The organism is Pseudomonas sp. PDM16 (assembly GCF_014851865.1).
Lineage (GTDB): Bacteria > Pseudomonadota > Gammaproteobacteria > Pseudomonadales > Pseudomonadaceae > Aquipseudomonas.
Genome location: NZ_JACVAM010000008.1, coordinates 1 through 57671, shown reverse-complemented (window position 1 = coordinate 57671; position 57671 = coordinate 1). Strand labels below are relative to the sequence as shown.

52 protein-coding genes, 3 tRNA genes and 1 other RNA gene are annotated in these 57671 nt (G+C 61.6%); 12 read left to right on the top strand and 44 right to left on the bottom strand.

The annotated features are described in order from the left end of the window. Positions 1–23: 23 nt before the first annotated feature. From IB234_RS22050 to IB234_RS22040, 3 genes are read right to left on the bottom strand one after another with little or no spacing between them, the layout of a single operon-like run. Positions 24–677, bottom strand: a complete 654-nt coding sequence (locus IB234_RS22050) for an alanyl-tRNA editing protein (protein ID WP_192321994.1) — start codon at positions 675–677, stop codon at positions 24–26. Positions 678–708: 31 nt separating this feature from the next. Further along, the gene (locus tag IB234_RS22045) at positions 709–1563 is read right to left on the bottom strand and encodes an AraC family transcriptional regulator (protein ID WP_192321993.1); all 855 of its coding nucleotides are present in this window, start codon (positions 1561–1563) and stop codon (positions 709–711) included. Positions 1564–1567: 4 nt separating this feature from the next. Further along, positions 1568–2137, bottom strand: a complete 570-nt coding sequence (locus tag IB234_RS22040; RefSeq protein WP_192321992.1) for a GNAT family N-acetyltransferase — start codon at positions 2135–2137, stop codon at positions 1568–1570. 164 nt (positions 2138–2301) lie between these two features. On the opposite strand from IB234_RS22040, the gene IB234_RS22035 reads away from it, so the two are divergent. Together IB234_RS22035 and IB234_RS22030 are read left to right on the top strand one after the other, a co-directional pair. Beyond that, complete coding sequence (locus IB234_RS22035) at positions 2302–5769, top strand: PAS domain-containing hybrid sensor histidine kinase/response regulator (protein ID WP_192321991.1); 3468 nt, start codon at positions 2302–2304, stop codon at positions 5767–5769. A gap of 122 nt (positions 5770–5891) precedes the next feature. Next, positions 5892–6590 carry a pirin family protein gene (locus IB234_RS22030; RefSeq protein ID WP_192321990.1) on the top strand — a complete coding sequence of 233 codons (699 nt, stop codon included), beginning with the start codon at positions 5892–5894 and terminating at the stop codon, positions 6588–6590. A gap of 17 nt (positions 6591–6607) precedes the next feature. Here IB234_RS22030 and rmuC read toward each other — a convergent pair whose 3' ends face one another. The 19 genes from rmuC to ftsH form a co-directional block, all read right to left on the bottom strand. Continuing rightward, positions 6608–7969: a DNA recombination protein RmuC gene (gene rmuC, locus IB234_RS22025; RefSeq protein ID WP_192322124.1), complete on the bottom strand. Its 1362-nt coding sequence runs from the start codon at positions 7967–7969 to the stop codon at positions 6608–6610. A 177-nt stretch (positions 7970–8146) separates the two neighbouring features. Then, entirely contained in the window at positions 8147–8560 is a 414-nt protein-coding gene (locus IB234_RS22020) for a tetratricopeptide repeat protein (RefSeq protein ID WP_192321989.1), read from the bottom strand. Between the two features lie 483 nt (positions 8561–9043). After that, positions 9044–9120, bottom strand: a tRNA-Met gene (locus tag IB234_RS22015). Between the two features lie 110 nt (positions 9121–9230). Beyond that, positions 9231–9307, bottom strand: a tRNA-Met gene (locus IB234_RS22010). 185 nt (positions 9308–9492) lie between these two features. Beyond that, positions 9493–9690, bottom strand: coding sequence for a CsbD family protein (locus IB234_RS22005; RefSeq protein WP_192321988.1), 198 nt, complete (start codon positions 9688–9690; stop codon positions 9493–9495). A gap of 49 nt (positions 9691–9739) precedes the next feature. Further along, positions 9740–10117, bottom strand: coding sequence for a BON domain-containing protein (locus tag IB234_RS22000; protein ID WP_192321987.1), 378 nt, complete (start codon positions 10115–10117; stop codon positions 9740–9742). Positions 10118–10435: 318 nt separating this feature from the next. Further along, positions 10436–12541, bottom strand: coding sequence for a polyribonucleotide nucleotidyltransferase (gene pnp / locus IB234_RS21995; RefSeq protein ID WP_192321986.1), 2106 nt, complete (start codon positions 12539–12541; stop codon positions 10436–10438). Positions 12542–12757: 216 nt separating this feature from the next. Next, a complete protein-coding gene (gene rpsO, locus IB234_RS21990; RefSeq protein ID WP_043308798.1) occupies positions 12758–13027 on the bottom strand; it encodes a 30S ribosomal protein S15 in 270 nt (89 codons plus the stop codon). A gap of 142 nt (positions 13028–13169) precedes the next feature. Continuing rightward, a complete protein-coding gene (gene truB, locus IB234_RS21985; RefSeq protein ID WP_192321985.1) occupies positions 13170–14090 on the bottom strand; it encodes a tRNA pseudouridine(55) synthase TruB in 921 nt (306 codons plus the stop codon). 2 nt (positions 14091–14092) lie between these two features. Then, entirely contained in the window at positions 14093–14470 is a 378-nt protein-coding gene (gene rbfA, locus IB234_RS21980; protein WP_192321984.1) for a 30S ribosome-binding factor RbfA, read from the bottom strand. A gap of 101 nt (positions 14471–14571) precedes the next feature. After that, on the bottom strand, positions 14572–17073 hold the full coding sequence (infB, locus tag IB234_RS21975) for a translation initiation factor IF-2 (RefSeq protein WP_192321983.1): 2502 nt from the start codon (positions 17071–17073) through the stop codon (positions 14572–14574). Positions 17074–17100: 27 nt separating this feature from the next. Further along, a complete protein-coding gene (nusA, locus tag IB234_RS21970; RefSeq protein WP_192321982.1) occupies positions 17101–18582 on the bottom strand; it encodes a transcription termination factor NusA in 1482 nt (493 codons plus the stop codon). A gap of 47 nt (positions 18583–18629) precedes the next feature. Continuing rightward, a complete protein-coding gene (gene rimP, locus IB234_RS21965) occupies positions 18630–19088 on the bottom strand; it encodes a ribosome maturation factor RimP (RefSeq protein ID WP_192321981.1) in 459 nt (152 codons plus the stop codon). Between the two features lie 281 nt (positions 19089–19369). Beyond that, positions 19370–19455 (bottom strand) — tRNA-Leu (locus IB234_RS21960). Between the two features lie 10 nt (positions 19456–19465). Beyond that, positions 19466–19849, bottom strand: coding sequence for a preprotein translocase subunit SecG (gene secG / locus IB234_RS21955; protein WP_192321980.1), 384 nt, complete (start codon positions 19847–19849; stop codon positions 19466–19468). A 3-nt stretch (positions 19850–19852) separates the two neighbouring features. Continuing rightward, positions 19853–20608: a triose-phosphate isomerase gene (tpiA, locus tag IB234_RS21950; protein WP_192321979.1), complete on the bottom strand. Its 756-nt coding sequence runs from the start codon at positions 20606–20608 to the stop codon at positions 19853–19855. 65 nt (positions 20609–20673) lie between these two features. Next, the gene (glmM, locus tag IB234_RS21945; protein WP_192321978.1) at positions 20674–22011 is read right to left on the bottom strand and encodes a phosphoglucosamine mutase; all 1338 of its coding nucleotides are present in this window, start codon (positions 22009–22011) and stop codon (positions 20674–20676) included. 16 nt (positions 22012–22027) lie between these two features. After that, a complete protein-coding gene (gene folP / locus IB234_RS21940; protein WP_192321977.1) occupies positions 22028–22879 on the bottom strand; it encodes a dihydropteroate synthase in 852 nt (283 codons plus the stop codon). Between the two features lie 9 nt (positions 22880–22888). Next, complete coding sequence (gene ftsH, locus IB234_RS21935) at positions 22889–24793, bottom strand: ATP-dependent zinc metalloprotease FtsH (RefSeq protein WP_192321976.1); 1905 nt, start codon at positions 24791–24793, stop codon at positions 22889–22891. A gap of 546 nt (positions 24794–25339) precedes the next feature. Here ftsH and yhbY point away from each other — a divergent pair. Then, a complete protein-coding gene (gene yhbY, locus IB234_RS21930; RefSeq protein ID WP_192321975.1) occupies positions 25340–25651 on the top strand; it encodes a ribosome assembly RNA-binding protein YhbY in 312 nt (103 codons plus the stop codon). A 65-nt stretch (positions 25652–25716) separates the two neighbouring features. On the opposite strand, the gene IB234_RS21925 is transcribed toward yhbY, so the two are convergent. The 8 genes from IB234_RS21925 to grpE all read right to left on the bottom strand — a co-directional run bounded on the left by IB234_RS21925 (position 25717) and on the right by grpE (position 35833). Then, positions 25717–26148 (bottom strand): DUF4149 domain-containing protein, encoded by a 432-nt coding sequence (locus IB234_RS21925; RefSeq protein ID WP_412547946.1) that lies wholly within the window; start codon positions 26146–26148, stop codon positions 25717–25719. Further along, positions 26129–26605 carry a transcription elongation factor GreA gene (gene greA, locus IB234_RS21920; RefSeq protein ID WP_192321973.1) on the bottom strand — a complete coding sequence of 159 codons (477 nt, stop codon included), beginning with the start codon at positions 26603–26605 and terminating at the stop codon, positions 26129–26131. Before greA ends, IB234_RS21925 begins: the two co-directional genes overlap by 20 nt. Then, a complete protein-coding gene (gene carB, locus IB234_RS21915) occupies positions 26602–29823 on the bottom strand; it encodes a carbamoyl-phosphate synthase large subunit (protein WP_192321972.1) in 3222 nt (1073 codons plus the stop codon). Before carB ends, greA begins: the two co-directional genes overlap by 4 nt. A 36-nt stretch (positions 29824–29859) precedes the next feature. Next, positions 29860–30996, bottom strand: a complete 1137-nt coding sequence (gene carA, locus IB234_RS21910) for a glutamine-hydrolyzing carbamoyl-phosphate synthase small subunit (RefSeq protein WP_043308812.1) — start codon at positions 30994–30996, stop codon at positions 29860–29862. Between the two features lie 185 nt (positions 30997–31181). After that, positions 31182–31985 (bottom strand): 4-hydroxy-tetrahydrodipicolinate reductase, encoded by an 804-nt coding sequence (dapB, locus tag IB234_RS21905; protein WP_192321971.1) that lies wholly within the window; start codon positions 31983–31985, stop codon positions 31182–31184. Between the two features lie 10 nt (positions 31986–31995). Continuing rightward, positions 31996–33126 carry a molecular chaperone DnaJ gene (dnaJ, locus tag IB234_RS21900; RefSeq protein WP_192321970.1) on the bottom strand — a complete coding sequence of 377 codons (1131 nt, stop codon included), beginning with the start codon at positions 33124–33126 and terminating at the stop codon, positions 31996–31998. A gap of 120 nt (positions 33127–33246) precedes the next feature. Next, a complete protein-coding gene (dnaK, locus tag IB234_RS21895) occupies positions 33247–35163 on the bottom strand; it encodes a molecular chaperone DnaK (RefSeq protein WP_192321969.1) in 1917 nt (638 codons plus the stop codon). 103 nt (positions 35164–35266) lie between these two features. After that, positions 35267–35833, bottom strand: coding sequence for a nucleotide exchange factor GrpE (grpE, locus tag IB234_RS21890; protein WP_192321968.1), 567 nt, complete (start codon positions 35831–35833; stop codon positions 35267–35269). A gap of 148 nt (positions 35834–35981) precedes the next feature. On the opposite strand from grpE, the gene recN reads away from it, so the two are divergent. Beyond that, positions 35982–37655, top strand: coding sequence for a DNA repair protein RecN (recN, locus tag IB234_RS21885; protein ID WP_192321967.1), 1674 nt, complete (start codon positions 35982–35984; stop codon positions 37653–37655). Positions 37656–37714: 59 nt separating this feature from the next. Here recN and fur read toward each other — a convergent pair whose 3' ends face one another. Then, positions 37715–38125, bottom strand: coding sequence for a ferric iron uptake transcriptional regulator (fur, locus tag IB234_RS21880; protein WP_192321966.1), 411 nt, complete (start codon positions 38123–38125; stop codon positions 37715–37717). 97 nt (positions 38126–38222) lie between these two features. Between fur and IB234_RS21875 the strand changes: the two genes are divergently transcribed. Next, the gene (locus IB234_RS21875) at positions 38223–38738 is read left to right on the top strand and encodes an outer membrane protein assembly factor BamE (RefSeq protein ID WP_192321965.1); all 516 of its coding nucleotides are present in this window, start codon (positions 38223–38225) and stop codon (positions 38736–38738) included. Between the two features lie 58 nt (positions 38739–38796). Here IB234_RS21875 and IB234_RS21870 read toward each other — a convergent pair whose 3' ends face one another. Together IB234_RS21870 and IB234_RS21865 are read right to left on the bottom strand one after the other, a co-directional pair. Then, on the bottom strand, positions 38797–39105 hold the full coding sequence (locus IB234_RS21870) for an RnfH family protein (protein WP_192321964.1): 309 nt from the start codon (positions 39103–39105) through the stop codon (positions 38797–38799). Continuing rightward, positions 39098–39532 carry a type II toxin-antitoxin system RatA family toxin gene (locus IB234_RS21865; protein ID WP_192321963.1) on the bottom strand — a complete coding sequence of 145 codons (435 nt, stop codon included), beginning with the start codon at positions 39530–39532 and terminating at the stop codon, positions 39098–39100. The genes IB234_RS21870 and IB234_RS21865 overlap by 8 nt, the downstream gene beginning before the upstream one ends. 131 nt (positions 39533–39663) lie before the next feature. Here IB234_RS21865 and smpB point away from each other — a divergent pair, with 131 nt between their 5' ends. Continuing rightward, the gene (gene smpB, locus IB234_RS21860) at positions 39664–40146 is read left to right on the top strand and encodes an SsrA-binding protein SmpB (protein ID WP_192321962.1); all 483 of its coding nucleotides are present in this window, start codon (positions 39664–39666) and stop codon (positions 40144–40146) included. Between the two features lie 47 nt (positions 40147–40193). Here the strand turns inward: smpB and IB234_RS21855 are convergent, their stop codons facing one another. Further along, on the bottom strand, positions 40194–40961 hold the full coding sequence (locus IB234_RS21855) for an FCD domain-containing protein (RefSeq protein WP_192321961.1): 768 nt from the start codon (positions 40959–40961) through the stop codon (positions 40194–40196). 313 nt (positions 40962–41274) lie between these two features. Between IB234_RS21855 and IB234_RS21850 the strand changes: the two genes are divergently transcribed. From IB234_RS21850 to IB234_RS21835, 4 genes are all read left to right on the top strand, one after another. Continuing rightward, on the top strand, positions 41275–42963 hold the full coding sequence (locus IB234_RS21850) for a lactate permease LctP family transporter (RefSeq protein WP_192321960.1): 1689 nt from the start codon (positions 41275–41277) through the stop codon (positions 42961–42963). A gap of 170 nt (positions 42964–43133) precedes the next feature. Then, positions 43134–44279 (top strand): FMN-dependent L-lactate dehydrogenase LldD, encoded by a 1146-nt coding sequence (lldD, locus tag IB234_RS21845; protein ID WP_192321959.1) that lies wholly within the window; start codon positions 43134–43136, stop codon positions 44277–44279. Between the two features lie 156 nt (positions 44280–44435). Beyond that, the gene (locus IB234_RS21840; protein WP_192321958.1) at positions 44436–47252 is read left to right on the top strand and encodes an FAD-binding and (Fe-S)-binding domain-containing protein; all 2817 of its coding nucleotides are present in this window, start codon (positions 44436–44438) and stop codon (positions 47250–47252) included. Between the two features lie 207 nt (positions 47253–47459). Next, on the top strand, positions 47460–47735 hold the full coding sequence (locus IB234_RS21835; RefSeq protein ID WP_192321957.1) for a hypothetical protein: 276 nt from the start codon (positions 47460–47462) through the stop codon (positions 47733–47735). A 143-nt stretch (positions 47736–47878) separates the two neighbouring features. Here the strand turns inward: IB234_RS21835 and IB234_RS21830 are convergent, their stop codons facing one another. Further along, entirely contained in the window at positions 47879–50803 is a 2925-nt protein-coding gene (locus IB234_RS21830) for an ATP-binding protein (RefSeq protein WP_192321956.1), read from the bottom strand. A 146-nt stretch (positions 50804–50949) separates the two neighbouring features. Here IB234_RS21830 and ssrA point away from each other — a divergent pair. Next, positions 50950–51306, top strand: a transfer-messenger RNA (tmRNA) gene (gene ssrA, locus IB234_RS21825). A 97-nt stretch (positions 51307–51403) separates the two neighbouring features. Here ssrA and IB234_RS21820 read toward each other — a convergent pair. The 8 genes from IB234_RS21820 to IB234_RS21785 all read right to left on the bottom strand — a co-directional run bounded on the left by IB234_RS21820 (position 51404) and on the right by IB234_RS21785 (position 56160). Further along, the gene (locus IB234_RS21820; protein ID WP_192321955.1) at positions 51404–52078 is read right to left on the bottom strand and encodes an NYN domain-containing protein; all 675 of its coding nucleotides are present in this window, start codon (positions 52076–52078) and stop codon (positions 51404–51406) included. Between the two features lie 202 nt (positions 52079–52280). Further along, complete coding sequence (locus IB234_RS21815; RefSeq protein ID WP_192321954.1) at positions 52281–53288, bottom strand: tyrosine-type recombinase/integrase; 1008 nt, start codon at positions 53286–53288, stop codon at positions 52281–52283. Then, the gene (locus IB234_RS21810) at positions 53285–54568 is read right to left on the bottom strand and encodes a hypothetical protein (RefSeq protein WP_192321953.1); all 1284 of its coding nucleotides are present in this window, start codon (positions 54566–54568) and stop codon (positions 53285–53287) included. The genes IB234_RS21815 and IB234_RS21810 overlap by 4 nt, the downstream gene beginning before the upstream one ends. 133 nt (positions 54569–54701) lie before the next feature. Beyond that, positions 54702–54911, bottom strand: a complete 210-nt coding sequence (locus IB234_RS21805; protein ID WP_192322132.1) for a hypothetical protein — start codon at positions 54909–54911, stop codon at positions 54702–54704. 105 nt (positions 54912–55016) lie between these two features. Next, positions 55017–55406 carry a hypothetical protein gene (locus tag IB234_RS21800; protein ID WP_192321952.1) on the bottom strand — a complete coding sequence of 130 codons (390 nt, stop codon included), beginning with the start codon at positions 55404–55406 and terminating at the stop codon, positions 55017–55019. Beyond that, positions 55399–55734 carry a hypothetical protein gene (locus IB234_RS21795; RefSeq protein ID WP_192321951.1) on the bottom strand — a complete coding sequence of 112 codons (336 nt, stop codon included), beginning with the start codon at positions 55732–55734 and terminating at the stop codon, positions 55399–55401. Before IB234_RS21795 ends, IB234_RS21800 begins: the two co-directional genes overlap by 8 nt. Next, positions 55727–55939, bottom strand: coding sequence for a hypothetical protein (locus IB234_RS21790; protein ID WP_192321950.1), 213 nt, complete (start codon positions 55937–55939; stop codon positions 55727–55729). The genes IB234_RS21795 and IB234_RS21790 overlap by 8 nt, the downstream gene beginning before the upstream one ends. Next, on the bottom strand, positions 55936–56160 hold the full coding sequence (locus tag IB234_RS21785; protein ID WP_192321949.1) for a DNA-binding protein: 225 nt from the start codon (positions 56158–56160) through the stop codon (positions 55936–55938). Before IB234_RS21785 ends, IB234_RS21790 begins: the two co-directional genes overlap by 4 nt. A 142-nt stretch (positions 56161–56302) precedes the next feature. Here IB234_RS21785 and IB234_RS24035 point away from each other — a divergent pair, with 142 nt between their 5' ends. After that, positions 56303–56572 (top strand): hypothetical protein, encoded by a 270-nt coding sequence (locus tag IB234_RS24035; RefSeq protein ID WP_225580751.1) that lies wholly within the window; start codon positions 56303–56305, stop codon positions 56570–56572. A 457-nt stretch (positions 56573–57029) separates the two neighbouring features. On the opposite strand, the gene IB234_RS21780 is transcribed toward IB234_RS24035, so the two are convergent. After that, positions 57030–57533: a hypothetical protein gene (locus IB234_RS21780; RefSeq protein ID WP_192321948.1), complete on the bottom strand. Its 504-nt coding sequence runs from the start codon at positions 57531–57533 to the stop codon at positions 57030–57032. Between the last annotated feature and the right edge of the window lie 138 nt (positions 57534–57671).

Here is a 57671-nt window from a genome sequence, read left to right as displayed (position 1 = left end):
CTTACGCACCGGCCTTCCGGAGGTCATGAACGATCTTGCTCTTTCAGGAAAATCTCCACCCGCTCCTTGCCCTTGCCAGTGTTGCGCCGCCGCAGACGCAGACCACCCACCTCCCCGGTACCACGTGGATGGGTACCACCGCAGGCCATGCTGGCAAATCCTTCGACCTGCCAGTAGCGAGCCTGGATCTGCTGATCGGAATAGCCGCAGATGATGGGACGATTCTCGGCTACAAGCCGGGCGGTGGCGGCGTCCAGTTCGGGAAACAATCCGGCGATGCTGTCGTCCATCTCGAAATCGATGCGCGCCTTGTCCTCGGCGATATGCGCGCCGACTCTCCGGACACCCGGCCGTATCCGATAGATGAGCTGGAGCACCATTTCTGCAGCGAAGTGCAAACGCATCAGGCGATAGCGCCGCGGCCAGTCAATGACCACAGACACCACCTGGCCAGGCTGCAGCGCATGCTCAGGTGGCAGGCGATAGCGAATATCCATCCCATCCTTGCGCGCCTCCAGAACCTGGAAACCGGCCAGGGTTCCGGCATCGCTTTCCTGGCCGCCTGAAAATGCATAGAAGATGGTCGACCGCAGTCCCACCTCATCACCCTCGACCCAGGCCACCTGAGTGTCCAGGCGCGTCAGATAAGGATCTTGCCAGAACAGCTTGCAAGTCATGGCTCGTGCTCCTCGATGCAGGAGCTACAGGCTAGTCAGCGCTGCGAGTGGCGGTCTTGAACGATCTTGCGCTGGCGTCCCGGTATGCCCCGGGCGCGACGCCATAGCTCTGCTTGAACTGCCGACTCAGATGGCTCTGGTCAGAGAAGCCCAACTGCATGGCCACCTGCAGCGGTGCGCAGCCGGAGCGCAGCAGCGCCCGCGCCTGCTCCAGGCGCCGCTGCTTGAGCCAGGCATGCGGTGGCAGACCGGTGGCGCGGCGGAACACGCGGGCGAAGTGAAAGGGCGAGAGATTCACCATTGCGGCCAGCTCCTCCAGTGACGGTGGCTCACTCAGGCGCGAGGCCAACAGCTCCTTGGCCAGGGCCACGGCCCGGGGCTCGCGGCCGGGCTCTGCCGGCTGAGATATCCGCGCATGGCGCTGGAACAGCAGCAGGATCGCCTCGCGCCAGGCGATCTGTTGCTGCAAGGCCTCAGCGTCGCTGTCGAGCAGGCGGTGGAGGTGGCCGAAGGCCTGGTGCAGATCGACGTCCTGCAACACGCTGATACCGAACGACGGCATGCCGCCACTGGCCAGACCCAACTCCGCCAGCACGCCCTGAACCTGTGCCGGTGCCGGGTAGAAGGCGCGGTACCACCAACCTTGCTCGTGGGCCTTGGAGCCAGTGTGCACCTCGTCCGGGTTGATCAGCACCATGCTGCCGACGGGCGCCAGGTGGTCGCTGCCGCGGTGACGGAAGCGCTGAGCGCCGCCCTCGATCACGGTAAACACGAAGCCCTCGTGCACATGCGGGGCGAAGCGCTGTTCGATGTAACGCGCATGCAGCAACTCGACGCCTGTCAGCGCCTGACTCTCCCAGAAGCGGGTTTGCTCGCCCCCCGCCATGTCATCAAGCGCCGAAGCGCGCCTCCAGGTCGATCTTGACCTGCGGCCATTCGCTGTCGGTGATGCTGTACATCACAGTGTGATCGAGGCGACCGTCGGCCAGGCGTCGATGATTGCGCAGCAACCCTTCGCGCTGGGCGCCGAGCTTTTCGATGGCGCGCTGCGAGCGCAGGTTGCTGGCCGCGGTCTTCAGCTGTACACGCACCAGCTGCCACTCCTCGAAGGCGTGGCGCAGCATCAGGTACTTGATCATGCGATTGAGGCCGGTGCCGTGCTGGCGGGCATCAAGCCAGGTCGCGCCAATCTCGGCAGCCGGCAGCACCGGGTTGAAGTCGAAGAAGCTGGTGGTGCCGACCAGCTCGCCGGCCAGGCGGATGGCAAAGACCACCTCGCGGCCCTCGCGCTGTTCGGCCAGGGCCGCACGGTACCAGTCCGGGCGCGTGGTGCCGCTCATGTACTGCTGCGACTCACGGTTGGCATCGGCCAACTCCAGCAGGCCCGGCAGATCGCTCTCGGTCAGCGGATCGAGGCGCAGGGCGCCCTGCTGCAGGGCGACAGGTTGAGGCTTGAACATGACGCGAACTCCGGTAAAGCGACCACGGCCGGCCACGCTAGCAGGGGCACGGGCGCCGCTCAAGCAGCTTGCGACCTTGGTCGGCCTGACGATTGCGCCGCCGCGTGCGAGACTAAACCCATAATCGATGGTCTTGCTGACCATGCCCCACACGCGGAGTTCGCATGTCGCTGTCCGGCGGATTGATCGCCTTCGTCGCCCTGGCCTACATGGCCATCCTGTTCGCCATCGCCTTCTATGGCGACCGCCGCCGCACGCCACTCAAGCCACGCACCCGCGCCTGGGTCTACAGCCTGTCACTGGCCGTGTACTGCACCAGCTGGACCTTCTTCGGTGCGGTCGGCCAGGCCGCCGGCGAGCTGTGGTCGTTCCTGCCGATCTACCTGGGGCCGATCATCGTCCTGCTGTTCGCCCCCTGGGTGGTGGAGAAGATGGTGGCGATCAGCAAGCAGGAGAACATCACCTCCATCGCCGACTTCATCGCCGCACGCTATGGCAAGTCGCAGAGCCTGGCCGTGGTGGTGGCGCTGATCTGCCTGGTCGGGGTGCTGCCCTATATCGCCCTGCAGCTGAAAGGCATCGTGCTGGGCGTCAACCTGCTGATCGGCACCACGCCCAGCCCCACGCGCGGGCAGGACACGGCCCTGATCGTGTCGCTGATTCTCGCCCTGTTCACCGTGCTGTTCGGCACCCGCAGCCTGGACGTCACCGAGCACCACCGCGGCATGGTGCTGGCCATCGCGTTCGAGTCGCTGGTCAAGCTGCTGGCCTTCATGGCGGTCGGCGTGTTCGTTACCTGGGGCCTGTTCGGCGGCTTCGGCGACCTGATCGAGCGCGCCAGCGAGGCACCGGCGCTGGAGGGTTTCTGGTCGCAGACGGTGAGCTGGCCAGCCATGTTGGTGCAGACCGGACTGGCGATGATCGCCATCATCTGCCTGCCACGGCAGTTTCACGTCAGCGTGGTAGAGAACATCGAGCCCGCCGACCTGCGCCAGGCGCGCTGGGTATTCCCCATCTACCTGCTGCTGGCCGCGCTGTTCGTGGTACCCATCGCCCTCGCCGGCCAGTTGATCCTCTCGCCTGGCGTTCAGCCAGATTCCTTCGTGATCAACCTGCCGCTGGCCGAAGCGCATCCCGCGCTGGCCCTGCTGGCCTTCATCGGTGGGGCCTCGGCAGCCACCGGCATGGTGATCGTCGAGGCGGTGGCCCTGTCGACCATGGTCTCCAACGACATGCTGCTGCCCGTCCTGCTGCGCCGCAAGAGCGCCGAGCGGCCGTTCGAGGCCTTCCGCCACTGGATGCTCAGCGCACGCAGGGTAAGCATCGTGGTCATCCTGTTGCTGGCCTATGTCTGCTATCGCCTGCTCGGTACCAACGCCAGCCTGGCCACCATCGGCCAACTGTCGTTCGCTGCCATCGGCCAGTTAGCGCCCGCCATGTTCGGCGCCTTGGTGTGGAAACAGGCCAACCGCCGTGGCGTGTTCGCCGGTCTGTTCGCCGGCTGTACCCTGTGGTTCTACACCCTGGTATTGCCCCTGGTGGCTGGCGGCCTGCGCTGGTCGCTGGATAGCTTCCCGCTGCTGCCGGAACTGCTCTATTACCCGGTCGGTATCGAGATCGACCCACTGACCCGTGGCGTGCTGCTGTCGCTGACCGGCAACTGGCTGCTGTTCGGCGCGGTGTCCTGGTTCTCCCGCACCCGGGTCTCCGAACACTGGCAGGCGGGCCGCTTCATCGGCCTCGACACCGGCAACAAGCCCAGTGCCCGCAACCTGCTGGCGGTACAGGTGGCCGATCTGATGACCCTGGCCGCACGCTTCGTTGGTGAGGAGCGTGCACGGCAGAGCTTCGTGCGCTTCTCCTACCAGCAAGACCGACCATTCAATCCCACCCAGAACGCCGATGCCCAATGGATCGCCCACACCGAGCGCCTGCTGGCCGGCGTACTCGGCGCATCGTCCACACGAGCCGTGGTGCGCGCCGCCATCGAAGGCCGCGAGATGCAGGTCGAAGACGTGGTGCGCATCGTCGACGAGGCCAGCGAGGTACTGCAGTTCAACCGCGCACTGCTGCAAGGCGCGATCGAAAACATTACCCAGGGAATCAGCGTGGTCGATCAGAACCTGCGCCTGGTGGCCTGGAACCATCGCTATCTGGAGCTGTTCAGCTACCCCGATGGCTTGATCGGCGTCGGCCGCCCCATCGCCGACATCATCCGCTACAACGCCGAACGAGGGCTGTGCGGCCCCGGCGACGTGGAAGAACATGTCGCCAAACGGCTGTTCTGGATGCGCCAGGGCAAGGCGCATACCTCCGAGCGGCTGTTCCCCAATGGCCGGGTCATCGAACTGATCGGCAATCCCATGCCCGGTGGCGGCTTCGTCATGAGCTTCACCGACATCACCGCCTTCCGCCAGGCCGAGCAGGCCCTGCTGGATGCCAACGAAGGCCTCGAGCAGCGTGTACTGGAACGTACACGCGAGCTGTCGCAGCTGAACGAGGAACTGGGCAAAGCCAAGGGCACCGCTGAGTCAGCCAACCAGTCGAAGACCCGCTTCCTCGCCGCGGTCAGCCACGACCTGATGCAGCCACTGAACGCCGCAAGGCTGTTCTCCGCCTCCCTCGCCCACCAACAGGAGGCCCTGCCCCAGGAAGCTCAGGAACTGGTGCGCCACCTGGACAGCTCGCTGCGCTCGGCCGAGGACCTGATCACCGACCTTCTGGACATCTCGCGCCTGGAGAGTGGGCGCATCACCCCGGAACGCAACCACTTCCCCCTCGGCCAACTGTTCGACGCCCTCGGAGCCGAGTTCAAGGTGCTGGCCCAGGAGCAAGGTGTGGATTTCCGCCTGGTGCCCTGCCGCCTGCGTATCGACAGCGACCCGAAGCTGTTACGCCGGGTGCTGCAAAACTTCCTCACCAACGCCTTCCGCTATGCCCGCGGCCACGTGCTGCTCGGCGTGCGCCGTGACGGCGAGTTTCTGCGCCTGGAAGTCTGGGACCGTGGCCCCGGCATCCCCGAGGACAAGCGCAAGGTGATCTTCGAGGAGTTCAAGCGACTGGACAGCCACCAGACCCGCGCCGAGAAGGGCCTGGGCCTGGGCCTGGCCATTGCCGATGGCCTGTGCCGCGTGCTCGATCATCGCCTGGAGGTACGCTCCTGGCCGGGCAAAGGCAGCGTGTTCAGCGTGCGCGTGCCGCTGATACGCGGGGCAGCGCCACAGGCCGCCCCTGCCAGCGAGCTTGGCAACCAGGTCATGGGCGGAGCACAAGTGCTGTGCATCGACAACGAGGACAGCATCCTTGCCGGCATGCACAGCCTGCTGTCGCGCTGGGGCTGCCAGGTGTGGACGGCACGCAACCGCCTGGAATGCGAGCACCTGCTCGACGAGGACGTGCGTCCGCAGCTGGCGCTGATCGACTATCACCTGGACGAAGGCGACACCGGTACCGAGCTGATGGCCTGGCTACGCACCCGCCTCGGTCAACCGCTACCCGGCGTGGTGATCAGCGCCGATGGCCGCCCCGAACTGGTAGCCGCCGTGCATGCTGCCGGGCTGGATTACCTGCCAAAGCCGGTGAAGCCTGCAGCACTGCGTGCACTGATCAGCCGCCACCTGCCGCTGGCGTGAACCATTGATTTTATCGATGGCAAGTAGCGGCTTTTTGCGCTTTTTATCAATATTTCTTCGATAGATCATGCGTTCTATCCCCTGCGATGCAATCTGGCATCGCAGGCCACGGAGTCATCACCATGATCGAAGTACGCCCATTCGCCTCTCTCGGCCATGCTCACCATGGCTGGCTGAATGCCCGCCACCACTTCTCCTTCGCCGAGTATCAGGACCCGCAGCGGGTCAACTGGGGCCGGCTGCGTGTGTGGAACGACGATGAGATCGCCGCCGGCAGCGGCTTCCCACCGCACCCCCATCACGACATGGAGATCATCACCTACGTTCGCGAAGGAGCGATCACCCACCGCGACAACCTGGGTAACCAAGGCCGCACCGAAGCTGGCGATGTGCAGGTGATGAGCGCCGGCACCGGCATCTCCCACTCGGAATTCAACCTGGAGGATGTCACCACCAAGATCTTCCAGATCTGGATCATCCCGGACCAGCAAGGCGAAGCACCTTCCTGGGGCGCGAAGCCCTTCCCGCAAGGCGAGCGTTCCGGCCAGTTCGTGGTCCTGGCCAGCGGTCACGACAGCGATGAAGAGGCCCTGCGCATCCGCGCCGACGCCCGCCTGGCTGCCGCCACCCTGGCCGCCGGCCAGAGCGCCGAGTACCCACTGGGTCGTCTGCGCAAAGGCTATCTGGTCGCAGCCAAGGGTCGCATTGAGGTCAACGGCGTGCAGGCACTGGAGCGCGACGGCGTGGCCATCGCGGCGGAAGAAGTGGTGCGGGTCACCGCGTTGGAAGACAGCGAAGTGATTCTGGTCGACGTGGCCTGAGCCGTGAAGCGGGCGAGCTACTCGCCCGCCTCGTCCAGTAACGGCATGCCGGCGGCACGCTCGATGAGGTCCGTCGGCAGGCTCTTGCTCGCGCGGGCGCCGAGCAGCTTGAGGTTCTCGACCCGATTGATCAGGTTGCCACGGCCCTCGCACAACTTGTTGCGGGCGGCGTCGTAAGCCTTGTCCAGCTGCTTGAGGCGGCTGCCCATCTCATCCAGGTCGCCGATAAAGGCGACGAACTTGTCGTATAGCTGGCCGGCACGCTCGGCGATATCGCGGGCATTCTGGCTCTGCCGCTCCTGGCGCCACAGGCTGTCGATCACCCGCAAGGTGGCCAGCAGCGTGGTCGGGCTGACGATCACCACATGCTGCTCGAAGGCCTCCTGGAACAGCCCCGGATCGGCCTGCAATGCGGCAGCGAAGGCGGCTTCGATAGGTACGAACAACAGAACGAAGTCCAGGCTATGCAGGCCTTCCAGCCGCTGGTAGTCCTTCACCGACAGCCCCTTGAGGTGGCTGCGCAGGCTCAGCACATGCTGTTTCAGGGCGTGGGTGCGGACCACTTCGTCCTCGGCGACGATCATCGCCTGGTAAGCCGTCAGGCTGACCTTGGCATCGACGACCACCTGCTTGTCACCCGGCAGCTGGATCAACACGTCCGGCTGGAAGCGCTCGCCGTCAGCCCCCTTGAGGCTGACCTGGGTGTGATACTCGCGACCTTTCTCCAGGCCGGCGTGCTCCAGCACGCGCTCCAGCACCAGCTCGCCCCAGTTGCCCTGGGTCTTCTGGCCTTTGAGCGCGCGGGTCAGGTTGGTTGCCTCGTCGCCCAGGCGCTGGTTGAGCAGTTGCAGGCGCTCCAGCTCCTTGGCCAGGGAGAAGCGCTCGCGCGCCTCGTTCTGATAGCTCTCCTCTACCCGCTTCTCAAACGCCTGGATGCGCTCCTTGAGCGGGTCGAGCAGTTGGCCAAGGCGCTGCTGGCTGGTTTCGGCAAAGCGCTGCTCACGCTCGTCGAAGATCTTGCCGGCCAGCTCGGCGAACTGCGCACGCAGCTCATCGCGGGCGGCCTGCAGATCGGTCAGGCGCTGCTGGTGATGCTCCTGCTGCTCACGCAGCTCGGCGGCCAGGCCGGCGCGCTGGCTTTCCAGCTGGCGCAGTTGGCCTTCCTTGTTATCTCGCTCGCGCGCCCACTCCTGGGCAGCCGCCTGCGCGGTCTCGCGCTCACGGCCAAGCAGCTCGCTCTCACGGCGCAGAGCCGCCAGCTCGGCCTGTTGACGGGCGCCCTCCTGTTGCTGGGTCCGCAGATCGTCATTGACCCCGTCGAGCTGGGCGCTCAGGCCCTCCAGGCCCAGACGCGCCTGGTTCAGCCGCTCTTCCAGCAGCAAACGCTCGGCCGCCTGGGTCGCCAGCCCACGCTGCTGGTGCCAGAGCAGCGCAGCCAGCGGGGCGGCAGCCAGTAGCAGGCCGAGCAACAGATTAGGCAGATCGAGAACGAAGGAAACAGGCACGGGCGGGCTCGCTGGCGGGTGATGAATGCCCCGGCAGTATACCCGCGACGATCAGTGACTGAGGTGTTGCAGCAGGCGCGTAGCCTCGTGGGAACCCTGGGCAGCGGCCAGTTCCAGCCAGTGGCGAGCCTGCTGAGGCTCACGCTGACGCGGCTGGCAATAGGCACGACCAAGCTCGACCTGCGCCCGCACATCACCGGCGCGAGCGGCCTGGCGCAGCAATTCGAGGCCAATGCGACGGTCACGAGCGTTACCACAGTCACGGCACAGCAGTTGGCCCAAGCGACTCTGGGCAGCAACCACACCTTGGCGAGCGGGTTGCTTGAGCAGGCGCCCGGCAAAATGCTTGATGCTGTCGCGGTGCCCGAGGTGGGGACGATCGAGCAGCCAGAAGGCCAGGCGCACCGGCAGGCGATTGGCACTATCGGGCTGGAGCTGGGTAGCGGACAGAACGCGAGACTTCATGTAAGCAACGGCTGGCTTCGGGGCGCGCCACTCTACTCTCTTTTTTTACCCGGTAAAGACTTGTCAAACACGCGAAATCGCGCTCTAGAGCAACTGCTCAGACAATCCACAGAAGCTGTGGATAACTACGTGGACAACTTGGTAGAAACCTTTCTCATCCCCCACTGTCAGCGGCTTCGGCTCAAACTGATGCTTTTTTCACCAACATAAAAATTCCTTATTTTTCAGCTAGTTGAAAAATGATCATGCAGAATCAAGCGGTTACGGCACATTGTGACGGAAGTCTGACAAGCATCTACGCCACTGTGCACAACGCCAGCGCAGAAACCACATGCAGGCATTGATCCTGAGCAATAAAGGATGCAGGCCTACAGGCCACAGGGGGGCCGGCCAACACCGAGGGATGGAGCAAGAAGTGACACGGGGGGATGCCGACAAAACTTCCGGCCAATAAAAAGGCCACTCATTGAGTGGCCTTAAAATTGGTTGCGGGAGCCGGATTTGAACCGACGACCTTCGGGTTATGAGCCCGACGAGCTACCAGACTGCTCCATCCCGCGGCCGCCATTTTACTCATAATCAAAGGCCTGTCAATCGATTTTATTAACTTGATCGAAAAAGCAAATCGAAGGCCCATAAAAAAGGCCACTCGATTGAGTGGCCTTTGAATTGGTTGCGGGAGCCGGATTTGAACCGACGACCTTCGGGTTATGAGCCCGACGAGCTACCAGACTGCTCCATCCCGCGGCCGCCATTCTACTTACCGAGCGCCTCATGTCAACCAATTTCCAACAAAAATTGTTTTTCTGTCAGATGCTTACGAATGATTACCTGCTGTGTCGCTTCACTCAGCAGGACCTTCCGCTTAAAAACACCTTGTGCTCTCCCAAATGAAAAAAGGCCCGTCAGGGCCTTTTTACTGCGGGGCTGACTTACAGCTTACTGCTGAAATCACGCACTTCCTGTTGCGCGCGCTCCTTGGTCCAGCCATAGCGCTCCTGCAGCTTGCCTTCCAGATACTCGCTGTGGCCTTCGACTATATCCATATCGTCGTTGGTCAGGTTACCCCAGCGCTCCTGGATACGGCCGGAAAGCTGCTTCCATTTACCTTTGATGACATCGGAATTCATGACTTACCTCCTAAGGCTGTCGACACCTGGGTCGACAGCCCCGACAGGATTATTCGGTGGATTTCAGGCCATCGGCGGAGACTGCAGTCACGCCCTTGATAGCCTTGGCCTTCTCCACGGCCAGATCGCGCTCGGCATCAGTCGGCACGACGCCAGACAGGGATACGACGCCCTGGTTGGTTTCTACCTTGATATCGAGGCCGCTGATGCTGTCATCAGCCAGGAAGCTGGCTTTCACCTTACTGGTGATCCAGGTATCGGTGACCGCCTCTTCCGCCTCGTCGACGGTCTCGTTAGCGGCCAGCTGCATCGGCTGCATGGAGGCAGGCTGGGTAAGCTCATCGGCAAAGGCTGCATTGCTCAGCGGCAGGCCCATGGCGGCGGCAGTAAGGGCAGCGAGGGTCAACTTGTTGAACGACTTTTTCATGGCGATCTACTCCTGATTGCTTCTGAAGTATTCGCAGCCAACTCCTGGCTGCGCTTGCAGAAGGGATATCGCAAGCGTTGTGCCAGTCTCAAAAATAAAAATAAATACTTATTTTTCAATAAGTTAAAATAAAAAACAGTGAGCCGTTGGCATGCAAAATGCCGAGACAACAAAAATTCGCCGTGCAGATTGCAATGATGGACGCAGCGTAGCCGCACTCCGGTCATTGCCCACGGATACGCGAAAGCCTCCGGCTGGGAAAACCGGGCAAAAAAAGAGGGCCCACAAGGGCCCTCTTTCTATACCGCCAAATGGAGGTTAGACGCCCGATGCCTTGGCAGCGGCAACGTCCTTGATCGACAGCTTGATGCGGCCGCGGTTGTCGACGTCCAGCACCAGCACTTCAACTTCCTGACCTTCTTTCAGTACGTCGGTGACCTTCTCCACACGAGCGTCGCTCAGCATGGAGATGTGCACCAGACCGTCCTTGCCCGGCAGGATGTTGACGAAGGCGCCGAAGTCGACGATACGCTCGACCTTGCCGACGTAGATCTTGCCGATCTCGGCTTCCGCGGTGATACCCAGAACGCGCTGGCGCGCGGCCTCGGCAGCTTCCTTGGTTTCGCCGAAGATCTTGATCGAGCCGTCGTCTTCGATGTCGATCGAGGCCTTGGTCTCTTCGCAGATACCACGGATGGTGGCGCCGCCCTTGCCGATGACGTCGCGGATTTTGTCCTGGTCGATCTTCATCGCGATCATGGTCGGTGCGTTGGCCGACAGCTCGGTGCGCGACTGGGCGATGACCTGGTTCATCTGGCCGAGGATGTTCAGGCGCGCTTCCAGGGCCTGATTCAGGGCGATCTCCATGATCTCTTCGGTGATGCCCTGGATCTTGATGTCCATTTGCAGTGCGGTCACGCCATTGGCGGTACCGGCAACCTTGAAGTCCATGTCGCCCAGGTGGTCTTCGTCACCGAGGATGTCGGTCAGTACGGCGAACTTGTCGCCTTCCTTGACCAGACCCATGGCGATACCGGCAACTGGCGCCTTCATCGGCACACCAGCGTCCATCAGGGCCAGGGAAGCGCCGCAAACGGAAGCCATGGAGGACGAACCGTTGGACTCGGTGATTTCCGAGACGATACGGATGGTGTACGGGAACTCGTCGGCAGCCGGCAGCATGGCGGCTACGCCACGACGGGCCAGGCGACCGTGGCCGATTTCACGGCGACCGGTGGCGCCCATGCGACCACACTCACCAACCGAGTACGGCGGGAAGTTGTAGTGCAGCATGAAGGGGTCTTTCTTCTCGCCTTCCAGGGTGTCAAGCAGCTGCGCGTCACGGGCGGTGCCAAGGGTAGCAACCACCAGGGCCTGGGTTTCGCCACGAGTGAACAGGGCCGAACCGTGGGTCTTGTCGAGCACGCCGACTTCGATGTTCAGGCCACGTACGGTGCGGGTGTCGCGACCGTCGATACGCGGTTTGCCGTTGACGATGTTCTCGCGCACGGTGCGGTATTCGATCAGGCCGAAGGCGTCTTTGACTTCGCCGGAAGACGGCTGGCCTTCTTCACCGGAGAACTTGGCAACGATCTGGTTGCGCAGCTCGTCCAGACGGTTGTAGCGGTCCTGCTTGATGGTGATGGTGTAGGCCTGGGAGATAGCCTCGCCGAACTCGGCCTTGATGGCGCTGAGCAGAGCGGTGTTCTCTGCCGGAGCAGTCCAGTTCCAGCGCGGCTTGCCGGTTTCGGCAGCCAGCTCGCCAACGGCCTTGATCACGGCCTGGAATTCGTCATGGGCGAACAGTACGGCGCCCAGCATCTGGTCTTCGGTCAGCTCTTTGGCTTCGGATTCAACCATCAGCACGGCATCTTTGGTACCAGCCACGACCATATCCAGGCTGGAAGCCTTGAGCTGCTCGTAGGTCGGGTTCAGCAGGTAGCCGGTCTCCGGGTGGAAGGCCACGCGCGCGGCGCCGATCGGGCCATCGAACGGGATGCCGGAGATGGCCAGAGCGGCCGAGGTGCCGATCATCGCGGCGATGTCCGGATCGGTCTTCTTGCTGGTAGAGACCACGGTGCAGATGACCTGCACTTCGTTGAGGAAGCCTTCCGGGAACAGCGGGCGGATCGGACGGTCGATCAGGCGCGAGGTCAGGGTCTCTTTCTCGGAAGGACGCGCTTCACGCTTGAAGAAGCCACCGGGGATCTTGCCGGCAGCGTAGGTTTTTTCCTGATAGTGCACGGACAGCGGGAAGAAGCCCTTGCCCGGATCGGCCTGCTTGGCGCCAACCACGGTGCACAGCACGCTGACATCGTTATCCACGGTAACCAGGACGGCACCGGAGGCCTGACGGGCGATGCGCCCGGTTTCGAGGGTGACGGTCGACTGACCGAACTGGAACTTTTTAATAACCGGAGTCACGGTATTTTCCTTCTCTTTGTTGCCTTGGGGGAAACTGCTGCGACAGGGGCCTGCTGCCCCTGAAACCTGTTCAGAACTCGGCTCGACGGAGCCGGTTTTTGAACGGGTTTCAAATTCCGCTCTGTAGAAAGCCAGAAGCTGGAAGACCGAAGCCACGGGCCGGTATCAACCGACCTGTGACTCCGAGCTTCCAGCTTCTCACTTCAGGTGTACGTCTTAGCGACGCAGACCCAGGCGACCGATGAGGGCGCTGTAACGACTGGTGTCCTTACCCTTCAGGTAGTCCAGCAGCTTGCGGCGCTGGTTAACCATGCGGATCAGACCACGACGGGAGTGGTGATCTTTGCCGTTGGCCTTGAAGTGGTCCTGCAGCTTGTTGATGTTGGCGGTCAGCAGGGCAACCTGCACTTCCGGGGAACCGGTATCGCCTTCAGCTTGCTTGTAGTCGGTTACGATCTGGGCTTTTTCTTCAACGCTCAGTGCCATGATGGGCTCCTTGAGTGAACAGGCCGGGAACCAGTCCCGTGTTTTAAAAAGAGGTATGACCGTGCCTGCTGACAGCCACCCTCGTTCCGGTCCTGCGACCGAATCCGCTGATCCGAACTTGAGTCCGGACTCCTCACCCGCGCTAGGCGCCAGTGTAGATCAGACGTTTTGGCGCAATGCGCCCGTCTTCGCTCACTTCACCAATGCCGATGAAGCGACCATTGTGATCCTGCACCCGAACCATGCCGAACTTCGGCGCTTCTGGGGCACGTACCGGCTGACCATGCAGCCAGTAGTACGAACTGTGCTCGCTGAACTGCAGCAGTGGCCAGTGCTCCAGGCCACTGTCCGACGGAAGCAGGAAGCGATCCAGTGCCTCGTTGCCACCCTCGGCATGCACGCGCTCCAACTCTTCCAGCGTCACCGTCTGCGCAAGGCTGAACGGTCCGGCCTGGGTCCGGCGCAGCTCGGCGACATGAGCGCCGCAGCCCAACTCGCGACCTAGATCCTCAACCAGGGTACGGATATAGGTGCCTTTGCTGCACGCCACGGACAAACGCAGTTGTGCATTCTCCAGGGCCAGCAAATCCAAGCGCGCGATAGTAACAGATCGCGCCTCGCGCTCCACTACTTCGCCAGCACGAGCCAGCTTGTACAGCGGCTGCCCGTCTTTTTTCAGGGCAGAGTACATCGGAGGTATCTGTTTGATTTCACCGCGGAAACGCGGCAGCTGCGCTTCTATAGCGTCCCGACCGACGGTCACCTCGAGGCGCTCGAGCACTTCACCTTCGGCATCACCGGTCGTCGTGGTCACCCCCAACTGTGCCACCGTCTCATAGCCCTTGTCGGCATCCAGCAGGTACTGGGAGAACTTGGTCGCCTCGCCGAAGCACAGCGGCAGCACGCCGGTGGCCAGCGGATCGAGGCTACCGGTATGGCCTGCCTTCTCGGCATTGAGCAGCCAGCGTACCTTCTGCAGGGCCTGGTTGGAGCTCATGCCACGCGGCTTGTCGAGAACCAGGATACCGCTCACATTGCGGCGAATACGTTTTACCTGGGCCACGCTCAATCGTCCTGATGCTTGCTATCTTCGGATACCGCACGCTCGATCAACGCCGACAGGTGCGAACCACGGGAGATGCTCTCGTCATAGTGGAAATGCAGCTGCGGCACACTGCGCAGCTTCATTGCCTTGCCCAGCAGCATGCGCAGGTAGCCGGCTGCATCGTTGAGGACACGCACGTTCTGCGTGATTTTCTCCGAATCATTCTCGCCCATCACGGTGACGAACACCTTGGCGTGGCCGACATCGCGACTGACGTCGACAGCGGTGATGGTGACAAAGCCCAGGCGCGGGTCCTTGACTTCGCGCGGGATCATCTGAGCCAGCTCGCGCTGGATTTGGTCACCGATACGCTGGGTTCGGCTGTACACTTTTGCCATTTATTCCTACCTCGCCCGCCGACACTAGCAGCGGACTTACAAGCGGCAAACGCCCGGCCGCGCTGATGCGGGGCCGGGCGTCCGGTGTTGCGGGCCGTCCCTTACAGGGTGCGAGCCACCTGGACCTTCTCGAAGACTTCGATCTTGTCCCCGACCTTGACGTCGTTGTAGCTCTTCACGCCGATACCGCACTCCATGCCGTTACGCACTTCGGCAACGTCGTCCTTGAAGCGACGCAGGGATTCCAGCTCGCCTTCGAAGATAACCACGTCGTCACGCAGTACGCGGATTGGACGATTGCGATAGACGGTACCCTCGATGACCATACAGCCAGCGATGGCGCCGAACTTCGGCGAACGGAATACGTCACGCACTTCGGCGGTGCCCAGGATATTCTCCCGAACATCGCTGCCAAGCATACCGGTCAGGGCCTTCTTGACGTCTTCGATGATGTCGTAGATCACGTTGTAGTAACGCATGTCCAGGCCTTCCGCCTCGACGATCTTGCGCGCACCGGCATCGGCACGCACGTTGAAGCCGAAAAGCACCGCACTGGAGGCCAGCGCTAGGTTGGCATCGGACTCGGTGATACCACCGACGCCGCCACCGACCACGCGAACTTGCACCTCGTCGTTGCCCAGGCTGCTGAGGGACCCCTGAAGGGCTTCGAGAGAACCACGTACGTCGGCCTTGAGGACGATGTTGAGGGTCTTCTTCTCTTCCTGGCCCATGTTCTCGAAGATGTTTTCCAGCTTGCCGGCGTGAGCACGAGCCAGCTTCACTTCGCGGAACTTGCCTTGGCGGAACAGTGCAACTTCGCGAGCCTTCTTCTCGTCGGCGACCACGGTCATCTCATCGCCGGCATCCGGGGTGCCATCCAGACCGAGGATCTCGACCGGGATCGACGGGCCGGCTTCCTTGATGGGCTTGCCGTTCTCGTCGAGCATCGCACGGACACGACCGTAGTTGACGCCGACCAGAACCATGTCGCCCTGGCGCAGGGTGCCGTCTTGAACCAGCACGGTAGCCACCGGGCCACGGCCCTTGTCCAGGCGCGACTCGACCACTACACCACGACCTGGGGCCGACGGAGTGGCTTTCAGCTCAAGAACTTCGGCCTGCAGCAGCACGGCTTCGAGCAGTTCGTCGACACCGGTACCGGCCTTGGCCGAAACCGGGACGAACGGTGCGTCGCCGCCCCACTCCTCCGGAATCACATCCAGCGCGGCCAGGCCGTTCTTGATGTTGTCCGGGTTGGCTTCCGGCTTATCCATCTTGTTGACCGCAACCACGATAGGCACGCCAGCCGCCTTCGCGTGCTGCACGGCTTCCTGGGTCTGAGGCATGACGCCGTCGTCGGCCGCCACTACCAGAATCACGATGTCAGTGGCCTGAGCACCACGGGCACGCATCTGGGTGAACGCGGCGTGACCGGGGGTATCGAGGAAGGTGACCATGCCGCGGTCGGTTTCCACGTGGTAGGCACCGATGTGCTGGGTGATACCGCCGGCTTCGCCAGCGGCCACCTTGGCGCGACGGATGTAGTCGAGCAGCGAGGTCTTACCGTGATCGACGTGGCCCATGACGGTCACTACCGGCGCGCGATGGAACTCCTCACCTTCGAACTTCAGCGACTCAGCCAACTGCTCTTCGAGAGCGTTCTCGCTGACCAGCTTGACCTTGTGGCCCATTTCCTCAGCGATCAGCTGTGCAGTCTCGCGATCCAGGACCTGGTTGATGGTCACCGGGGAGCCCATCTTGAACATGAATTTGACGACTTCGGCACCCTTGACCGACATCTGGGCGGCCAGATCGGCAACGGTAATGGTCTCGCCGATAGCTACTTCGCGCACAATTGGTCCTGTCGGGCTCTGGAACCCGTGCTGATTACGCTTCTTCGGCTTCATCCGACCGCCACGACCGCGGCGGAAGTCGTCGACTTCCTCGTCGGTGCTGCGCGGAGCGACACGCGGAGCCGGAGCCTTGTCCTTGAGAGTCGGACGATGTTGGGCATGCTTGCGATCACGGCGATCATCATCGTCGCTACGTGCCGGCTTCTCTTTTTCCTTCTCGACGCGACGCGGCTCTTCCTTCTTGCGCTCGGCAACAGCAGGAGCCGCTTCGGCAGCCACAGCTGCGGCCGGAGTCGCTTCCGCAGCAGGAGCCACGGATGCCAGCGCAGCAGCGTCTTGCTGCTTGCGGGCCTCAGCCTCGGCTTGCTTGCGTGCTTCTTCCTCGGCCTTCAGGCGTGCAGCCTCTTCTACAGCCCGCTGCTCTTCCAGCTCGCGCTGCTTCTCGGCTTCGATCTCGTCCGGGCTGCGCTTGACATAGGTCTTCTTTTTGCGCACTTCCACACTGATGGTCTTGCTACCGGCGACCTTCAGGGTGGTGGTGGTCTTGCGCTGCAGGGTGATCTTGCGCGGCTCTTCCAGCTTTTCGCCGTGGCTACCTTTCAGGTGCGCGAGCAGGGCCTGCTTTTCGTTATCAGTTACCACTTGCTCGGCGCTGGTGTGGGGCAAACCTGCCTCACGCATCTGCTGCAGCAGGCGCTCCACTGGTGTATCGACCACTTGGGCCAGTTCTTTCACCGTGACTTGCGTCATGCACTTCTCTCCTCAGGCCGCAACCGCTTACTCGAACCAGTGGGCTCGGGCGGCCATGATCAGCTTGCCGGCACGTTCTTCGTCCATGCCGTCGATGTCGAGCAGGTCGTCAATCGACTGCTCGGCCAGATCTTCGCGGGTAACTACGCCACGCACTGCCAGTTCCTGAGCCAGGCCTTTATCCATGCCGTCCAGCGACAGCAGGTCTTCGGCAGGCTGGGCATCGGCCAGTTTCTCTTCAGTGGCAATGGCTTTGGTCAGCAGACGGTCCTTGGCACGAGCTCGCAGCTCATTGACGATGTCCTCGTCGAACCCATCAATGCTGAGCATCTCTTCCATCGGTACGTAGGCGATCTCTTCCAGGCTGGTGAAGCCCTCTTCGACCAGTACCTGGGCCAGCTCCTCGTCCACATCGAGCTCGTCGACGAAGTTCTGCAGAATGTCGCCGGTCTCGGCCTGCTGCTTGGCCTGAATGTCGGCCTCGGTCATCACGTTCAGGGTCCAACCGGTCAGCTGACTGGCCAAACGGACGTTCTGGCCGCCACGACCAATGGCCTGGGCCAGGTTGTCTTCACCGACCGCGATGTCCATGGCATGGGCGTCTTCGTCGACGATGATCGCCGCCACCTCGGCCGGAGCCATGGCATTGATCACGAACTGGGCGACGTTCTCGTCCCACAGCACGATATCGACGCGCTCACCACCGATCTCACCGGAAACGGCCTGGACGCGCGATCCGCGCATGCCAATGCAGGCACCTTGCGGATCGATACGTTTGTCTTTGGAGCGCACGGCGATCTTGGCGCGCGAGCCCGGGTCACGGGAGGCAGCCATCACCTCGATCAGGCCTTCGGCGATTTCCGGCACCTCGATGGTAAACAGCTCGATCAGCATCTGCGGGGCGGTACGCGACAGGATCAGTTGCGGGCCGCGATTCTCGGTACGGATTTCCTTGAGCAGCGCACGCATACGCGCACCGACACGGAAGGTTTCGCGCGGAATGATGTCTTCACGGGCCAGCAGCGCCTCGGCATTATTGCCAAGGTCGACGATCACGCTGTCGCGGGTGACTTTCTTCACAGTGCCGGAGATGATCTCACCGACGCGCTCGCGGTAGGCATCGACCACCTGGGCGCGCTCGGCCTCACGGACCTTCTGCACAATCACCTGTTTGGCAGTCTGCGCAGCGATACGACCGAACTCGATGGACTCGACCGGCTCTTCGACGAAATCGCCGAGCTTGGCACCAGCCTCACGCTCTTGAGCTTCTTCAACGGTCAGTTGGGCTGCCGGATTTTCCAGATCATCCTCGGCAACCACTTCCCAACGACGGAAGGTCTCGTAGTTGCCGGTTTGGCGATTGATCGCCACGCGCAGCTCGACTTCGTCGTCAAAACGTTTCTTCGTCGCGGTCGCCAGAGCCAGCTCCAGCGCCTCGAAAATCACACCGGCCGGCACACCCTTTTCATTGGATACCGACTCTACAACCAGCAGTACTTCTTTACTCATCGTACGCCTCGCCTTTCGCAATCCATTGGATCCGCGGGATCCGCGTCTCAGTCAAAACGGGGAATAATGTTGGCCTTGTCGATCAGATCGATCGGCAACAGGAATTCGTGGTCATCCACCAGCACCACCACGTCCTGCTCCTCCACACCGCGAAGGAGACCCTGAAAATTGCGCCGCCCCTCAAAAGGCGAACGCAGCTTGATCTTCACCTGCTCACCAGCATGCTTGGCGAACTGTTCGATGGTGAAAAGCGGCCTATCCATGCCCGGCGATGACACCTCTAGGGTGTACTCGCTACTGATCGGGTCCTCGACGTCCAGCACGGCGCTGACCTGCCGACTGACCGCTTCGCAATCCTCGATCAGGATGCCGTTGTCATGATCGATATACACACGCAGCAGAGAATGCCGCCCCTGGGAGATGAACTCGATCCCCCAACATTGGTAGCCAAGCGACTCGACTACCGGGGCCAACATGGCCTGCAACTGTTCCAGCTTGCTCGACACCCGAAGCCCTCCGCGCATGTCGTAGAAATAAAAAATGGGCGAAACGCCCATCCATCGTGCACCCTCATCGGGTGGCGGACTCCGCAGCTAGCAAAAAGCCCCTAAACAGGGGCTTTTTTACAACTGACACGAGTGCCGGCAACCAGCATCGAATAGCAAACCCGACCAGCAGACAGCTATCCCGCATCAAAGCTGGGCCGAGAGTATACGGACCTAACCCTACAGGGTCAACCGACCCCCGAAAACGACAAGGCCCGCAACCTGCGGGCCTTGTCGAAATATGGTACCGAGGAGGGGACTCGAACCCCTACAGCCTATGGCCACTACCACCTCAAGGTAGCGTGTCTACCAATTCCACCACCTCGGCAAAGAGGGTATTACTTTTGCTCCTGGGCATCTGGAACATCAGCCTTTTCGACTGACGACTTCTGCTCTTCAAGCACGGGCACATCCTCTACAGCAGGCTTGTCTTGCTTAACCTCAAGCACTGCCGGATCAGGCAACCCAACCTGAGTAAGGTTATCAGCTTTTTGTTTAGCAAAGAAGCCTAAACCCAAGCTAGTAATGAAAAAAATTGCTGCGAGAACAGCTGTGAAGCGACTCAGAAAGGTGGCCGAACCCTGGCTACCAAAAACAGTACCGGACGCTCCCGAACCGAAAGAAGCACCAGCATCAGCACCTTTGCCTTGCTGCAGCAGCACCAAGCCGACTACACCGATGGCACCCAAGAGATGTACGACGATTACGACTGTTTCCAGCATTTATCAGTTTCCTGCGGCGCGACAGATCGCACCAAATTCATCTGCATTCAAGGAGGCTCCACCAATGAGCCCCCCATCGATATCCGGCATACCGAACAACTCGGCAGCATTGGCGGCCTTGACGCTGCCGCCATACAGAATTCTTACGCCACGCGCGACACCCGCATTCTCCGCAGCAAGCTGCGCACGAATAGCCGCATGAACCTCTTGGGCCTGCTGCGGCGATGCCGTCAGACCAGTACCAATAGCCCAAACCGGCTCATAAGCCACAACCGCTTTGGAGAAGGCACCTACACCCAACTCCTCGATGACACTACCCAACTGGGCAGACACCACTTCCAGCGTCTTATCTGCCTGCCGTTGCTCAAGAGTCTCGCCGATGCACAGCACCGGAACCAGACCACAGGATTGCGCAGCAGCAAACTTGCGACTTACCTGCTCGTCACGCTCACCCAGAATCAGGCGACGCTCGGAATGCCCCACCAGCACCATGCTGCAACCAGCATCAGCCAACTGGCTAGGCGCAATCTCACCAGTCAGAGCGCCTTGCATAGGCTCCACGGCGCAGTTTTGAGCACCAATGGCGATCGCCTTGCCTTCCAGCCCAACCAGGACCTGATTGATGTACAGGCAAGGTGGCATGACTGCCACCTCAACACTGCCAGGCAGCGCCAATTGACGAAGCCCCTTGATCAGCTCTGCGACGCTGGCGCGGGTACCGTGCATTTTCCAGTTACCAGCTACCAGGGGGCGACGCATGCCAGACCTCGTCGTTCAAAGTGGGCGCAGATGTTACCCAAGAGCTTTTCCACTAGCAAGCCGAATCAGGCACAGACCTCGCCAACCACCTTGGCCAGCTCTTCGGCGTATGAACGCACCTGAATCTCGTCATCACCCTCGACCATGACGCGCACTAATGGCTCGGTACCAGACTTGCGCAACAAGACACGCCCACGCCCCGCCATACGCTCGGTAACGCGCGCGCAGGCATCCTTCACGGCGACATGCCCGACCGGGTCCACATCACCAGAAAAGCGCACATTGATAAGCACTTGCGGACACTTGCGCACAGCCTGACGAGCCTCGGCAAGCGTCTGATCGCCACGCTTAAGCGCCATTAGTACCTGTAGCGCCGCAATGATGGCATCGCCGGTAGTAGTGTGCTGACAACACAATAAATGCCCAGAGTTTTCGCCACCAAGCTGCCAGTCACGCTCCTGTAGCTCTGCCACCACATAACGATCACCGACCTTGGCACGAGCGAAGGGAATCCCCAGATCACCGAGCGCCAACTCCAGCCCGAGATTGCTCATCAGAGTACCCACCACCCCACCCTGCAGCCTGCCCCGCTCATGCAGATCGCGCGCAATGATGAACAACAGCTCATCACCATCCACGGTTGCCCCAGTGTGATCAACCATCAGCACACGGTCGCCATCACCATCAAAAGCGATCCCGAGATCAGCCTGCTGCGCCAACACCTCGGCCTGCAGCGGCTCAATGTGGGTAGAACCGCAATTGTCGTTAATGTTCAGCCCGTTAGGCTGAGCGGAGAGCACGGACACCTGAGCACCCAACTCCCGGAAAACACTAGGAGCCACCTTATAGGTGGCTCCATGGGCGCAGTCGATGACCAGCTTGAGACCAGAGAAGCTTGTACTGCTTGGCACGCTACTCTTGCAGAACTCGATGTAGCGACCCGCAGCATCGTTGATACGGGACACCTTGCCGAGTTGCTCGGACTCCACCACCGACATCGGCTGATCGAGCAACTCCTCGATCATCAGCTCTATCTCATCCGGCAGCTTGGTGCCCTTGCCAGAAAAGAACTTGAAGCCATTGTCATGGTGGGGATTGTGCGAGGCACTGATGACGATACCCGCCTCGGCCTGAAAGGTACGCGTCAAATAGGCGATGGCCGGAGTCGGCATCGGCCCCAACAGCATCACATCCGCACCAGCAGCCACCAGACCGGCCTCCAGCGCCGACTCGAACATATAGCCCGAGATGCGCGTGTCTTTGCCGATCAGGATGCGGCACTTACCCTGCTTGCGAAATGCCATGCCGGCAGCCCAGCCCAGCTTGAGGATGAACTCGGGAGTGATGGGAAACTGACCGACAGGACCACGGATGCCGTCGGTACCGAAATATTTTCTGCTCATAGTCACTCCAACTTCTTTATTCTGCTGCCTGCACGGCGGCGATCATACGCACCGCATCGACAGTTTCGGCGACATCATGGACGCGCAGGATACACGCCCCCTTGGCTACCGCCAGAGCAGCCAGGGCGAGACCACCTGGCAACCGCTCATGCACCTCTCGCCCAAGCGCCTGCCCAATCATGCTCTTGCGTGACACACCGACCAGCAAAGGCCGCCCCAAGCCGAGCAAGACTTCCAGGCGCCGAAACAGGCTGAGATTGTGTGCGAGAGTTTTGGCGAAACCGAAACCCGGATCAAGAATGATACGCTCACGAGGTATTCCCGCCGCCTCGCAGTCACACATCCGCTGCTCGAGGAAATCACCGACCTCAGCCACAACATCCTGATACTGCGGGTCTTGCTGCATGTTTCCGGGCTCGCCGAGCATGTGCATCAGGCAAACCGGCAAGCCAGTGGCAGCTACTGCCTCCAGAGCACCATCGCGCCGTAAGGCACGCACGTCATTGATCAAGCCAGCTCCGAGCCTGGCCCCCTCACGCATCACCGCAGGAGTGGACGTATCCAGGGAGATAACCACATCCAACTCAGCGGCGAGAGCTTCGACAATCGGCAACACCCGCTCCAGCTCCTCAAGCGGAGAAACAGGGCGAGCCCCAGGGCGAGTGGACTCGCCCCCCACATCAATTAGGGTCGCACCAGCGGCCGCCATCTGCGCGGCATGACGCAAGGCCGCATCGCGAACTGCGAAGCGGCCTCCGTCGGAAAAGGAATCAGGGGTTACATTGAGAATACCCATCACTTGCGGATGAGCCAGGTCAAGCACCCGACTGCCGCATGGCAGCCGGGCCGGGTACTGCAGGGTTGTCATTCGTCGACCTTAGTGCTCACCTGCCGGGCCGCCGATCGGGGATTCCGGACGCTCGGCCTGCTCCTTCGGCGCCGAGGCACCCGAGCCACCCTGCCAATCGCGAGGCTCACGCGGCGTACGACCCGCCATGATGTCGTCGATCTGATCAGCATCGATGGTTTCGTACTTCATCAGCGCATCGGCCATCATGTCGAGCTTGTCGCGATTCTCTTCCAACAGACGCTTGGCAGTACCGTAGCAGCCATCAATGATGCTGCGCACTTCCTCGTCGATAGCCTTGGCAGTTTCCCCGGAAACGTTGGCCTGCTGACTGCCGGCGCTGCGCCCCAGGAACACCTCGCCCTCCTCTTCCGCGTACATCAGCGGGCCAAGCTTCTCGGACAACCCCCACTTGGTCACCATGTTCCGCGCCAGGCGGGTGGCGCGCATGATGTCATTGGAAGCTCCAGTGGTGACACCATCGAAGCCGAGGGTCATTTCTTCGGCGATACGGCCGCCGAACAGCGAGCAGATCTGACTGGTCAGAGCACGCTTGGACAAACTGTAGCGATCCTCTTCCGGCAAGAACATGGTCACGCCCAAGGCACGGCCACGCGGGATGATCGACACCTTGTAGACAGGATCATGCTCGGGAACCAAACGACCAACAATAGCGTGGCCAGCTTCATGATAAGCGGTGTTGAGCTTCTCCTTCTCGGACATGACCATCGATTTGCGCTCGGCGCCCATCATGATCTTGTCCTTGGCCAGCTCGAACTCCTTCATCTCCACTAGGCGCTTGCTGGCACGAGCAGCAAACAGCGAGGCCTCGTTGACCAAGTTGGCCAGGTCGGCACCGGAGAAGCCAGGGGTACCACGCGCGATCACCGCCGGCTCTACGTTGTCGCCGATCGGCACCTTACGCATGTGCACCTTGAGGATCTGCTCGCGACCACGAATATCTGGCAGGCCCACCACCACTTGGCGGTCGAAGCGACCGGGACGCAGCAGCGCCGGATCGAGCACATCGGGACGGTTGGTCGCGGCGATGACGATGATGCCGTCATTCATTTCGAAGCCATCCATCTCCACCAGCAACTGGTTGAGGGTCTGCTCGCGCTCGTCATGACCGCCACCCAGGCCGGCGCCACGGTGGCGACCGACAGCGTCGATCTCGTCGATGAAGATGATGCAGGGCGCATGCTTCTTGGCCTGCTCGAACATGTCCCGCACCCGGGAGGCACCAACGCCGACAAACATCTCAACGAAATCGGAGCCGGAAATAGTGAAGAACGGCACCTTGGCCTCACCGGCAATGGCCTTGGCCAGCAGGGTCTTACCGGTACCAGGCGGACCGACCATCAGCACGCCGCGAGGGATGCGACCACCCAGGCGCTGGAACTTGCCCGGATCGCGGAGGAACTCAACCAGCTCGCCGACCTCTTCCTTAGCCTCGTCGCAACCGGCGACGTCGGCCAGAGTGGTCTTGACCTGGTCCTCGGAGAGCAGGCGCGCCTTGGACTTGCCGAAGCTCATCGGGCCACCGCGACCACCGCCGCCACCCTGCATCTGGCGCATGAAGAACATGAATACGGCAATGATCACCAAGATCGGGAAGCTGGCTACCAGCAATTGGGTCCAGATGCTCTGGCGCTCCGGCTGCTTGCCCACGATCTCGACGTTGTTGTCGATCAGATCCTTGATCAGGCCACGATCCTCGATAGCCGGGCGAACGGTTTCAAAGGTGGTGCCATCAAGATTCTTGCCGCTAATGATGTAGCCATCGACAGTGACCTGCCTGACCTTGCCTTCCTGGACCTGCTGGATGAACTCGGAGTAGTTCAGCTTGCCGGCTTCGCTCGGGCTGGAGAAGTTGTTCATCACCGTGACCAAGACGGCTGCGATGATCAGCCACAGGATCAGGTTTTTTGCCATGTCGTTCAATTCGCTACCCTCTGAAACGAGCCTCGTCCTGGAAACTCGCTTCGCATGACGGCTGGTGGATTACCAACCTAACTTACTACACAACCCCTGCCCCGAGCAGGAACCGTCTGTAACCCTTTATGAGACCTCGGTCATCCGACTAAAACTCACTGTACCGGTTCCAGTCTAGGCCTCAAGACAACCTTGAGCCAGAAGGCTGTCCGCACATTGATTTCACGACGACGGCAACCTCCAGGCAACACCTATCCAGTCATATTGGGGTCATCTGAGAAAACACAAGGCCAACCCGCCATCACACAGCCCTTAGACTCACCGCGCCACGACCGACATCGCGAGCAGGCACCCATGCAACCGCACGGAACGAGCCTCATCACAATATCGAACACCCTTTCGCCCCGAACATATAAAGGGGCGCACCCGGACCAGCTCGGGTAGAATGCGCCGTTTAAGATTCAGAAGAAGGCACACCGAAATGGCATGGGCATGACTACGTCCAAACCATCAGGCGGCCGGATTCCATAGCAACAGGGTCAGATTATGGCGCTTACCAACGAACAGAAGAAACACTTCAAATCTATCGGCCACCACCTGAAACCGGTATTGATCGTGGCCGAAAATGGCCTGACCGAAGGCGTCCTGGCTGAACTGGAGCGTGCGCTCAGCGATCATGAGCTGATCAAGGTACAGTTTCGTCTGGCCGAGCGCGACGACCGTCGTACGCTAATCGACGAGCTTGTTGCGGCTGGCCGCTGCGAGCTGGTCCAGGTGATCGGCAAGATGGCCCTGATCTATCGAAAGAACCCCAAGCCGAACAAGAACCTGTCCAATATCCATCGCTATCAGGCCTAAGGGCAGGCTTCTTAGCTGGCTTTTCGCGGCTCGCAAGCCCAGCACCTCACTCTATGCGCGTCGCCTCATTCGCTCCGCTGCCCAGGCAGCGGCTGCATCACCAGCACTAGACCACACACGGCCAGCACCAGATAGTTGAACAGCAACCAGCGTGCGGCGCCCGGCTGCCACTCACGCACGACGAAGAATGCAACCGCCATGACCAGTACGATCAACAGCAACTGACCACGCAGATCGCGCCAGAGGCTGCGCAGACCTTCTGCCTGAATCAGCACCATTCCCTGCACCAACACGCAGAAGGCTGCGAAACCGATCAAAAGCGGGCTGAGCGCGCCATTGACCTCCTCAATCAGCAGCGGTGCAAGCCCCATCTTCTCCAGTGCCGGCAGCATGACGAAATGGAGCAACCAGAGGCCACCGACCCAGAAAGTCTGAGCTAGCTGCCAACCGAGGATGCCCGCACGCTGCGGGAGACGGTCAAATATGACGGACTTCAACAATCTCGTACTCGACCAGGCCGCTAGGGGTCTTCACCGCCACCACGTCGCCCTCTTCCTTACCCACCAGGGCGCGGGCAATGGGCGAGCTGACCGACAGTTTGCCAATCTTGATGTCGGCCTCATCCTCGCCAACGATCTGATAGGTCACCGTCTCGTCGGTATCGCAGTTGGCAATGTCGACGGTGGTGCCGAAGATCACCTTACCGGTGTGGGCGATAGTGGTGACGTCGATCACCACTGCATGCTGCAGGCGGCCTTCGATGTCGCGGATGCGCGCCTCGACCATGCCCTGCTGTTCGCGGGCGGCATGGTATTCGGCGTTTTCCTTGAGGTCGCCCAACTCGCGCGCTTCACCGATATCCTGGCTGAGCTTGGGACGCACCACCTTGGTCAGGTGCGCCAATTCTTCCTCCAGGGCGCGAGCGCCCTGGACGGTCATGGGGTACTTGTTCATGCCTTGATTCCTGCGTGCAGATCCTGCAGACGGCGCACGGTCTTCTCGGGACCGAACTTGAGCGCTTCGCAGATCGCCTGACCAGCCGCGATGGTGGTGGTGCAGTAGATCTTGTGCTGCAGGGCGTTTCGACGGATGGAGTAGGAGTCAGCGATGGACTGACGGCCTTCGGTGGTGTTGATGATCAGGGTGACTTCGTCATTCTTGATCATGTCAACCACGTGCGGGCGGCCCTCGGTCACCTTGTTCACGCGACGCACCGGCAGACCGGCGGCCTCGATCACCTTGGCGGTACCCGCGGTGGCGACCACTTCGAAGCCCAGGCTGACCAGATCGCGGGCGACCTCGACGGCCTGAGCCTTGTCGTCTTCGCGTACGCTGATGAAGGCGCAACCAGTGTTCGGCAGGATTTCGCTGGCGCCCAGCTGGGCCTTGGCGAAGGCCTCGCCGAAGCTGTCACCGACACCCATCACTTCACCGGTGGATTTCATCTCTGGGCCGAGGATCGGGTCGACGCCAGGGAACTTGGCGAACGGGAACACCGCTTCCTTGACGCTGAAGTACGGCGGGATCACTTCCTCGGCGTAACCGGCTTCGGCCAGCGACTTGCCCGCCATGACGCGGGCGGCCACCTTAGCCAGCGACTCGCCGACGCACTTGGAGACGAACGGCACGGTACGCGAAGCGCGCGGGTTGACCTCGATGACGTAGATGTCTTCGCCCTGGACGGCCATCTGCACGTTCATCAGGCCAACCACGCCGAGCTCCAGGGCCATTTTCTTGACCTGGTCGCGGATCTCGTCCTGGATGTGCGCCGGCAGCGAGTACGGCGGCAGCGAGCAGGCGGAGTCACCGGAGTGCACGCCGGCCTGTTCGATGTGCTGCATGATCGCGCCGATCACCACGGTCTCGCCGTCGCAGACCGCGTCGATATCAACCTCGATGGCGCAGTTGAGGAAGCGGTCCAGCAGCACCGGGCTGTCGTTGGACACTTTCACCGCTTCGCGCATGTAGCGCTTGAGCTCTTCTTCCTGGTAGACGATTTCCATCGCGCGGCCGCCCAGCACGTAGGACGGGCGCACCACCATCGGGTAGCCGATGGCCTTGGACAGGGCCAGAGCCTCGTCTTCGCTGCGCGCGGTGGCGTTGGCCGGCTGGCGCAGGTTCAGGCGCTGGACCATCTGCTGGAAGCGCTCGCGGTCTTCGGCGCGGTCGATGGCGTCCGGCGAGGTACCGATGATCGGCACACCGGCCTCTTCCAGGGCGCGGCACAGCTTCAGCGGGGTCTGCCCGCCGTACTGCACGATCACGCCTTTCGGCTGCTCGACGCGAACGATTTCCAGCACGTCTTCCAGGGTCACCGGTTCGAAGTACAGGCGGTCGGAGGTGTCGTAGTCGGTGGAGACGGTTTCCGGGTTGCAGTTGACCATGATGGTCTCGTAACCGTCTTCACGCATGGCCAGCGCCGCGTGCACGCAGCAGTAGTCGAACTCGATGCCCTGGCCGATACGGTTGGGGCCGCCGCCGAGGATCATGATCTTGTCGCGACCGCTCGGGTTGGCCTCGCACTCTTCCTCGTAGGTCGAGTACATGTAGGCGGTGTCGGTGGCGAACTCGGCGGCGCAAGTGTCGACGCGCTTGTACACCGGCAGCACTTTCAGCTTGTGACGGTGGCTGCGCAGGGTCTTCTCGGTCACGCCCAGCAGTTTGGCCAGACGGATGTCGGAGAAGCCTTTGCGCTTGAGCTTGAACATCAGGTCGCGGTCGATGGCCGACAGCGCCAGGGTCTTGATGCGCTCTTCGTCCTTGACTAGGTCTTCGATCTGCACCAAGAACCACTCGTCAATGCGAGTCAGGTCGAACACTTCGGCGACGGTCTTGCCGGCGCGGAAGGCATCGGCCACGTACCAGACGCGGTCGGCGCTCGGCACGGTCAGCTCGCGACGCAGGGTGCTCTCGGCTTCCGGGTCGTTCAGGTCGAGCTTCTCGTCGAAACCGGCGACGCCGACTTCCAGGCCGCGCAGGGCTTTCTGCATGGACTCCTGGAAGGTGCGGCCGATGGCCATGACTTCACCCACGGACTTCATCTGGGTGGTCAGGCGGGCGTCGGCTTTCGGGAACTTCTCGAAGGCGAAGCGCGGGATCTTGGTCACGACGTAGTCGATGGCCGGCTCGAACGAGGCCGGGGTGCGACCGCCGGTGATGTCGTTCTGCAGCTCGTCCAGGGTGTAACCCACGGCCAGCTTGGCGGCGATCTTGGCGATCGGGAAGCCGGTAGCCTTGGAGGCCAGGGCCGAGGAACGCGACACGCGCGGGTTCATCTCGATGACGACCATGCGGCCGGTGTTCGGGCAGATGCCGAACTGCACGTTGGAGCCACCGGTTTCCACGCCGATTTCGCGCAGCACCGCCAGGGAGGCGTTACGCAGGATCTGGTATTCCTTGTCGGTCAGGGTCTGCGCCGGAGCCACGGTGATCGAGTCGCCGGTGTGCACGCCCATCGGGTCGAAGTTCTCGATGGAGCAGACGATGATGCAGTTGTCCTTCTTGTCGCGGACCACCTCCATCTCGTATTCCTTCCAGCCGATCAACGATTCGTCGATCAGCAGCTCGCTGGTCGGCGACAGATCCAGGCCGCGAGCGCAGATTTCTTCGAACTCTTCACGGTTGTAGGCGATGCCGCCGCCGGTGCCGCCCATGGTGAAGGACGGACGGATGATGCAGGGGAAGCCGACCTTCTCCAGCACGCCGTAGGCTTCTTCCATGTTGTGCGCGATGCCGGAAACCGGGCAGGCCAGGCCGATGTCTTTCATCGCCTTGTCGAAGCGCGAACGGTCTTCGGCCTTGTCGATGGTGTCGGCGTTGGCGCCGATCATCTCGACGCCGAATTTCTCCAGGATGCCGTGCTTTTCCAGGTCCAGGGCGCAGTTCAGCGCGGTCTGGCCGCCCATGGTCGGCAGCAGCGCGTCCGGACGCTCCTTCTCGATGATCTTGGCCACGGTGGCCCACTTGATCGGCTCGATATAGGTGGCGTCGGCCATGGCCGGGTCGGTCATGATAGTGGCCGGGTTGGAGTTCACCAGGATGACGCGGAAGCCTTCTTCCTTCAGGGCCTTGCAGGCCTGGGCGCCGGAGTAGTCGAACTCGCAGGCCTGGCCGATGACGATGGGGCCGGCGCCGAGGATCAGGATACTTTTGATGTCTGTACGTTTTGGCATGGTTCTTACTCGAATCCTTGGGTCAGTCGGCGTGGCTTAGCGGCGCTTGGCCATGGCTTCGATGAAGCGGTCGAACAACGGGGCGACGTCGTGCGGGCCTGGGCTCGCTTCCGGGTGACCCTGGAAGCTGAAGGCGTCCTTGTCGGTACGCTCGATACCCTGCAGAGTGCCGTCGAACAGCGACTTGTGGGTGGCGCGCAGGTTGGCCGGCAGGCTCGGCTCGTCCACGGCGAAACCGTGGTTCTGGCTGGTGATCATCACCACGCCGCTGTCGAGGTCCTGCACCGGGTGGTTGGCGCCGTGGTGACCGGTGCCCATCTTCACGGTCTTGGCGCCGGAGGCCAGGGCCAGCAGCTGGTGGCCGAGGCAGATACCAAACACCGGAATCTCGGTCTGCAGCACTTCCTTGATCGCAGCGATCGCGTAGTCGCACGGCTCGGGGTCGCCAGGGCCGTTGGAGAGGAACACACCGTCCGGGTTCAGTGCCAGCACGTCCTTGGCCGGGGTCTGCGCCGGCACCACGGTCAGGCGGCAGCCGCGCTCGACCAGCATGCGCAGGATGTTGGTCTTGACCCCGTAGTCGTAGGCGACCACGTGGTAAGGCAGCTCGCTGGCAGCGATTTCCGGGTGGCTGTCACTCTTCAGGTTCCACACACTGGTGCGCCACTCGTAGCGCTCGGTGCAGCTGACCACCTTGGCCAGGTCCATGCCTTTCAGGCCAGGGAAGCTGCGCGCCAGTTCCAGGGCTTTTTCCTCGGTGGCATCTTCGCCAGCCAGGATGCAACCATTCTGCGAACCCTTCTCGCGCAGGATGCGGGTCAGACGACGGGTGTCGATGCCGGCGATGGCGACGGTACCGTTTTCTTTCAGGTACTCGTCCAGCGGCTGCTTGTCGCGCCAGTTGCTGGAGATCAGCGGCAGGTCGCGAATGATCAGGCCGGCGGCCCACACGCGGTTGGATTCGGCGTCTTCCGGCGTGGTGCCGGTGTTGCCGATGTGCGGGTAGGTCAGGGTAACAATCTGCTGGGCATAGGAAGGATCGGTGAGGATTTCCTGATAGCCGGTCATGGCGGTGTTGAACACCACTTCACCGATGGTATGGCCGTCGGCCCCGATTGCTTCACCGCGGAAAATGCTGCCGTCGGCAAGGGCGAGTATGGCTGGCTTAGTCAAGAAGACCTCCCTTAGATCTGGAACTTGCACAAACGCAGGTTGTAAAAAAGCGGGATGACGTATTGACCGTCACCCCGCTTCTTTATCTGATTCATTCTGCGTTACTTTTAGTGGACACACTAAAGCGGGAAGCTTACAGGAAAAGCCCTTTTCGGTCCACAGCTTGCATGGACCGCTCAGGCATTTCAGTTAAGTCCCAACACATCCTGCATGTCATAAAGACCGGCCGACTGTGCCTGCAGCCAGAGCGCCGCACGCACCGCACCCTTGGCGAAGGTCATGCGACTGGAGGCCTTGTGGGTGATCTCCACGCGCTCGCCGTCGGCGGCGAACAGCACGGTGTGATCGCCGACCACATCACCGGCACGCACGGTGGCGAAACCAATGGTCTCGCGCTCGCGGGCGCCAGTCTGGCCTTCACGACCATAGACCGCGACCTTCTGCAGATCACGACCCAGGGCGCTCGCCACCACCTCGCCCATGCGCAGCGCGGTGCCGGACGGCGCGTCGACCTTGTGCCGGTGGTGCGCCTCGATGATCTCGATATCGACATCGCCACCCAGCACGCGGGCGGCGGTATCCAGCAGCTTCAGGCAGAGATTGACGCCAACGCTGTAGTTCGCAGCGAAGACGATCGGGATCTGCTTGGCCGCCTCGCTCAGCAACTGCTTCTCCTCTGGGGAGAAACCGGTGGTGCCGATGACCATGGCCTTGCCCGCCTGACGGCAGATTTCCAGGTTTTTCAGGGTCACCGAAGGGTGCGTGAAGTCGATCAGCACATCGAACTGATCCAGCACGGCATTCAGATCACCCGCCAGGGTCACGCCGATCTTGCCCAGCGCCGCCAACTCACCGGCATCGGCGCCGATCAGGCTGCTGTCCGGACGATCGACGGCGGCGGTCAGCTGCGCGCCTTCCGCCTGGCTGATCGCCTCGATGAGGATCTTACCCATGCGCCCGGCGGCGCCCATCACTGCAATACGTCGCATAGCCGATTCCTTAGATGTCGCCGAAGAAGCGCTTCATGCCATCGAACCAACCGCTGGCCTTGGGCGAGTGGGAACTGTCACCTTCCAGCGACTTGCGGAATTCCTCCAGCAGCTCGCGCTGACGCTTGTCCAGGTTGACCGGCGTTTCCACCGCCACCCGACACATCAGGTCGCCGGCACCGCCGCCGCGCACCGGGGCCACGCCCTTGCCACGCAGGCGGAACAACTTGCCGGTCTGGGTACCTTCCGGAATCTTCAGCTTGACCCGGCCATCCAGGGTCGGCACTTCCAGCTCGCCACCCAGCGCCGCGTCGGCGAAGCTGATCGGCACCTCGCAGTACAGGTGCTTGCCGTCGCGCTGGAAGATCGGGTGCTCGCGCACGTTGACCACCACATAGAGGTCGCCAGCCGGCCCGCCATGGGAGCCTGCCTCGCCCTCGCCGGACAGGCGAATACGGTCGCCGGTATCGACGCCCGCCGGCACCTTGACCGACAGGGTCTTGCTTTCCTCCACACGACCCTGGCCGTGGCAGCTGCCACAGGGATCGGTGATCATCTTCCCGCTGCCGTGGCAGCGCGGACAGGTCTGCTGCACCGAGAAGAAGCCCTGCTGCATGCGCACCTGGCCGATGCCGCCGCAGGTGGTACAGGTCACCGGACTGGTACCCTTCTTGGCGCCACTGCCATCGCAGGTTTTGCAGCCGACCAGGGTCGGCACGCGGATGGTCACGGTGGTACCGCGCACCGCCTCTTCTAGATCCAGCTCCAGGGTATAACGCAGATCAGAGCCGCGCTGAGCGCCGCCACGCTGCCCGCCACGACCGCCACCACCGAAGAAGTCGCTGAACACATCGCCGAAGATGTCGGAGAAGTTCGCTCCGCCGGCACCGAAGCCACCACCGCCCCCCATCTGCGGATCGACACCGGCATGACCGTACTGGTCGTAGGCCGAGCGCTTGCCCGCATCGGAGAGAATCTCGTAAGCCTCGTTGGCCTCCTTGAATTTCTCTTCCGCGGCCTTGTCGTCCGGATTGCGGTCAGGGTGGTGCTTCATCGCCAGGCGGCGGTAGGCCTTCTTCAGGTCCGCTTCGCTGGCACCGCGCTCCACACCGAGCACTTCGTAATAGTCACGTTTGGCCATACATCTACACCTTTAAATTCGTCTGCCCCAGACGCACCAACGCGGGAGCATGCCCCCGCGCGGTGAATCGCACCTGCCGAAGCCAGGCTCCGGCAGGCTGGAACGGAAGCAAGCCGTAGCTTACTTGTTGTCCTTGACCTCTTCGAACTCGGCGTCGACCACGTCGTCACCGGCGTCCTTGACGTCATCCGCCGCCTGGGCGGCAGCGCCCGGCTGTGGCTGCTCGGCGTACATCTTCTGCGCCAGCGGGGTGGTGGCTTCGGACAAGGCGTTGATCTTGGCCTCGATATCAGCCTTATCATCGCCTTTCAGAGCAACTTCCAGTTCGCCGATGGCTTTCTCGATGGCCGCTTTCTCGTCGGCAGTCGCCTTGTCGCCGGCTTCGGTGATCATCTTGCGCGTGGCGTGAACCAGACCGTCGCCCTGGTTGCGGGCGGCTGCCAGCTCCTCGAACTTGCGGTCTTCCTCGGCGTTGGCCTCGGCGTCGCGCACCATGCGCTCGATCTCGTCATCGGACAGACCGGAGTTGGCCTTGATCACGATGGACTGCTGTTTGCCAGTGGCCTTGTCTTTGGCACCGACGTGCAGGATGCCGTTGGCGTCGATGTCGAAGGTCACTTCGATCTGCGGCACACCGCGCGGAGCCGGCGGGATCTCAGCCAGATCGAACTTGCCCAGCGACTTGTTCTGACCAGCCTGCTTACGCTCGCCCTGCAGCACGTGAATGGTCACAGCACTCTGGTTGTCGTCGGCGGTGGAGAACACCTGCGACTTCTTGGTCGGGATGGTGGTGTTCTTCTCGATCAGCGCGGTCATCACGCCGCCCATGGTTTCGATACCCAGGGTCAGCGGGGACACGTCGAGCAGCAGTACGTCTTTCACGTCACCGGCCAGCACGGCGCCCTGAATCGCGGCACCGATGGCTACAGCCTCGTCCGGGTTGACGTCCTTGCGCGCGTCCTTGCCGAAGAACTCGGCAACCTTCTGCTGCACCAGCGGCATGCGGGTCTGACCGCCGACCAGGATCACTTCGTCGATGCTGCCAACGTCTAGACCGGAGTCTTTCAGGGCAATGCGGCACGGCTCAATGGTACGGGTGACCAGGTCTTCGACCAGGGCTTCCAGCTTGGCGCGGGAAATCTTCACGTTGAGGTGCTTCGGCCCCGTCGCGTCTGCAGTGATGTACGGCAGGTTGACATCGGTCTGCTGAGCGGACGACAGCTCGATCTTGGCCTTCTCGGCAGCTTCCTTCAGGCGCTGCATGGCCAGCGGATCGCCTTTCAGGTCGATACCGGACTCTTTCTTGAATTCGTCGACGAGGTAGTCGATCAGGCGAATGTCGAAGTCCTCACCACCGAGGAAGGTGTCACCGTTGGTGGCCAGTACTTCGAACTGGTGCTCGCCGTCGACTTCGGCGATCTCGATCACCGACACGTCGAAGGTACCGCCACCCAGGTCATAGACGATCACGGTGTGGTCGCCCTTGCCCTTGTCCATGCCATAGGCCAGCGCAGCCGCGGTCGGCTCGTTGATGATGCGTTTGACCTCGAGACCGGCGATACGGCCGGCGTCCTTGGTAGCCTGGCGCTGACTGTCGTTGAAGTAGGCCGGAACGGTGATAACCGCTTCGGTCACTGGCTCGCCGAGGTAGTCTTCGGCGGTCTTCTTCATCTTCTTCAGCACTTCCGCGGAGATCTGCGGCGGCGCCATTTTCTGGCCGTTCACTTCGACCCAGGCGTCACCGTTGTCGGCCTTGGCGATCTTGTACGGCACCATCTTGATGTCTTTCTGCACGACGTCTTCGTCGAAGCGGCGGCCGATCAGGCGCTTTACTGCGTACAGGGTGTTGTGCGGGTTGGTCACGGCCTGACGCTTGGCGGACTGGCCGACCAGGATCTCGCCATCGTTGGCGTACGCGATGATCGACGGCGTGGTACGCGCGCCTTCAGCGTTCTCGATGACCTTGACGTTACCGTTTTCCAGAATGGCGACGCAGGAGTTGGTGGTCCCCAGGTCGATACCGATGATTTTGCCCATGCTCAAACTCTCCGAAACTTTGTCGTTAACCGCGGCCTGTGATTGCCCGCCGCGTCAGCTATGAATTCGCTTGCTGTAACAGATGGGGCCGGCCCGTTGGATTTCAAGCCTGCTCGTCGATGGAGGGCGGCGCCGCGGTAGGTGCCTTGCTGACCACGACCATGGCTGGGCGCAGCAAACGACCGTTAAGCAGGTAGCCCTTCTGGAACACCTTGAGCACGGTGTTCGGCTCGACGTGGGTACTCTCTTCCATAGCCATGGCCTGGTGGTGCTCAGGATTGAACGGCGAGCCGTGCGGGTCGACCGCTTCCAGCTGGTAGCGCTTGAGGGTGTCGTGGAACAGCTTGAGAGTTAGCTCCATGCCTTCGCGCATGGCTTTGCTCGCCTCATCGGCGGCACTGGTCATCTCCAGACCGCGCTCCAGGCTATCGACTACCGGCAGCAGGTCGTTGGCGAATTTTTCCAGGGCGAACTTGTGCGCCTTCTCCACATCCTGCTCGGCGCGGCGGCGTACGTTCTGCAGGTCGGCAGCCACTCGCAGGGACTGATCCTGGGCCGCGGCCAGCTGCTCTTCGAGGCTCTGCACGCGGGCAGCCAGCTCGTCGCCGGCAGCCACTTCGGGCGCCAGTTGCTCTTCCGGGTTGGTATCCAGGTTCTGTTCGTCTGCCATTGGTTCCTCCTGTCTATAACGTCAGCGGGTCGTGGCCCGCGCTTCTTGCCGCCTATATGGGGGCCGGTCGCACAGTTTCAAGGGTTATTGCCGGGACAAAACAAAACACTGTATAAATAGCCAGCAAAATTTTTTGGGAGCGCTCTCCATGCTGGTGCACCTGTCCGTACACAACTACGCCATCGTCGAACACCTGGACCTTGAGCTGGAACGAGGCATGTCCGTGATCACCGGCGAAACCGGCGCCGGCAAGTCGATCATGCTCGATGCCCTCGGCCTGGCCCTTGGCGATCGCGCCGACAGCGGCGTGGTCCGCCCCGGCGCCGACAAGGCAGACATCCTCGCCAGCTTCGACCTGGAAGACATCGCCGAGGCCCGCGCCTGGCTGGCCGAACGTGATCTGGACCACGACGGCCCGTGCATCCTGCGCCGCGTCATCACCGGCGAAGGCCGCTCGCGCGGTTATATCAACGGCGCGCCCTGCCCGCTCGGTGACCTCAAGGCCCTGGGCGAGCTGCTGATAGACATCCACAGCCAGCACGAACACCAGTCGTTGCTCAAGCCGGACACCCATCGCCGCCTGCTCGACGAATACGCTGGTAGCCAGGAGCTGGCGCGCCAGGTTCACCTTGCCGCCCAGCGCTGGCGTCAGACCCGCCAGGAGCTGCAGCGCCTGTCCTCGACTGGCGACGAGCAGCGCGCCCGCCACCAGCTGCTCAGCTACCAGTTGGAAGAGCTGGAAAATCTCGGTCTGGGCGACAACGAACTGGAACAGCTGGAGCAGGAACACAAGACCCTGAGCAACGCCGAACAGTTGCTCGGCGCCTGCCGTCAGGTGCTCGACCTGTGCAGTGAGAGCGACGCCGGCAACGTGCTGTCCGCCCTCACCGCCAGCCTCAACCGTCTCACCGCCTTCAGCAGCCAGCCCGGCGCCCTGGGCGAGGCGACCAACCTACTCGCCAGCGCGCAGATCCAGGTAGAAGAAGCCGTCGGCGAGCTGAATCGCTTCCTCGATCATTTCGATGCCGACCCGCAGCGCCAGCAATTGCTGGAAGAGCGCCTGGACGCCATCTACAGCCTGGCGCGCAAGCACCGGGTCCAGCCCTTCGAACTAGCCGAGCTACAGCAACGCCTGCTGAGCGAACTGGAAAGCCTCAATGCCGACGACGAGGCGGTGGCACGCCTTGGCGAAGAGCTGGCCGCCTACGCACGCCATTATCAGCACAAGGCCGCCGAACTGAGCGCCCTGCGCCAGCAGGCCGCTGATCGTCTGGCCGAAGCCGTGCAGGTAGAGATGCAGACTCTGGGCATGCCCGGTGGCCGCTTCAGCATCCAGCTGCAGGCCGGCAATCCGGAAGAGCTGCAGCCATATGGTCTGGAACAGGTGGAGTTCCTGGTCAGCGCCAACCCGGGCCAACCAATGAAGTCGCTGGCCAAGGTCGCTTCGGGCGGCGAACTGTCACGCATAAGCCTGGCCATCCAGGTAATCACCGCGCAGACCTCACGCGTGCCGACCCTGGTGTTCGACGAAGTCGACGTCGGCATCGGTGGGCCCACCGCCGAAGTGGTCGGACAGTTGCTGCGCCGCCTCGGCGAGCGCGGCCAGGTGCTGACCGTTACCCATCTGCCGCAAGTCGCTGCCCAGGGACACCAGCACCTGTTCGTGCACAAGGCGCGCGGCAAGGACAGCACTCAGACGGCAGTGGCCAACCTGGCCCCGGAAGACCGCGTCGAAGAGATCGCGCGCATGCTCGGTGGCGTCGACCTCACCGAGGAGTCCCTGGCTCATGCCCGCAAGATGGTCACCAAGGCCCAAGCCTGAATCGCTGCAACGAAAAAGGCGCCCCATGGGCGCCTTTCTTTATCCAGTGCAGGCTGCGCTTACTTCTTCTTGCGCACGTACAGCACCAGATTGTGATCGACCAGCTCGAAACCGTGCTGTTTGACGATTTCTTTCTGCAGTTTCTCGATCTCCGGATCGAAGAACTCGATCACCTCGCCGCTATCCACGCAGACCATATGGTCATGGTGACCGCCATCGGCCAACTCGAACACGGCATGACCGCCATCGAAATTGTGGCGCTCGACCAAGCCAGCCGCTTCGAACTGGGTCAGCACGCGGTAGACAGTGGCCAAGCCAACGTCCTCACCAGCCTCCATCAGGGCCTTGTATACATCCTCGGCACTCATATGACGCTGCCCGGACGTCGCCGAGTCCAGCATTTGCAAAATCTTCACGCGGGGCAGAGTGACCTTGAGGCCAGCTTTACGCAGTTCGTTGTTTTCAACCATGGTCTGCTTTCTCGTGGTTGCTGCTTCGCAGCTCCCGTTAATGCGGGTATGATCGGGGTTTAATTTGCCCAGCCAAGATAGTGGAAGTCACCCACCGATGCAAAACACCAAGCTCTTGCTGCCCAGCCTCACCCTCGTGGGTCTGTTCGCACTCGCCGGCTGTTCGTTTCCCGGGGTTTATAAAATCGACATCCAGCAGGGCAATGTCGTTACGCAGGACATGATAGACCAGTTGAAGCCCGGAATGACCCAACGCCAAGTGCGGTTTATCATGGGCAACCCGCTGATCACCGATACCTTTCATGCCAAGCGCTGGGATTATCTGTACAGCATTCAGCCGGGCGGCCGTCAGCGCTACCAGGAGCGAGTCAGCCTGGTATTCGACGGCAACGATCAACTGATCGGCCTGGCCGGCGACTTCATGCCAGGCGTCAGCCGCGACCAGGAAATTCTTGGTGAAGGCAGCGACAACAGCGTCAACCAGCAGCCTCAGCAGCAGACGGAAGAACCGGCCAAACCAGGCTCCCTGCTGGAACAGATCCAGGACGAGGTGGATGCCGCTGAACCAATTCCAGTACCCATCCCAGAACCACTGGACCCACAGCCGCAATAATCCGCGACAAAGAAAAGCCCGGCCAATGTCGGGCTTTTTCATGGGAGCAGGAATTACTTCAGCTGCCTTGCTGTGCAGCCTTAGCCCGCGCCGCACGAGCCTTGCGCACCTCTTTAGGATCGGCAACCAGCTCCCGATAAATTTCCACCCTATCGCCCGCTTCCAGCACTCGCTCCTCTGGCTTGGCGACCAGCTTGCCGAAGATCCCCAGCGGCGCCGACGCCAGATCCAACCCTGAAAAATGCACCTCCATTCCAGAGCGCAATGCGGCCTCACGCACCGTAGTCCCTGAAGGCACTCGCAAGCACAACAGTTTCTGAGCGCCCTCCAGCGCGTAAACCACCTCGACGAGAATGTTCTCAGCCATGGAGCTGCTTGGCTCGCTGACAGAAGGCATCGACCATGGTATTAGCCGCCTGGGTGAACAGTGGCCCAAGGGTAGCCTTGACCAGCGGGCCAGCGTAATCAAAGGTCAGGTCCAGGCTGATCTTGCAGGCTTTCTCACCCAACGCCTTGAATTCCCACACGCCATGCAACTGAGAGAACGGCCCGTTTACCAGCTGCATCTCAATGGACTTTCCCGGCACCAGGCGATTACAGGTAGTGAACTGCTGGCTCATACCACCCTTGGCCACAGTCAGAGTTGCGCGCATCTCACTCTCGCTGGACTCCAGCACTTCGGCAGCAGAGCACCAGGGCAGGAACTGCGGGTAGCCGGCCACATCATTGACCAAGTCATAGAGGGCCTGTGCCGGATAAGGCAACAGGGCCGAGCGTTGGATACGGGTACTCATCAGCCTTCTTGTTCCTGAACTGCTGCGCCGGCTCGCCGTGCGCCACGGAGCGCGCATTGTGCGGAATTCGACTAACCCTCTCAAGCGCACCTGTCGCCACGGACGCGCCGACTCCCTATAATGCGCGCCCTATGGCCAAGCAGAAGAAACATCCCACCGGGACCATCGCGCTGAATAAAAAAGCGCTCCACGACTACTTCATCGAACACAAGTTCGAGGCCGGGCTGGTCCTGTCCGGCTGGGAAGTGAAGAGTCTGCGCGCCGGCAAGGCGCAGCTGGTAGACAGCTACATCCTGCTCAAGGATGACGAAGCCTGGCTGATGGGTTGCCACATCACCCCACTGAAGACTGCCAGCACACACGTCATCGCCGACCCCACACGTACCCGCAAGCTGCTACTGAACAAGCGCGAACTGGACAAGCTGTTCGGCTCAGTCCAGCAGAAGGGCTACACCTGCGTGGCGCTGTCGATCTACTGGAAAGCCCACCTGATCAAGTGCGAGATCGCCCTGGCCAAGGGCAAGAAAGACTTCGACAAGCGCCATACCGAGAAAGAGCGCGACGCCGACCGAGAAGTTCAGCGCGCCATGCGCACCAAGGGCAAAGACGAATAAGAAAGGGCGGATTATCCGCCCTTTTCTTTTGCCTCTCGAAAGGACAACTACAACCCCTGTCGACGTTGCGCCCGCTCCAACCGTTTGGCTTCCTGCTGCGCCTCGGCCAGCACTTCCTGCACATAGTGAATGTGATGGTGCGACAGGTCGCGCGCGTTGTCGGCACGGCGCTCGATGATCGCCTCGAACAGAGCCTGGTGCTGCGCTCGCAACTGGTCTCGTGTCTCGCTGCGTTGCAGGTACATGCCGCCGATGTTGGTCACCACGTTGTGCTTGAGCAGGTCGAACAGGCCGCGGATGGTGTGCAACAGCACGGCGTTGTGACTGGCCTCGGCGATCGCCAGGTGAAAACGTGCGTCAGCCGCCCCCTCCTCCCCCCGACTGGCTTTACTGTTCGGCGCATAGCAGCGCTGCAGCTCATCGAAAGCGGCTTGCAGGCGTTCGTGGTCGACCGGCGTCGCACGCAGTGCCGCGTAATAAGCGCAAGAGCCCTCCAGCGTATGACGGAACTCCAGCAGGTCGCGCTGCGCATCCGGATTGCTCTCTAGCAGATGCAGCAACGGATCGCTGAAGGTCGAACCCAACTCCATTGCCACATAGTTACCGCCGCCCTGACGACTGACCAGCAGTCCCTTGGCCACCAGTTTCTGGATCGCCTCGCGCAGCGAAGGCCGGGACACGCCGAACTGCTCCGCCAGCGCCCGCTCGGCCGGGAGGCGTTCGCCTGCTTTTAGCGTGCCCTCGAGAATCATTGACTCGAGCTGACTGACGATGTCGTCCGACAGGCGGCGCTGCCGCACCTGACCGAATGTCATACCACTTTCCATCCTGTTGATTTGCCGCGCAGCGACCGTCTGAATCGCCGCTCGCGGTATTGCTGGCGGCAGCCTACCCAGCCCCGCACACCCCGACAAGCCTGAGCGATAGGTCGGGATACACGACCAAAGTCGAAGACCGACAAATTGACAGAGCCCAAGCAGGGCTTTTACCCTGAGCCCTCGCTTTTGTAAATTGGTATGACCAATTAAAGCGAGCAACTCATCGACAGGCTCGGACTGCCGCCGCCAGACCATAAGTCTGTCGCTACCGAGCTCAAGGCACCTCCAAAAACAATTAGGAGCCACCTGCATGCAAACCTGGCAACAGCTCTACACACCGCTCGGCAGCCTCGGCCTGTCCGCGCTGGTCGCGCTCATCCCCATCGTCTTCTTCTTCCTGGCCCTGGCGGTGTTCCGCCTGAAAGGCCATGTCGCGGGCAGCATCACATTGGCGCTGTCGATCATCGTCGCCATCTTTGCCTTCCAGATGCCGGCAGCCATGGCCTTCGCCGCTGCCGGCTACGGCTTCGCCTATGGTCTGTGGCCGATCGCCTGGATCATTGTTGCGGCGGTGTTTCTCTACAAACTGACGGTGAAGAGCGGTCAGTTCGAGATCATCCGCAGCTCGGTCCTGTCGATCACCGACGACCAGCGTCTGCAGGTGTTGCTGATCGGCTTCTCCTTCGGTGCATTCCTCGAAGGCGCCGCAGGCTTCGGCGCCCCGGTAGCGATCACCGCCGCCCTGCTCGTCGGTCTCGGCTTCAACCCGCTGTATGCCGCCGGCCTGTGTCTGATCGCCAACACCGCCCCGGTGGCCTTCGGCGCCCTGGGTATCCCGATCATCGTGGCAGGTCAGGTCACCGGCATCGACGCTTTCAAGATCGGCGCCATGGCTGGCCGCCAGCTGCCGCTGCTGTCGATCATCGTGCCGTTCTGGCTGGTGGCGATGATGGACGGCTGGCGTGGTATCAAGGAAACCTGGCCGGCCGCACTGGTCGCTGGCGTCAGCTTCGCCGTCACCCAATACTTCACCTCCAACTACATCGGCCCGGAACTGCCGGACATCACCTCGGCGCTGGTCAGCCTGGTCTGCCTGACCCTGTTCCTCAAGGTCTGGAGCCCGAGCCGCGCAGCCGAACCCGAGGTGGTTGGCGTGACTGCCGGCGGCGCCGCAATCGTCGGTGGTTTCGGCGGCAAGCGCACCACTACCCCGTCACCGTATAGCTTCGGTCAGATTCTCAAGGCCTGGTCGCCGTTCCTGATCCTCACCGTGCTGGTCACCATCTGGACCCTGAAGCCGTTCAAGGCGATGTTTGCCGCGGGCGGTGCGATGTACAGCACCGTGTTCAACTTCGCCATTCCGTACCTCGATCAACTGGTGATCAAGACCGCTCCGATCGTTACTGCAGCCACCGCCATGCCGGCCGTGTTCAAGCTGGACCCGATCTCCGCCACCGGCACCGCGATCTTCTTCTCCGCGCTGGTCTCGATGCTGGTCCTGAAGATCAATGCCAAAACTGGTCTGACCACCTTTAAGGAAACCTTGATCGAACTGAAATGGCCGATTCTGTCGATCGGCATGGTGTTGGCCTTCGCCTTCGTCACCAACTACTCGGGCATGTCCAGCACCCTGGCCCTGGTCCTGGCTGGCACCGGCGTACTGTTCCCGTTCTTCTCGCCGTTCCTCGGCTGGCTGGGCGTGTTCCTGACCGGCTCGGATACCTCATCCAACGCCCTGTTCAGCTCGCTGCAGGCCACCACCGCCCACCAGATCGGAGTCAACGACACCCTGATGGTCGCGGCCAACACCAGCGGTGGCGTGACCGGCAAGATGATCTCGCCGCAATCCATCGCCGTGGCCTGCGCCGCCACCGGCATGGTCGGCAAGGAATCCGATCTGTTCCGCTTCACCCTCAAGCACAGCCTGATCTTTGCCGCCTTCGTCGGTCTGATCACCCTGGTCCAGGCCTACTGGCTGACCGGCATGCTCGTGCACTGAGGACATTCGGATCTGCTGCGCGTCGGCGATACAGCGTTAGACATGGCCTCGGGCTGCTCATTTACAGCTCGTAAACTCCGCGCCCTCGGCCATGTCTGCCTTGTCTCGCTCTAGCTCGCGAGATCCGTCCGCAACATTGTTGTTCCCATTTTCCAACGGATGAGAAGCCAATGATCATCTCCGCCTCCACCGACTACCGAGCCGCAGCCCAACGCAAGCTGCCGCCGTTCCTGTTCCACTACATCGACGGCGGCGCCTACGCCGAGTACACGATGCGGCGCAACGTCGAGGACCTGGCCGGCATCGCCCTGCGTCAGCGCGTGCTGAAGAACATGTCCGAGCTGAGCCTGGAAACCGAGCTGTTCGGCGAGAAGCTGGCCATGCCGGTAGCCCTGGCCCCGGTCGGCCTGACCGGCATGTACGCCCGCCGCGGCGAGGTGCAGGCGGCCAAGGCAGCGGCGGCCAAGGGCATTCCCTTCACCCTGTCCACCGTCTCGGTCTGTCCGATCGAGGAAGTAGCACCGGCCATCGACCGACCGATGTGGTTCCAGCTCTACGTACTGAAGGACCGCGGCTTCATGCGCAACGCCCTGGAGCGGGCCAAGGCTGCCGGCGTCACCACCCTGGTGTTCACCGTCGACATGCCCACCCCCGGTGCGCGCTACCGCGACGCACATTCCGGCATGAGCGGCCCGAATGCCGCCATGCGCCGCATGCTGCAGGCCATGACCCATCCGTCCTGGGCGCTGGACGTAGGCCTGCTCGGCCGCCCGCATGACCTCGGCAACATCTCCACCTACCGTGGCAACCCCACCGGCCTGGCCGACTACATCGGCTGGCTGGGGGCCAATTTCGACCCGTCGATCTCCTGGAAGGACCTGGAATGGATCCGTGAATTCTGGGACGGCCCGATGGTGATCAAGGGCATCCTCGACCCCGAGGACGCCAAGGACGCAGTGAAATTCGGCGCCGATGGCATCGTCGTGTCCAACCACGGCGGCCGCCAGCTCGACGGCGTGCTGTCCAGCGCCCGCGCTCTGCCGGCGATCGCCGACGCGGTGAAGGGCGAGCTGAAGATACTCGCCGACTCCGGCATCCGCACCGGCCTCGACGTGGTGCGCATGATCGCCCTCGGCGCCGACGGCGTGATGCTCGGCCGCGCCTTCGTCTATGCCCTGGCCACCGCCGGCGGTGCCGGAGTGAGCAACCTGCTCGACCTGTTCGAGAAGGAGATGCGCGTGGCCATGGTCCTGACCGGCGCCAAGTCGATCTCGGATATCAGCCGCGACTCTCTGGTGCGTGAACTGGGCGTCTGACGCCCAGCCCTCCGCGCCCTACCCGGGCGTGGAAACGCTGCGAGCGCACACCCGCGCCGCAGTGCAGCCAGGCGGGCATGCCCGTCCGGCGTAGCCGACAATAACAAGCAGGGCCGCCACAAGCGGCCCGCACTTACCGTGACACATGGAGCACGCATGAGCCTGCCCGCCGCCTTCCTCGCCGAAGTCCACCGCCTGATCCCGCGCGAGCGCCTGTTCGACGACCCGCTGTCGACCCTGGCCTTCGGCACCGATGCCAGCTTCTACCGGCTGATTCCCAAGCTGGTGGTACGGGTCGAGTCCGAGGCCGAGGTGGTACGCCTGCTCGAACTGGCCAGCGCCCAGCGCGTGCCGGTAACCTTCCGCGCCGCCGGCACCAGCCTCTCCGGCCAGGCCATCAGCGACTCGGTGCTGATCGTCCTCGGCGACAATTGGAATCACAAAGACATCCGCGCCAACGGCGCGCAGATCCGCTTACAGCCCGGCGTCATCGGTGCCCAGGCCAACGCCTGGCTGGCCCCGCTGGGGCGCAAGATCGGCCCCGATCCGGCCTCGATCAACGCGGCGAAGATCGGCGGCATCGTCGCCAACAATTCCAGTGGCATGTGCTGCGGCACGGCGCAGAACAGCTACAAGACCCTCGCCGGCCTGCGCGTGGTGCTGGCCGACGGCAGCGTGCTGGACAGCGAGGACGCCGCCAGCATCGCAACCTTCCGCGCTCGCCACGGCGCGCTGCTCGATCAGTTGGCCCAGCTAGGGCGCGAAACCCGCGCCAACACCGCGCTGGCCGACAAGATCCGCCACAAGTACCGGCTGAAGAACACCACCGGCTTCTCGCTCAACGCCCTGGTCGACTTCGACGAGCCGCTCGACATCCTCAACCACCTGATGGTCGGCTCCGAAGGCACCTTGGGCTTTATCAGCGCGGTGACCTACGACACCGTGCCGGAGCACCCGCACAAGGCCAGCGCGCTGATCGTCTTCCCCGACGTGGAGAGCTGCTGCCAGGCCGTGCCGCTGCTCAAGCAGCAGCCGGTGTCCGCCGTGGAGCTGCTCGACCGCCGCAGCCTGCGCTCGGTGGAGAACATGAAGGGTATGCCCGGGTGGGTGCAGAGCCTGTCAGGCGGTGCCTGCGCCCTGCTGATCGAATCGCGTGCCGCCAGCCAGTCGCTGCTGCACGAGCAGATCGGCCAGATCATGGCCTCCATTGCCCACTTCCCGGTGGAGAAGCAGGTCGACTTCAGCGAAGACCCGGCCGTCTACAACCAGCTGTGGAAGATCCGCAAGGAGACCTTCCCCGCCGTCGGCGCGGTGCGCCAGACCGGCACCACGGTGATCATCGAGGACGTAACCTTTCCGGTGGAACGACTGGCCGAGGGCGTCAACCGCCTGATCGAGCTGCTGGAGAAGCACCGCTACGACGAGGCCATCCTGTTCGGCCACGCCCTGGAGGGCAACCTGCACTTCGTCTTCACCCAGGGCTTCGACGATCCTGTTCAGGTCGCACGTTACGAGGCCTTCATGCAGGACGTGGCGCAACTGGTGGCGGTGGAGTTCGGCGGCGCGCTCAAGGCCGAGCACGGCACCGGGCGCAACATGGCGCCCTTCGTCGAGCTGGAATGGGGCAGCGAGGCCTACCAGCTGATGTGGACCATCAAGCGCCTGTTCGACCCACTGGGCATCCTCAACCCTGACGTGGTGCTGTCGGACGACCCGCAGATCCACCTGAAGAACCTCAAGCCACTGCCGGCCGCCGACGAGATCGTCGACAAGTGCATCGAGTGCGGCTTCTGCGAACCGGTCTGCCCGTCCAAGGGGCTGACCCTGACGCCACGCCAGCGCATCGTCATCTGGCGCGATATCCAGGCGCGCAAGCGCGCCGGTATCGACACCACCGAGCTGGAAGCCGCCTACCACTACCAGGGCGTGGACACCTGCGCCGCCACCGGCCTGTGCTCGCAGCGCTGCCCGGTGGGCATCAACACCGGCGACCTGGTGCGCAAGCTGCGCGCCCGCGACGCCGAACACGGGCGCAGTGCCGACTGGCTGGCCGCGCACTTCCACCGCACCCTGCAGGGCGCTCGGGTGCTGCTGCACGTGGCCAACGGCGCGCGCATGCTGATGGGCGCGCCACTGCTGGGCAAAACCTCGGCCCTGCTGCACAAGGCCAGCGCCGGGCGCGTGCCGCAGTGGACGCCGGCCATGCCGCAGCCGGTGCGTAATCTCGCCCTGCCGGCCTTCAGCAACGATGCGCGGCCACGCGTGGTCTACCTCGCCGCCTGCATCTCGCGCGCCATGGGCCCGGCCTTCGCCGATGCCGAACAGACGCCGCTGATCGACAAGACCCGCCGTCTGCTGGAAAAGGCCGGCTTCCAGGTGGTGTTCCCCGAGGACGCAGACAACCTCTGCTGCGGCCAGCCGTTCGCCTCCAAGGGCTACCCGGAGCAGGCCGAGCGCAAGAAGCAGGAGCTGGTCGACGCGCTGCTCAAGGCCAGCCGCGGCGGCCTCGACCCGATCTACTGCGACACCAGCCCCTGCACCCTGCGCCTGGTCCAGGACGGCCTCGACCCGCGGCTGCAACTGCACGACCCGGTGAAGTTCATCCGCGAACATCTGTTCGAGCGCCTGGAATTCACCCCGCAGGACAAACCGGTGGCGGTGCACGTCACCTGCTCCACCCAGCATCTGGGCGAGGCCCAGGGACTGATCGACATCGCCCGCCGCTGCGCCAAGGAAGTGGTGATCCCCGAGGGCATCCACTGCTGCGGTTTCGCCGGCGACAAGGGCTTCACCACGCCCGAGCTGAACGCCCACTCGCTGCGCTCGCTGAAGGACGCGGTGCAGTACTGCGAGGAAGGCATCTCCACCAGCCGCACCTGCGAGATCGGTCTGTCCAGCCACAGCGGCATCGACTACCACGGCCTGGTCTACCTGGTGGATCGCGTAACCCGCCCACGTGTCATGCCGTCGTAATCTGGAAGCAAGAAAAGCTGAACCGCTGCGGCAGAAGAAAAGTCCACACATCAGGGCCCAGAATTACGGGCCCCTTGTCATCCCGGACAGGCAGCTCCAATAATGCCAGGCATCCTACGGGACAGCCTGCTCGACGCGGCCATTCGCTTCGCCGTAGCCTCGGCATGCGGCTCTCCGGGCCCCGATAGGACGGAAGAGGACCACCTCATGAAACGTACTGCCCTGCTCTTTTCCTGCGCGCTGATGGCTGCTCCGGTATTTGCCAACGACCTGTGCACCGTCAACCTGCAGAAGCTCGACGACGCTACCACCACCAAGACGACGCTGATGGATCCGCTGAAAACCCAGGTCGAAGACCTGCATGAGAAAGCCAAGCAGGATCAGGCCGCGGGCAAGACCGAAGACTGTGCCTCGAACGCCAACCAAGCGCTGATGCTGCTGCAGAAGGCCGACTCAGGCGGTGACAGCGGCGCCGCCAACTAGCTAGAAAGGGGCCCGCGGGCCCCCACCCTCACTCCAACTTTGCACGCCGCCCTCGCCATGCATCTAAAGCTGGGGCAGCTTCCACCCGGTGCACATCTGCGCCTCTAGGGCAGTGACTTCGCAAAGACGGCGCCCTTCGACATTCAATACTTGGGGTCTGCCACTCGCTCCAGCAGGGATAGCACCAACCGACGCAGTTGCTGAAGATCGACTGGTTTGAGTAGGCACGCCTGTGCCCCTTTGGAGCGAGCCTCGGCCAGCAGCTCCTCGTCCGCCGCCGCGCTGACCACCAGTACTGGAACTTGAGCCAACCGCGTATCACCACGCATGTGCTCAAGCACCTCCAGGCCATTGCCATCTGGCAGATCCAGATCAAGCAACACCAATCCCGGTTCTGCACCCTCCAGCTGCAGCAGCGCACGACGAACCGTTCCCGCCCCTTCCACCACGGCTATTTCTCGCAGAGCCTCTTGCAGGACCTTCATACACGCTGGGTGATCCTCCACACAAAGCACCCGCACCAGGGGTTGCGGAGAGAGCGTCGTTGCCGAGCCCACCGGTTTCCCCTTGAGCTGCGGTTCTGCCGCACTGGGCAGTTCGATCCAGAAGCGACTGCCCATCCCGGCCTCGCTGAGGAAACCCATCTCACCGCCCATCAGCTCCGCCAGCTCTCGGCACAGCACAAGCCCTATGCCGGTGCCGGGAATGTTGGAGTTCTCACGTCCCAGGCGCTGGAACGGCTGAAACAGCTGTGCCTGCTGCTCCACACTCAGCCCGGAGCCACTGTCGTCGACCCATAGCCGCACCCCTCCGGCTCGCACCTCGTAGCCCATGCGGATCATGCCCTGCGGGCTGTTGTACTTGATGGCGTTCGAAAGCAGATTGAGCAGTACCTGCCGCAAGCGTCTCGGATCGGCCAGGACGAACAGCGGTGGATTGGCTTCATTCTGAACCTGCAACTGCAGACGACGCTGCTGCACTTCGGGCTGTACCAACTCCGCACAGCCGCGCAGCAACGGGCCGATATCGACCGGCTGCAGTTGCAGCTGCTGCTGGCGGCTCTCGATGCTAGAGAGATCGAGGATGTCATCGACCAGCGAGGTAAGGTGCCGGCTGGCCAACACGATTTCACGGGCATACTCCGCCTCTTGATTTCGCGTCTCGTGCTCCTGGGCCTCCAGCTCGATCAGCTGGGCAAAGCCATGTATGGCATTGAGTGGCGTACGCAGCTCATGACTCATACTGGACAGGAAGCGACTCTTGGCCTGGCTGGCCGCCTGGGCCTCCAGGCTGGCGCGGCGCAGCTCGTCCTGCACCTGCTTGAGACGCGTGATATCGACATGCGTGCCCGCAGCTCGTACCGCGCGTCCCTCCTCGTCTCGCTCGATGACCTTGCCCCGACTGAGCAGCCAGAAGTACCGGCCGAAGACATCCGCATAGCGATACTCAGCCTCGAAGAAATCCTCCGCGCTATCACCCGCCATGCTCAACCGCAGATGGCGAACCCGAGGCAGATCATCCGGGTGCACGCGCTGGTTGAATTCAGCAAACGGCATGCAATCGGTGGGAAGTCCGAAGCGGCGGACGAAACGATCGCTGATACGAATGTTCAGGGTGTGAGCATCCACCTCCCAGAGGCTCTCGGTAGTGCTCTCCAGCACCAGTTCCAGCGTCCGCTGAGCGTGCTGGCGGCTCTCCTCGCTGGCCTGCAACTGCTGACCGGCGTGCTGCACTTCCTCTGCCATCTCGGCCAGCTCGGCGATCATCGTCGGCGGCGCCACCGGCTTGCGCTCTCCCACCCCCAAGCTGCGCATCATGCCAACGATACCGGTGATTGGCTCAGCCAACTCGTTGCTCAGACGCCGAGAGCGCAACCACATCCAGGAGCCAAACAACAGGTAGAAGAACACCAGGCCCGCAATCAGCAGATAGCCGATGATCTGGTACTGCTCGGCAAGGCGGTTGGTTTCCCTGAAGATGCTCGCCTCATCCACCACCAACATAAGCCGCCAGCCGGTCTGCGGAATCTCACTCCACGCCATCAGTTGGCCGCGCCCGCCGAGTTGCACTTCCACCACGCCGTGCGGCTTCGCCTTCATGGCATCGAGCAATGGGCGCAGCCCTTGCTGACGATCCAGCTTGAAGTCGGCCGGTTTGAGCACTTCACGGCTGACAGCCTCGGCATAGGAATAGCTGGTGAGCTCGCGCAGCCCGAAATCCCTTTCACCAGCCGCGGGCAGGGCCATGATCGCATTGTCTCGGCCTACCAACAGTGCATAGCCCTGCCAGGGCACCTGCAGGTTGCCGATCTCGGCGAGCATCTGCCCCACCGTCACATCCAGCCCGGCCACCCCTTCGAGGAAATCACCCCGATACACCGGCGCGACTGCCGACATCATCCACCCCTGACCGGCTGGGTCCAGGTAAACCTCGGTCCACACCGTGCCGCGGCTGGGGTTGTGCTCGGCATCGGCCAGGTAATAGAAGTTGTATTGCGGGATGACCATGTCATGCGGGTACTGTTGCAGTACCTCGAAGTACGGATAGATGCGGTTGTAGCTATCCCAGCTATTGAAGTACACGGCCGCCACCAGCGGGTCCGCCTGGCGGATGGAACGCATCAGTGGATCGATCCGCGACAGGCGCAATGCTTTGTCACGATCCTGGCTCACCGTACTGGACGAATAGAAGGAGGCGGCCCGGCCATCGTCGCTGCGGCTGTAGTAAACACCGTCCGGCGTACCGGCATGACGCCTCAGCTCCAACTCGTCGGGCGCGTAGCGATAATCTCGAAGCGCTTCGGCCACCGAGTCACGATAAATGCCGACCTGCGTTTCGATGGCACGCAGACGGCTATCGATAACCTGGCCTTCGCGCCGGACGGCACTGTCCAGATCCTGCAGGGCACTGGATTGCAGGTATCCAATCTGCGACTCGCGGATCGACTCATTGGTATAGAGGTAAACGCCGATCAGCACCGACTCCACCAGCACCAGTGGAATCAGCGCACTCTGCAGAAAAGCCCGCCAGATCCAGCGGCGCAAAGGCTTCAGCGGTGCGCGCGGCATCCGTCGCTCCTCGAATTCTGATCTGATGAGGATGGCACAGGCTTGGTAAACGGCGAGTACCGGGCCAGGCATTGTAACGGCAGCCGGTGGTCGACGCTGATGAACCTTTGCCGTACACTGCCCGTCCAACCTCGCAAGAGCGTTCTGGGGCCGATTAGGATTCGACGCCGGTAGCGAAACTTGAGGGGCATGCCGAGTAGGTGACAGTTCTCGTAAATCCGCTGCCACAACTTCATAGTTGCCAACGACGACAACTACGCTCTGGCCGCCTAAGGGCGCCAGCAGACCCTAGGGGATGCCTGTAAACCCGAAGATTTGGTCTGTCAGATAGAACAGGATCGCCGCCAAGCACGCTGCAGGTGTAACGGCTAAAACTTATGCAGCTCGCTCCAAGCACCCTGCCACTCGGGCGGCGCGGAGTTAACTCAGTAGAGATGGCTAAGCATGTAGAACCGATAGCGGAGAGCTGGCGGACGGGGGTTCAAATCCCCCCGGCTCCACCAAATCAGAATAGCTTAAGCCCCTGATTTTCCTAGCGAAGATCGGGGGCTTTTGCTTTCTTGGGCTATCGAATGTCCCGAAAGTGTCACAGATGTAGGACTACCAATAGTCCGGCTTTACGATGGCCGGCTTCTTGGGAAGCGGAACCTTGGGTGGCAATTGGAAGAACGCTAGCTCCGACTCGGGAACATGGCGGCGCATCCAGTGCGTATGCTTCATCAAGGAACCTGGCGGATCACGTTGCTCATGCCTATGCGGCAGAATCACGCCGATGCGGATATGCGGAAAATCCGAACGGATAGCAGCGAGAGCAGGCGCTAGATCAGTATCGCCCGACACCAGAACAATCTGTTCAATCTGGAGCTCATCCGACCGACATCCTGCTCGGTACATACCCAAAGCCAGGTTTACGTCGGTCTCCTTCTCTTCCAGCTGCCAGATGGCAACCTGATCCCGCCTGGAGGCCTTCTCTCCATCGATGTAGCGGGGAGCATATCCCTTGGCCAGCCGGTGGCGCCCCAGCGTGACCGACACACCTTTTGCCTGCAGAGCACGGATGTAACGACTCTGGGCATCGTTCGACTGCTGACCACGAGTGGCAAGGTTAGCGATCACCGGAGAGGTGTAATAGCTGACCGAAGAGAGAACGGAGGACGAATCCTGCATACCCAGGATATGGGTAAGCAAAGCCGGCAGGTCCAACCACTTGTGGGGCGAACCATGCAAAAGGCCGTAATAGAGGTTGTAGCCATCTACGAAGAAAGCTGTTCGCACAAATCCCTATCCCTAGAAACGAAAAAACCGGCTTTTGGGCCGGTTTCTTCACCCGAGGCTAAGGCTGAACTGAATCGGCCCGCCAAGGGTTGAGTCGTGAACGTAGTATTGCGCAATGGCGAAAAGTAAACAAGGCCAAATACGGACAGCCGCGGCCAGTAGCGGACAGGGACGAACAGCACTGGCACTACCCTAATCCACTTCACGCATTACTGACCAGAGAAAGGCCAGCCAGCGGGCTTAACCTCACCGCCTCTGCCAAATGCTCCGGAGCCAAGTGCGCATAGCGCATGGTCATGGCCAAGCTGGAGTGACCCAAGATCTTCTGCAGGGTGAGGATGTTCCCGCCCTTCTGCATGAAGTGGCTGGCGAAGGTATGGCGCAGTGCATGGGTGGCTTGGCCTTGGGGTAGCTCGATGCCGGAACGATCCAGGGCACGGCGGAAGGCATTGATGCTGCCGGTAGTGAACTGGCCGTAGCGCTTCCAGTGATTGCGTATCAGCAGCTCCAGGGCGGGATCAATCGGCACTGTGCGCACCTTGCTGGATTTGGTCTTGCTGAACGTGACCGCCCCACTCCGCAGCCTTGCCGGGACCATTCCTTCCGCCTCTGACCAACGCGCCCCGGTGGCCAGACAGATCAGGGTGATCGGCTCGACGTGTGGGTTATCGCAGCCGTCTCGAATCGCTCCCAGGAGTACGGTGATCTGCTCCGAGGTCAGCCAGGACAGTTCCCGTTCTTCAATGCGGAATGGCTTAACCAGCTCCAGCGGGTTGGCGTAGTCGATCTGGCCCAGGCCACGCAGTTCGTTGTACACAGCACGCAGATAGCCCAGCTCATTGTTCAGGGTCTTCGGACTGGTACCAGACTGAGAACGCACCCGGCGATCATGCGCATAGGCGGCCGCATCGATCAGCGCAGCAACCGGGTTACGCAAGCGTGTGCAGAGGGCATCGAGCTTGGCCTTACGGCGCTCACCATCCTTGAGCATGTGGCCATGCAGGTCGAACCACAGGCCGATCAACTCGCTCAGCTTTCTCCGATCAGGCGCCTTGGGATTCCAGGCTGGGTCCTGGGCCTTGCTGGCGATGATGAAGGCTTCATAGCGAAGGGCTTCCGCCTTGGTCTTGAAGATTTTCCGGTAGCGCTGGCCACGGATCGGCTGAACGTCTGCCAGCCATCGACCATCGTCGCGGCGCTTAACACTCATACCGCCCTTCCCCATCGCACATGGCGCTCCTCCAGCAGCGCCTTGATGTGCTTGTAGATATCGAAGTCGGTCATATCCTTGGCGGCGTAGTGGTCACGAATAACCGGCCAGCATTCCCAGGTTTGCAGCCGGTCAAACGCCTTTTTTGCGCCCACTCGCTCCCTAGCCAGCAGGCTTACGAAGTTTCCCAGGAACAACTCCACATTCTTGCCGGAGAAGCCTCTGGCCGTTTTGTGGTGGCGCTTGTATTCGGTTTCCTCGAGCAGCGAATCAACCGGAAGGTCTACACGCACGTCATCACGAATCAGCGTCCAGATGGCCTCATAGGCGCCAGGACGGACCAGCAAACGGAACTGACCCAGACCATAACGCCACAGGCCGTCGAGGTGGCCAGCGAAGGCTGCAAAGGTGCTGGTATCGATGAACTGACCGGTCTGCAGGTCTACCGAGCCACTGGCGAATTGCTGGATGATCGAGTGGTGATAACGCATTTCGATGCGCCACACGTCCTGGGCTGGGTCGTAGTTCTCCGGGTCGTTGTCGTCGAAGCTGTCACGGCGACGCCAGACGCTTTCCCAGTAGTCCAGCTTGTCCGTGGCCTTGGCCTGCTCGGTCTTGTTGTAGATGCAGAGCTGAATGCCTCCAGCCGAGCCGAACATGGAGGTTTCACCGCGGCCGTAGACGCTGGACTTGGTCGCCCACTCGATCTGGTTGATCCCCGAAATGTCCCGGTGCGTCCGCGCTCGGCAATGCATGCGGGCCACCAGATCAACGGGCGGCTTCCAGCCCTGCAGGTCTAGCGCCAGGTGCACGGCACACTGGTTCACTTCGACGTTGGTCATCAGCTCCTGGGCGTAGTAGTCCAGGCGCTCCTGCAGGCGCTGCGGGCTCAGCGCATCCAGGGCATGCGGTGACACCTCGATTTTCAGGTGCGGGCCGATGGCGTCGAGCTTGGCGTTGAAGTTCTTCACCAGCAGCACGAAGCCCAGGTCCATGTTCTGCAGCTTGTACTGGTAACCCGAATCTCGACCCACTCGCCCCGAGTGCCAGCGCTGGCCGGCAAAATCGACCATAGCGCCCGGCTTCTCGAACAGAGCCATGATTTCCGGGCGGATCAGGCCGCGATACAGCTGGCGCACCGTATCGACGCCACAGCGAAGCAGGCGTACGCCTGTCAGGTCGGTGAACTGGATGGTCGAAGGATCAATGAACAAGCGACCCTTCGGGTCTTCCTGGGCGGTCAGTTGGTTCAGACGGACTTGATCGATGGGCTTAGTCACTCGGTTACTCCAATGCTGAATACTGCGAATTTCGTTTAGTGGTTATCTGACGTGTTACAGGGACGTCAGCGGCGCGGCTCCGGCGCTCCGCTGGCGAGTCCGCGCCGCCGACGGCCTGACCACCCCAGCCGGATCACCTGAGCCACCATTCGCTTTGGTCAGCCTCTAGCAGACCGGCGAAGTCATCCCGCTGGCAGTCACTGCAGGAGTGATCCAGGGCGAATACGAAGAAGGGAGGTGGACCGGGAGGCAGACCGTAGGCGCACCCTCGCCAGAGCGCGAGGAAGGCCAGCAGCAGAAGCAGGCGGGAGATATCGGCGAGGGACAGAGGGAAGAAAACCAAGGGCGCTGCCCTTGTTATCCCGCTCTTGCCGCCGAGGGCTCGGGAGCGTGGGGTGGTGAAGCTACCCCACGCTCCCCGGCAGAGGCTGTTCATGGCGGTGCAGGGTCAAGGGTGCGCTACGCCCGTGCTTCCGTTCATCGCGACGGGAGCACCGTCGCGACGAGCCGGGAGCGCGGCCCCTGACCTCGACGCATAGGGTCGGGTCATACGGCCCAGTACGTTGCCGGAACTCTGCCGGTCGCGGTGCCGTATCGCCCGAATGGTGCGGATGTTGTAGAAGCAAAGCTCGGTCGGAAAGTCGGCTTGGCCGTCCAGGGGCATGGTCAGGAAGTAGCCGGCTTCGTGGTACACACCCTCCATGGGTAGGGCCATGCCGACGATATGCAGGCAGCGCCACAGCGGTTCCGGGTCTTGGTTCCAGACCATTTCCACGAGCACGGTGGCGCCCATGTACTGAGCCGCGTTGGCAGCGGTGATGACGTTGCAGCTATGCATGGCGGCGCTCTCCTTCCATGAGCCCGGTCTGGCCCTGGAGCATGTGAGGGAGGGGCAGTCGGCCAAGCAGGCTGCGCGCACTGCTGCGAATCGACCGGATAGAGCGGATGTCCGAGAGGTACACGTCGAGGGGGTGTTCATCGCCGGGACTCTTCACCAACAGGCACGCCTGCTCATGCACGCCTTCGATGAGCAGTACCACGCCGATCACATAGCCGGCACGCCAGCACGGTTCGGGGTCATCGTCCCAGGCCAGTTCGACCACCACCGGCTCACCCAGGAAGCCCACAGCGGAGAGCACATCCAAGCCAACAGGCTTACTAGACATGGCAGTAGTCCCCTTCCTTGAACTCGGTCTTGCCCTTGGCCAGGTCTTCACGCAGCCGGGCCAGGTTGACCATGCGGAAGTCGGCCAGCTTCATGCTCGGGATGGTGCCGCTGTCCACCCAGTCAATCGCTTCCTCTATCGAGATACCGCTCATTTCGGCGAAGGTCTTTACACTGCACAGGTCGAAACTTTCGCCTTTGCTCATGGCGTCCACTCCTGTTCGAGAAGCTGGCTGGTCAGTAGCGCGACGTTGACCACTACGTGGCGGCCGACCTTGTGCGAGGGGATGTAGCCGTTGCGAATCCAGCCCCAAACCACGTCGTGGCTTTCGGGCATGCGAATCCAGTTTGCGAACTCTCTCCAGGGCATCAGAGGTGGCGCTGGTTGGCCAGAAGGGTCTTTCGGCATGAGGGTGGTTCCTTCCATAGGAATGGCCTTTGCTGCACTATGTTGGTCTTTATTGGGCTACGCCGGTTCAGAATTGGAGTTCAAATACTGAACTTGCCGAGCAAGAATAACAGTGCATTCCTAGAGTTCAAATATTGAACTCGGAGATTTTTAGACCTTTATGGAATCAATGATGGAGAGGGCTATAGCCCTTATCTATAAGACGGGCTTGGACGAGCTGGTCAGGCAGTCGGACATCAACTACGTCCGCTGGAAGAACCTACGCCATAGAAAAGCCCGAATGAGCACGGAGGAGGTAGAGGCTCTGGTCAAAATCTACCCGCAATACGCTCTGTGGCTTGCTAGCGGTGAGACCGCGCCGGACTGTGGCCAAACCAGCCCCGAGTACGACGAAGCCAACCGAAACTTGACCAGTCAGAACGCGGGATAGCGCTCACCCAGGAAGTAGCTAGGCGCTGGTACGCCCGAATAAGGAAGGTCAGGCGGGGTTAACATTGGAGTTAAGGCGTCCGCCTTGAACGACTCGTTAGCTGCCGGCTGCGGGAGCCGACAGCTCCATTTCATGGCTCTCAAGCGCAAGGCTGTGAGAAGTGCTCTGATCTGACCCTAGATGCCACCACTTTTCTACCCAGGCACGGCCATAGGGATCAATTTCATAGATCTCGAATATTTCGCCAACCATAGAAGAAACCCGAGCTACCTCCTCGGGTTCAAGATCTGATGCCAATGGTGAAATGGATAGCACTCGGACGTACGAGCCAACAGTGACTAGATTTCCGTTTATATCTCTGACTTCCATTGATGCGCTCATTGGTAGCTAACGTTTGGTTAAGGGGCTGGCTTTAGCCAGTCCCGAGTGAGCGAAGCGAACGGCCTTGAACCGCTTGTTATGTGCCGGAATAGAGGTATTTGTAGTAGCTTAACCAGTCGAGCTCAATCAAGTGGCTGTGCTTCATTAAATAGCTATGGAAATCTAGGTCTTCAGGGTTGGAGAGATTTATATATTTCGTGACTTCTGACTTAAATTTATTTAATTCAGCCTGGCTTTCGGAGGGCGGTGGGAAAAGCCTTGCGTTTAGTATGTAGAGGTGGCTGATTGTATTGAGAGCCTCAATCCATGGTTCGCCAGTTGCATGCTTAATTAAATTTTGGGCGATTTTTATTGAAAACTCATCAGGTGCAAGATCTATCAGCAATGCCATTAAATGCATCTGCCCGTTGGTTAGATTTTCTTGACGCTTTAGCAGTTCGTGCCAGTCGTTTTTGGTAAATTTTTTAACCACGCCTTCAGCTAGGCTGGCGCCTACATCAGCCCAGCCTTGACCTGTAGACTCTAAGTCACCATCAAAGCATTTCAAGAGACCGATTAGCTCTTCAGGGTTTGAACTCATAAATGGCTCAGTACATAACGTTTGGTTAAGGGGCCGGCTTTAGCCGGTCCCGAGCGAGCGAAGCGAGCGGCCTTGAACCAGTTGTTAGGCGAAGAGGCCGGGGCGCACTGCTTTGTTGATTGCGGCACGATGACCGAG

Coding starts and splice junctions, on each gene's coding strand:
- IB234_RS22000 (WP_192321987.1), bottom strand. CDS start 10,117: ATGAAAAAGTCGTTCAACAAGTTGACCCTCGCTGCCCTTACTGCCGCC.
- rpsO (WP_043308798.1), bottom strand. CDS start 13,027: ATGGCACTGAGCGTTGAAGAAAAAGCCCAGATCGTAACCGACTACAAG.
- infB (WP_192321983.1), bottom strand. CDS start 17,073: ATGACGCAAGTCACGGTGAAAGAACTGGCCCAAGTGGTCGATACACCA.
- dnaK (WP_192321969.1), bottom strand. CDS start 35,163: ATGGGCAAAATCATCGGTATCGACCTGGGGACCACCAACTCCTGCGTC.
- recN (WP_192321967.1), top strand. CDS start 35,982: ATGCTGGTGCACCTGTCCGTACACAACTACGCCATCGTCGAACACCTG.
- lldD (WP_192321959.1), top strand. CDS start 43,134: ATGATCATCTCCGCCTCCACCGACTACCGAGCCGCAGCCCAACGCAAG.
- folP (WP_192321977.1), bottom strand. CDS start 22,879: ATGACAACCCTGCAGTACCCGGCCCGGCTGCCATGCGGCAGTCGGGTG.
- carB (WP_192321972.1), bottom strand. CDS start 29,823: ATGCCAAAACGTACAGACATCAAAAGTATCCTGATCCTCGGCGCCGGC.
- IB234_RS21850 (WP_192321960.1), top strand. CDS start 41,275: ATGCAAACCTGGCAACAGCTCTACACACCGCTCGGCAGCCTCGGCCTG.
- tpiA (WP_192321979.1), bottom strand. CDS start 20,608: ATGCGTCGCCCCCTGGTAGCTGGTAACTGGAAAATGCACGGTACCCGC.
- IB234_RS21865 (WP_192321963.1), bottom strand. CDS start 39,532: ATGAGTACCCGTATCCAACGCTCGGCCCTGTTGCCTTATCCGGCACAG.
- IB234_RS22040 (WP_192321992.1), bottom strand. CDS start 2,137: ATGTTCAAGCCTCAACCTGTCGCCCTGCAGCAGGGCGCCCTGCGCCTC.
- IB234_RS21875 (WP_192321965.1), top strand. CDS start 38,223: ATGCAAAACACCAAGCTCTTGCTGCCCAGCCTCACCCTCGTGGGTCTG.
- smpB (WP_192321962.1), top strand. CDS start 39,664: ATGGCCAAGCAGAAGAAACATCCCACCGGGACCATCGCGCTGAATAAA.
- IB234_RS21815 (WP_192321954.1), bottom strand. CDS start 53,288: ATGAGTGTTAAGCGCCGCGACGATGGTCGATGGCTGGCAGACGTTCAG.
- IB234_RS22030 (WP_192321990.1), top strand. CDS start 5,892: ATGATCGAAGTACGCCCATTCGCCTCTCTCGGCCATGCTCACCATGGC.
- IB234_RS21870 (WP_192321964.1), bottom strand. CDS start 39,105: ATGGCTGAGAACATTCTCGTCGAGGTGGTTTACGCGCTGGAGGGCGCT.
- IB234_RS21840 (WP_192321958.1), top strand. CDS start 44,436: ATGAGCCTGCCCGCCGCCTTCCTCGCCGAAGTCCACCGCCTGATCCCG.
- dapB (WP_192321971.1), bottom strand. CDS start 31,985: ATGCGACGTATTGCAGTGATGGGCGCCGCCGGGCGCATGGGTAAGATC.
- fur (WP_192321966.1), bottom strand. CDS start 38,125: ATGGTTGAAAACAACGAACTGCGTAAAGCTGGCCTCAAGGTCACTCTG.
- IB234_RS22020 (WP_192321989.1), bottom strand. CDS start 8,560: ATGAAGTCTCGCGTTCTGTCCGCTACCCAGCTCCAGCCCGATAGTGCC.
- greA (WP_192321973.1), bottom strand. CDS start 26,605: ATGAACAAGTACCCCATGACCGTCCAGGGCGCTCGCGCCCTGGAGGAA.
- IB234_RS22005 (WP_192321988.1), bottom strand. CDS start 9,690: ATGAATTCCGATGTCATCAAAGGTAAATGGAAGCAGCTTTCCGGCCGT.
- IB234_RS22045 (WP_192321993.1), bottom strand. CDS start 1,563: ATGGCGGGGGGCGAGCAAACCCGCTTCTGGGAGAGTCAGGCGCTGACA.
- glmM (WP_192321978.1), bottom strand. CDS start 22,011: ATGAGCAGAAAATATTTCGGTACCGACGGCATCCGTGGTCCTGTCGGT.
- IB234_RS21790 (WP_192321950.1), bottom strand. CDS start 55,939: ATGAGCAAAGGCGAAAGTTTCGACCTGTGCAGTGTAAAGACCTTCGCC.
- IB234_RS21855 (WP_192321961.1), bottom strand. CDS start 40,961: ATGACATTCGGTCAGGTGCGGCAGCGCCGCCTGTCGGACGACATCGTC.
- yhbY (WP_192321975.1), top strand. CDS start 25,340: ATGGCGCTTACCAACGAACAGAAGAAACACTTCAAATCTATCGGCCAC.
- IB234_RS21835 (WP_192321957.1), top strand. CDS start 47,460: ATGAAACGTACTGCCCTGCTCTTTTCCTGCGCGCTGATGGCTGCTCCG.
- IB234_RS21795 (WP_192321951.1), bottom strand. CDS start 55,734: ATGTCTAGTAAGCCTGTTGGCTTGGATGTGCTCTCCGCTGTGGGCTTC.
- IB234_RS21800 (WP_192321952.1), bottom strand. CDS start 55,406: ATGCATAGCTGCAACGTCATCACCGCTGCCAACGCGGCTCAGTACATG.
- nusA (WP_192321982.1), bottom strand. CDS start 18,582: ATGAGTAAAGAAGTACTGCTGGTTGTAGAGTCGGTATCCAATGAAAAG.
- IB234_RS21830 (WP_192321956.1), bottom strand. CDS start 50,803: ATGCCGCGCGCACCGCTGAAGCCTTTGCGCCGCTGGATCTGGCGGGCT.
- IB234_RS21785 (WP_192321949.1), bottom strand. CDS start 56,160: ATGGAAGGAACCACCCTCATGCCGAAAGACCCTTCTGGCCAACCAGCG.
- grpE (WP_192321968.1), bottom strand. CDS start 35,833: ATGGCAGACGAACAGAACCTGGATACCAACCCGGAAGAGCAACTGGCG.
- dnaJ (WP_192321970.1), bottom strand. CDS start 33,126: ATGGCCAAACGTGACTATTACGAAGTGCTCGGTGTGGAGCGCGGTGCC.
- rbfA (WP_192321984.1), bottom strand. CDS start 14,470: ATGGCAAAAGTGTACAGCCGAACCCAGCGTATCGGTGACCAAATCCAG.
- IB234_RS22035 (WP_192321991.1), top strand. CDS start 2,302: ATGTCGCTGTCCGGCGGATTGATCGCCTTCGTCGCCCTGGCCTACATG.
- IB234_RS22050 (WP_192321994.1), bottom strand. CDS start 677: ATGACTTGCAAGCTGTTCTGGCAAGATCCTTATCTGACGCGCCTGGAC.
- secG (WP_192321980.1), bottom strand. CDS start 19,849: ATGCTGGAAACAGTCGTAATCGTCGTACATCTCTTGGGTGCCATCGGT.
- IB234_RS21780 (WP_192321948.1), bottom strand. CDS start 57,533: ATGAGTTCAAACCCTGAAGAGCTAATCGGTCTCTTGAAATGCTTTGAT.
- ftsH (WP_192321976.1), bottom strand. CDS start 24,793: ATGGCAAAAAACCTGATCCTGTGGCTGATCATCGCAGCCGTCTTGGTC.
- IB234_RS24035 (WP_225580751.1), top strand. CDS start 56,303: ATGGAATCAATGATGGAGAGGGCTATAGCCCTTATCTATAAGACGGGC.